Genomic DNA, 57671 nt, shown 5'->3' with positions numbered 1-57671 from the left:
TGCCCAGAGAATTGGCAATGAATGCCATTGAGGCAATACCTAGAATAGCTGCGATGATCCCCGCCCACACACCTTTTTCAAGTGCTTTTGAATTCTGTACATCACTCCATTGCGTGTAGTCGTCGACGCTTTTTGTAAGGTGACTACTGGGAACGGATACCATGACTACCCATGGCGCATCACTCGTATCAATGGCTGTTATTGCGTACTCATCGCCGCCGAAATTAACAAGGCCTGCACCTTCTCGTTTAGCGATAGATTGAATTGTCGACCATTCGGATTCCAATTCAGAAGAGACTCTTTTACCCACCATGTTTCCAGCTCGGCTGTTGGCGAGAGTTATGCCTTTCCATGATGTAATAAGGATTTTTCCTTCGCCATCAAACAAGTTACGTGCAAGCAATTCACTTTGGCTTTGAAGCTCGAACAAAGACAAATCAAAGCCAATTGAGCCAATGATTTTTCCGTCTTGTTTGATTGGTTGGCTGATGGTAGTGATGAGCTCTTGCTTACCGCGAACTGGATAGAAATAGGGTTCCATCACAAATGTCTTACCGGTTTGGTATGGCATTAAGTGCCAGTCGTCTTTGCGCTCACCGTTGCTGTTGAGTTCGGTATTGCTGAAGCTCTCCATTGCGACGGCATCAAAGCTGTTCTGATCATTTGGAGAGAAGAAAGGCGCAAGGTAGCCCTGACTGTTAAAACCTAATTCGGTGTCCAAGCTGATCTCGTTATTCAGATCGGTTTGTTGTGGCCAATTCTTGTTCTCCCACACCATGTAGCCAGCAAATACAGCTTTGTTTTGTGCTTCCAAGGCGGCAGTAAACTGTTTAACGATAAGGTCTGCGCTTGCGTGGGTTTGTGAACTTAGCTCGATAATGGAGCGTGCTTGCTTAAGGTTTGCTAGTACAGGGTTAAGTTGGTTGGCAATGTTCAAACCTTGTTGAATGGCTGTGTTTTGCAAATCTGTCGTTGTGGCGTCTGTCAGCTGCGTCTTTACTTTTTCAGTGACTTGTTTGTTCACATCGGTAAATGCGCTGGTGGTCATGCCCATTGCGATCAACAGAGTGAAAGCCATTGCTCCACCTGCACTCACCGCAATTCGCGTACGTATACTGTTAAACATATGATCCCTATAGCCAAATATTGGTAATTTCCCAGAGATTTTAAACAAGATAAGTGAATGGGAAATTCAGAATAATGAACACAAAAAGAATAGGGAGATCAAAATTATAAATAGGATTGCATAACGTGTAGTTTTGGCTTTGGTCGCAACGTTTAGAGGAAGATAAAAATCATCATTTAGCAATCGCTAACCTTATGTATTTATTAGTGTTCATGATAATTAGGACAGCTTGATGTTTTCCTAAGGCTGCGATTCAGCTTTTCTAGTTTGTGACCGTGTATCGATTACTCATTATATGACAACGGTCACAATTAATTTTATTTAACCTAATGAATTACTAATCTTTTTATAAGTGATTTAAAGAGGGGACGCGTTGTATTAGCGCGCCCGTGTCGATTTGCTTTGCTTCTTCGACGGCCTGACATGGCGAGCCAAAATACGGCTTCGTTCTTGTTTTACCTCAGCCAGTTTTCGCCACGACCATAAACGTACGCGTGCTTCTTTTGCGCTCGCCTCTATATCTACCACTGGATCTAAGTAGGGTGAGTTAGATTCGAAATCATGCATCATCACCTCCATGGGTGTCATCTTCCATGGTTCAAACAGAAGTGGGGTAGGAATGTCTGAAAGCTCTGGCACCCATTTTCGGATGAAGTCTCCATCAGAGTCGTGTTCTTGCGCTTGCTTGGTCGGATTGTAAATTCGGATAGTGTTTATCCCTGTTACCCCTGCTTGCATTTGAAACTGTGGGTAATGAATACCGGGTTCAAAATCGAGAAACAGCTGCGCTAAGTGAGTGACACCATCACGCCAGTCCATATTCATATGATGCGTTAGAAAGCTCACCAGCATAGAGCGCATACGAAAATTGATATAGCCCGTATGATGTAGGCAGCGCATACAAGCGTCGACCAATGGCACGCCAGTCATCCCCGCCTTCCATGCCTGTAAACGTGCTGGATCTTTTATCGTTTCTTTTTGTAATAGTGCTTCGTAGGCGTTATTGATACAGCGAAATTCCATCTCGCATTCCGATTCAAACTTCTGCATGAAATGACAGTGCCAGTGAAGCCTTGAAGAAAGGGCAATTAGGCTGCGACGAAACCCTGTAACTTGCCAGTGTTCCAATAGGTGTTGATAAACTTCACGTAGCGATATGTTGCCCCAAGCCAAATACGGGGACAGGCGAGTGCAAGCGTGTCGTGAGGCTTCTGGGCTTGAGATACTGCGGTAATAATCACGACCACGGCGTTCAAAGAAATCATGCAAAGTGGCCCATGCTAGTGCGCTGCCGCCAGTTTGTATGCCGTTACCTTTGGTTAACCATGCTTGTGGAGGCTCGATTTCCAATTCAAGCTCTACAGCATTAAGGGTGTGCAGTGATTCTGCGCTCAACTGACTTTTGGCCATTGGGGCACGCATTACACTGTTCCAGTGCTTGTCCCAACCGATTCGGTCTTTTGACCCTCTCACGACAGCACCCTGAGCGGACTCTTGCCAATGGATGTTGTGTTCTTGAAACCAGTCAGAGATTTGCTTGTCACGATCGAAAGTACAATTTAAGCCTACCTCTTGATGGGAGAATACATTTTGGATGTGGTAACGAGATTGAACCGCTTCGAAGCAGTCGATAGCGTTACCATGGAGTACTGAAACCTGATGCCCGTACTCTTTCAATGACAGGTTCATACATTGCAGTGACTGCCAAACAAATCGCCAATGTCGCTCAGAATAGTGGGCATTGTTTAACAGCATGGGTTCGAAAATGTAGAGCAATATCGTTGGGTGTTTATCAGATAAAGCATGTAGTAAAGGTGCGTGGTCGGTGAGTCTTAAATCTCGCTTTAGCCACACTATGTTGATTGTTTGCATCTGAGCCCTCGTTCGTTTTGAAGTATTACGAGTCAGAGGGCAAAATGTCTCACTGGAAGTGAATTTTATTTATTGATAACGAAAGGTCGGGCTAGGATCGTCCATGGTGATTATTGGAGAATCCCCAAACTCTTTAATTTTCGATAAATGGTATTGCGGCTGATGCCGAGTATTCGCGATGTCTTGCTTATATTACCTTGGTTAGCTTGATAGGTTTGTAGCAAGGTTTCTTCAACGGTACTTCTTAAATCGGACTTTGGCCTACCTTCGATAGCATTGGTTGTGATGAACTTATGATGATCATCTTGCGCTAATGACGTGAGGTGTTGAGCAAGATGGCTAGGTACATGTTCTAGCGTGAGTATTGCTTCGTCACTGGCGAGTAGGGCGGCGACCTTAAGTAAATTGTCTAATTCACGTATGTTGCCCGGCCAAGAATAGGCGCACAGTAAGCTCATTAAGTGCGGGCAGATTGTCTGTTCGTCTTCGGCATATTTACGATGAATGTGCTCGATTAAGGCGTGTTTGTCTTGTCGGTGTTGCAGGCTTGGTAAGGTGAAGGCTAAGCCGTTTAGTCTGTAATACAGATCTTGCCGAAACTCTCCTGTCGTAACTAACTGTTCTAGGTTTTTATGGGTGGCTGCGATGATCTGACAATCGACTTGGTAGCTTTGATTTGAACCCACAGGCACTACGGATTTATCTTGCAGAACATGCAGCAATCGGCATTGAGCCTCCAATGGCATGTCGGCAATTTCATCGAGAAACAGAATACCCTTGTCTGCTTGGCGGATCTTACCTTGGAAACCTTTGTGGCTTGCGCCTGTAAAAGCCCCCGGCGCGTAACCAAACAATTCAGATTCGATAAGATCTTTCGGTAGTGCCCCACAATTCACCGCAACTAAGGGCGACGATTTACGCTGGCTTTGCTTGTGTAATGCTTTAACAAACTCACCTTTTCCAACGCCAGTTTCTCCTAAGATCAACAAGCTGATCCCTTTGTCGATAACCTTATTGGCTTGTTGCCAAGCGTGTTCAATTTGTTGTTCGCCATGGTGCAGATCACACGATGCTGAAATGGAGCGCGTGCGTTTGGTGGTTGGTTGTTTGAGATGCTGTTTTTCAAATACAAAGGGCGTGTCTAATGAGGTTCGATTGAAGAGGGTGTCAATGCATTCGCCGACGATCGAGGTTTGATCCAGCAGTTGAGAGGCGACCTGATTGTGCGCGACTACCTCGCCAGCCTCATTGGCTATTACTATCCCTTGCCAACCACTGTGCAGTAGTGATTTCTCGCACGCGAGGTCAATACGAGTGGTGCCTTGTGGGATGTGACTCAGTAGCTGGTTCTCAACAAGCTGAACCATATTTTGAACCAGTAATTGCACCGAACTGTCGTGCTGTTGCTGCTCGCTGGTGATGTCCAATACGCCAACCATTTGACCTTGATGATTAAACACCGGGCTTGCTGAACAACTGATAAATCGATGCTGGTGGATGAAGTGTTGTTCGCCAATGATGGATACGGGTTTCGCTTCCACAATGGCGGTGCCAATCGCGTTGGTGCCTTTGAGTTGTTCCTGCCAACACGCTCCTGAGCTGAGTGCAATTGACGTCAGTTTCTCCTTAAACCGCTCCTGTCCCCAACTTGCCAGAATGACGCCCTCAATATCGGTCAAAATCAAACGACTGTCAGTGCGTGCAAACATCTGATTAAACAGAGGTAGAGCATTACGTTCGACTATTTGAATTAAGCTCGAAGATTGGTGACGTCTCTGTTTAAGAATCGATTGTGGCAGGCGAATGTCTTCGGGAAGTCGTCTCTGTTTTAGACCCGCTTCTGTGCTGCGGTGCCAAGAAGACGAAAGCCAATCTGAGGTGTTTGCTTGTTGAAGGTGCATGACTGTTCCATGTCGTAACAGTGAGGGTGTGCCAATTTGGAACAGTTGAACACTGGATTGGTTTCCATACGTCCGTTCAATGCCAACTCACTTTGGGTTGTAAACGTTTGGTAATCATAGTTTTACAATTTATTAACAACAAGTTTTGAAGTTCTGGCGTGTGATTTGCGTTGTTACTGTTGTGAAGAAAACACGAAGTATCAGTGTTTTAAACAGAAAGAATAAACATGGTGACACTCTTTTTTAGAGCTCTTTTCATGAGATCTGTTCTCAAGGGAAGCCGCCATGCTAGCTCGACAACATAAGCTCAATAACGAATGAACAACGACTAAAAATCAAAGAAGGATCTAACTATGATTTACGCACAGCCGGGTAGTGATAACGCAGTGGTGAACTTTAAAGCGCAATACGATAATTTTATCGGTGGCGAGTGGGTGAAGCCTGTTAACGGCGAGTATTTTGATAACACTTCCCCAGTGAATGGTCAGGTGTATTGCCAAGTAGCGCGCTCAACCGAGGCGGATATCAGCTTGGCATTGGATGCGGCGCACGCAGCTCGTGCGAGTTGGGCATCGACCAGTGTAACTGAGCGCTCCAACATCCTGCTTAAAATTGCCGACCGCATTGAAGCGAACCTTGAAGAAATCGCGGTCGCTGAGACGTGGGAAAACGGCAAGCCTGTACGAGAAACTCTGGCGGCAGATATCCCTTTGGTTGTTGATCACTTCCGTTATTTCGCGGGTTGTATCCGAGCACAAGAAGGCAGCGCAGCTGAGCTAGATTCAAACACAGCAAGTTACCACTTCCCAGAACCGATTGGTGTGGTGGGACAGATCATTCCTTGGAATTTCCCGATTTTAATGGCAGCTTGGAAATTGGCACCCGCACTGGCTGCGGGCTGTTGCGTGGTGATGAAACCCGCCGAGCAAACACCGACATCGATCTTGGTGATGATGGAAAAGATTGCCGATCTTCTGCCTGCAGGCGTGGTCAACATCGTGAATGGTTTTGGTAGCGAAGCGGGTCAAGCATTAGCAACCAGTGATCGTTTGGCTAAGTTGGCCTTTACTGGCTCAACTGAAGTTGGACATCATATTCTGAAATGTGCGGCTGAAAGCTTGATTCCATCAACGGTTGAGCTTGGCGGTAAGTCTCCAAACATCTACTTCCCAGACATCTTTAACCATGAAGATGAATACCTAGATAAGTGTGTCGAAGGCATGCTGCTTGCGTTCTTCAACCAAGGTGAAGTGTGTACTTGTCCATCACGTGTGTTGATTCATGAATCGGTATACGACAAGTTCATCGCCAAGGTAGTCGAGCGTGCTCAAACTATTAAACAAGGTAACCCGCTAGATACCGATACTCAGGTTGGCGCACAAGCTTCAAAAGAGCAGTTTGATAAGATCTTGAGCTACCTAGAAATCGGTCGTCAAGAAGGTGCGAAAGTGCTAACAGGTGGTGAAATCGCGCAACAACCAGATGATCTCGGCAACGGTTACTACATTCAGCCAACCATGCTGGAAGGACACAACAAGATGCGTGTATTCCAAGAAGAGATCTTCGGCCCTGTTATCGCGGTAACTACCTTTAAAGATGAAGCAGAAGCGTTAGAGATCGCCAATGATACCGAGTATGGCTTGGGTGCAGGCGTGTGGACGCGTGATGCAAACCTAGCGTATCGCATGGGGCGCAACATTGAAGCGGGGCGTATTTGGGTGAACTGTTACCATGCTTATCCAGCACATGCCGCGTTTGGTGGTTATAAGAAATCAGGCATCGGCCGTGAGACACACAAGATGATGCTCGACCACTACCAAAATACTAAGAACCTATTGATCAGCTACGATACTAATCCGTTGGGCTTCTTCTAATACAGGTTCGTTCTAAAAGAATGAGAATGAATCATGGGTACAAAGAATAACTAACAACGCAGTCGGCTTTAATAAAAACAAAAAGTAAAACCAAAACGCCCAATTCATGTGAGTTGGGCGTTTTTATGTCTGAATCGTTCTAGCTTTGTGAAAAGAAGATCTCTGGCTTGTGGACAGGGCCATAGTTGCCTTCTAGCTGAGTGAGTTCCAAGCCTTGCTTTCCTATCAGAGAACCGACTAATTGGCGGTTAAATGGGTAGCTGTCGGGGTTGTTAATATACTCTTCAACATCAATCCATTTAGCTTCTGCAATTTCATCAGTGTCTTGAATCGCGATATCTTGAGTTTGAGCGATAAGGTGACAAATAAAGTAGAGGTTTGATTTACCGAATTGATACGGGTGTCTTGTCGCCATGCCAACCACAGAAACGAACGTTGCCTCGATACCGGTTTCTTCCAAGGTTTCTCGAACAACCGATTCCTCAATACCTTCACCCAACTCAATATGGCCGCCAGGTAACTTGTAGCCAGTCATACCGTGCTCTTTAATCATCAGCACTTGGTTGTGTTCGTTAGTGATCAACGCGCCAGCGCCCAAGGTGTGGGTAGGGATGAAAGGCACAAACTCTACAATTTCGGATTTATGGATCAGTGTAATTTCGTCTTCCAAACAGTTGTGGAACACAAAGCTAAGCTCAGTCGCCACCGGAATAAGGTGCGAGAGTGAAATAGGTAAACTAATCCAAATGATGCCTTTGTTATTCTGCTTTGAAAATTCGGTGATCTCGCTGAGTTCGGCATTGAAAGAGTCAGCATCGTGAGGGGCTGTTGCTGGGTCAATGATGATGCCGTTAAATTTGTCGAGCGTAAATTCCACTAGTGATCCTTTATTATTTTTGATTTATTGGGAGTCGAGCCTAGGTGGAGCTTATCTTATCTCAAGAGCTTATAAAACCTGCTCTGCTTGTAGCATTTTTAAGAGCACGGCAGTGGTGGGTAAAAAGTGAGGGAGAGTATAAAGCGGGCGGCTTGAAACAAAAATTGCGCTAGAAACAAAAAACTGCGCTTGGAAGCCAAAGCGCAGTCTTGAAATAGGGTCTATGGCAGCTCGATCTTAGCGAACATAGTTAGCGTCAACACTTACGTACCAGTGTTGCAGTTTGCCGTCGGCCTTTTTGATCCACAAATCGTTGGTGTAGCTCTCGATCTTACCGTTAACTGTTAAGTTGAATGTGTTCTCGTCGAATTCACCAAGCTTCACGAACTGGTCTGTGGTAACTAGGAACGGGTCCATGTCGTCCACGCCAACCACATCTGAAATCACATAGTAGTGGTAAGTCAGTGGCTTGCTCGCATCATTCGGGTTGCTGCGGTACGCCACAAGCTTGAATGGTTCCGTTAATGGAACGTCGAGCGTTTGCTTGTCCATGGTCGCTGGAATCGGGATAAACAGCCAAGCGGTAAACAGACCGCTCAATAAAACCATCAGGAAGAAAAGAGTCTTAATTGCTTTCATAGCAACCTTCAAAATAGGTGATGTTGAAGGCGCTATGGTAACAGGTTTGATTTGTTGATTGTAAGAGTATGAATAAGTGAAGGTGACACCTGTCTGTTAGGAAATTTGAACGAATTGACACACTGTTCATAAGTCATTATCTACACTAGTGCGAGTGACCTTGCGACAGGTTTATCATCACAACACCAGCCGCAACGAATAACATGCCGATCCACACCATGGTATCGAGGTGCTGGCGGTAAACGAACGTAGAAATCAGACTCACTGTCACGATAGCTAAACCTGCCCACAAAGAGTGAACCACACCAACTGGCATCCCTTTCATAGCTTGGCTCAAAAATAGAAATGCCGCCAAGTGTCCTGAAATCACCAATAAAGCAGGGATAGGTTTAGATAAGCTGAAACCGTCGGTTGCTTTAAGTGCTACGTGAGAAAGTGCTTCTGCCATCACGCCCATCATTAAGAAAAACCAGCTCATAGTCGTACCTTTAGTTTGTATTGTTTTGTTGGTATAGCGGGATGTTTGAAAGAGTGAATCGTTGTTGCTGCTATTGAGTTACAGCGGACTCGCCCAAATAGCAGGCACAAAAAAGCCCGCACCTCACGCTTTTGCAAGGTGCGGGCTAAATTCATCTGGCTACTTGTTTAAGTAAGCTGCGTGGAACTCAATGTGTTCATCAATAAAGCTAGAGATGAAGTAGTAGCTGTGGTCGTAACCTGGCTGCATACGTAGCTCTAAATCGGCATTAGTTACCTTAGCCGCTTCGACTAATTGCTCAGGTTTAAGCTGCTCAATTAGGAAGTTGTCCGCTTCGCCTTGGTCAACCAACATTGGCAGCTTAGTGCCATTGGCTTTGAGAAGCTCAGAGGCATCGTAGTGTTTCCACTCTTCAATATCTAAGCCTAGATATTGGTTGAATGCTTTCTGTCCCCAAGGGCATTGCATTGGGTTGGTGATTGGGCTGAATGCCGAGATAGAACGGTAGCTATCTTCGTTCTTGATGCCAATCGTTAGGGCACCGTGTCCGCCCATGCTGTGACCAGAAATCGATTTCACAGATGTTACTGGGAAGAAAGATTCAATCAGCGCTGGGAGCTCTGTTACCACGTAATCGTACATGTGGTAATGGCTGTCCCATGGTGCTTGAGTGGCATTCACATAGAAGCCTGCACCTTGGCCGAGATCGTAGCTTTCATTGTCGGCAACGCCTTCGCCACGTGGGCTTGTATCGGGTGCAACAATAGCGATGCCTTGCTCAGCCGCAGCTTTGAACGCGCCGGCTTTTTGCATGAAGTTTTCATCGGTACAGGTCAAGCCTGATAACCAATACAAAACAGGAACTGGGTTTTCTTTGCTTGCGTTAGGCGGCAAGAAAATCGCAAAACGCATGTTGCAGTCAAGCGTTGCAGAAAAGTGGGTGTATTGTTTGTGCCAACCACCAGCAACCTTTGCTTGGCTAATGTTTTCGATTGTCATCTATTGTGCTCCGTTAGGTTGATGGTTTTGGGGAATAACATGTCTATATCATTTAAAGTTTCACCACCCACCGGGCAGGAGGTGGTGAAGACAGTTTCGCTCTGATGTTTAAGTCAGAACTGTGGTCTCGACACCTAAGTGCCGAGACCAAGGAGAATTACTTATCCATATGTAGAACAGTACGGATAGATTCACCTTTGTGCATTAGGTCGAATGCTTCGTTTACGTCTTGCAGACCCATTGTGTGAGTGATGAACTCTTGCAGACCAAACTCACCTGCCATGTAACGGTTAACGATTTCTGGAAGCTCAGAGCGGCCTTTAACACCACCGAAAGCAGAACCACGCCATACACGACCAGTCACTAGTTGGAATGGACGAGTTGAGATCTCTTGACCTGCACCTGCAACACCAATGATTACTGATTCGCCCCAACCTTTGTGACAGCACTCAAGTGCTTGACGCATTACGTTTACGTTACCGATACACTCGAAAGAGTACTCAACACCGCCGTCTGTCATCTCAACGATAACGTCTTGGATTGGCTTGTCGAATTTAGTTGGGTTGATGCAGTCAGTTGCGCCAAGCTGTTTTGCTAGCTCGAATTTGCTCTCGTTGATATCTACACCGATGATGCGGTCAGCACCAGCCATGCGAGCACCAATGATTGCAGAAAGACCGATACCACCTAGGCCGAATACAGCAACGTTGTCGCCTTTTTCAACTTTAGCTGTGTTCAGTACCGCGCCCATACCCGTTGTTACACCACAACCTAGAAGACAAACTTCTTCAAGTGGTGCTTCTTTGCTTACTTTCGCTAGTGAGATTTCTGGAAGTACTGTGTACTCAGAGAAAGTCGAGCAGCCCATGTAATGGAAAATCGTTTCGCCATTAATAGAAAAGCGGCTTGTACCGTCTGGCATTAGGCCTTTACCTTGCGTTTCACGAACGGCTTGGCACAGGTTAGTTTTACCAGATTTACAGAATTTACATTCGCCACATTCAGCGGTGTAAAGTGGGATAACGTGGTCGCCAATCTCAACACTTGTAACGCCTTCGCCGATCATCTCAACGATACCGCCACCTTCGTGACCAAGAATTGAAGGGAAGATACCTTCTGGATCGTCTCCTGATAATGTGAATGCGTCAGTGTGACAAACACCAGTAGCAACGATGCGAACTAGAACCTCACCAGCTTTAGGAAGTTGTACATCAACTTCTTCCATTTTTAGTGGCTCGCCAGCTGCCCATGCAACCATTGCTTTTGATTTGATATGCGTTTGACCAGGTTTAATTTCGATTGTCATTGGATGTTTCCTATATATGTCAGTACAGCGGATAACTGTGCAATTAAATTCAACCCGTTAAGCGTAGTTGAGCTTAATTGTTTCCGCTCTCTCGTTTTGTTGGAGCTAGTATAGGTGTGAGTGCATGTTTTGATAATCCCCTTAAATAGAAAATGATTATTACGTATTTGTAATAATGGATGTATTCAGAAGGGTTCTGAAAGGAGGGTTGATTACTCAGAAAATCTAAGGACACAGTAAACAGGAACTATGTAGGCAAGACATTTATTAGAAACAAATGGGACGTAAGCTTTCCGCCTATTTTCTCGTTGTAGACTCAAACATGCTTTTATCTCTTCCGCCCTCAGTGATGCTGTCACTCGCTATTATGCTTGAAGTTGTCGCCACTTCTCTATTACCTAAAACACAACAGTTTACTTCTCTACCCGCCACTGCCGCAGTGCTAGTCGGTTATGGCTGTGCCTTTTATCTGTTGTCTCTCACGGTGCAAACCATGTCTTTGGGTGTGGCGTATGCGATTTGGTGTGGGGCAGGGATAGTGCTAGTCGCAGCTTTGTCTTGGTTAGTCTACGGGCAAAAACTGGATATCTTCGCGATCATCGGTATCGCTTTGATTTTGGTGGGCGTGGTGATTATCAACCTGTATTCGACGTCGGTGAGTCATTAGGAGCTCTAACTCGCTTCTGCCCCAAAACTTGTTAGATCAAATGCTCTACACATTTTAGGGGGCGTGCGTTTTCCCTACAAAACCTAATATCAAGTTCATGGCTGATTTACTGACCATCTTTGCTTTCTTTTCTTTATATCTACAGTTTATTAAGTTTGAATGTTGTTTGAATATGGAAAGTGGCATGTTTTATTGAGTGTTTGGTCTCGCTTTGTCGAGGGTTGGTTTTGTAAAATTATTGTTTCTTTAATAGGTTTATGATTTTCATGTCTTGGATAACATGCATTGTTAAGAAGTGATAACACGCTTGCGCCTTTTTATGTGAGGATAGAGTACACATTTCGATGTATTTTCTTTAATTTTAGTGGCTTATGATAAATTAATCGAAAGGCGGGCAGGTAGAAAAGCGAGACTGCCTATTATTAAAAATGTCATAAGTTTAAAAGGAATCAAATGAAACATCATGTAATGTTAGATATTGATGGAACACTACTCCAGTCATATGAAATGGATGAACAGTGTTTTGTTGATGCTGTGCGAGAAACTACAGGGCTTGAAATATCGACAGATTGGGGTAGTTATCCCTTTGTCACAGATAGAGGAATATTAAAAACTTTTATTGAGCAACAAGACCTCAAATATTCTCTAGCTGAATTAGAGAGTATCGTTAAGCCTATTTTTATCCGTAATGTTCAGCAATCTGTTAAAACGTCACCTGCTCAAGAAGTATCCGGAGCCAAAAAATTCGTGTCATATCTGTTAGACAGTGACGAATATATTGTTTCTATTGCTACAGGCGGGTGGGGAGAAACAGCCAAGATAAAGTTGGATTCAGCGGGTTTTGAAACTGAGAAACTAGCTATTATGTCATCAAATGATCACTACTCTCGTATCAAAATTATGGAGCTAGCAAAATCAATAATCAACCAAATTGATAACTATCCTGTTACCTATTTTGGTGACGCAGAGTGGGACTTAGAAGCGTGCAAAGAGTTAGCTATTAATGTAGTGATTGTCGGTGATAGAGTAAATCACTACCAGCGTATTCAAGACTTTAACTGTTTAGATACTGCTCTGAGTTTCGTGAAATAGGTCTGCACTACTCTTCACCACGCTTATAACAAGCGTTTAAGGCTTCAAGATATTTTTTCTAATCCTAGTAAAACACGTTAGATTTCTTACTCTAACGTGCTTTTGTCCAATTATGAGTTAGCCTTTGTAGCTCTTTCATGACAATCTGTCTGACAGTTCTTGCCCCACAGTTGTTTAAATGACGTGACTATTTAAATTTTATTCAAGCCACTTTTCATTACCAAGTTTAGCAATGAATGTGTGAAAAAATTGACCTAATGGGGTTAATTCGCTTCAAAGCGCAGCATGACAAATTCGATAAATAGGCGTACCCGCATCGGCAGATGATCCCGATCGCGATAGAGCATAAACAGTGTGCGTTCTTTGCTACGCCAGTTGGGCAATACATGGCTCATTTCACCCTGAGCGATCATTGGCAACGCAAAATAATCCGGTACATACCCAATCCCCAAACCCGTCTTTATAGCGTGAGTTAGCATCACAATTTCATCCAATTCCAGTCTGACGTTTTTTTGCGAGTGATAGTTAAATTCTTCGCCACTCTCTTTGTGTATCAGTTGCCATGGTGTCATCGGATGGCAAATGATGGTTGGATGATCGCATAATTTGTCAGGTGTGGTTATTGTCGAAATATCGTAATCAGGATGAGAGCACAAGATGAAGTGAATGTGTTTTAACTGCCGAGCAATCCAGTTATCGACTACTACGTTTCCGACACGAAAAACCACATCCATTCCTTCGGCTTCGATATCAATCAATGAATTTGATAGGTTCAGATCCAGCTTAATATCCGGATACTGAAGTAGGAAATCATAAAAAATCGTGCGTAGAAATTGCGAACCTGCGTTGATTGGCGCGGATATACGAATTTTTCCCTGTGGTTGATGTTTATCTCGATGCAGGTCTTCGTCGATATTATCAAGTTCATCAAATAATAAGGCTGAACGTTGAAAGTATTGCTCGCCAGTACTGGTCAGGACAATACGGTGTGCGTCGCGGTTGAGCAGGCGAAGTTGCAAATCGGCCTCTAACTGACGGATGCGGCGGCTTAAGGTTGAGAGCGGAATACCCAAAGATAGGGCTGCGTTTTTAAAACTGCCTGAACGTGCTACAGCACAAAAACAACGCAGATCGTCTAACGAACAATTAGGTTTCATAAATGGCATTTACCGTCTTATTTTTGCTTGTTTATCTAACTATTGAAATTAATACACTAGGGAACACATTTTGACAAGTCATTCGGAGTGACGATGAAATCTGATTCAACTTTTAAAGCCGCTGTTCTTCTCATCATCTGTACTTTCTTTTGGGGCAGTTGTTTTCCTATTGGTAAGCTCGCATTAAACGAAGTGCACGCGCTGACACTAGTGTTCTGGCGTTTTATAATTGCGGCTTCGTGTCTGGCGATATACCTCAAAGCGGCGCGGATGCCCAAGCTTTACTTGAGTTCGCGGCAATGGTGCTGGGTCATCGCCGTTAGCGTTGTGGGCGTGGGTGGGCTCAATCTTTGCTTATTTACCGGATTAGCTTACACCAGTGCGACAAATGGCTCATTAATCATGGCGCTCAGCCCACTGATGACTTCGCTGATTACGTGTATTGCTCTTCGAACGCTGCCGTCTTTCGCCCAGTGTTTTAGTCTGCTAGTTAGCTTGACCGGCGTACTGATCGTAATCACCAATGGGCATCCGAAAGAACTGCTCTCAATGCAGATCAACCACGGTGATAAACTCATCTTTTGCGGCATGTTGGCTTGGAGTTTGTACACTTACTTCAGTCAGGGTATCAGTCGCTGGATACCTGTTATTTCTTATACTTTTGTCGGTATGCTAAGCGGAGCGGCGGTGATTGGTGCGATGTGTCTGGCATCGCCAGAAGTACTTCCGTTCACTGAGCTTTGGAATAGTAGCGCGTTGGGAGTGTCAGAAGTGGTGTATATCGGAGTGTTTGGTACGGTTGCCGGTTATTTACTGTGGTTAAATGGTGTGCGTCACCTCGGCTCGGCGAATGCTGCACTGTTCTTTAACTTTGTACCGATTTTCTCTGTGCTGACTTCATTTATGCTCGGACAGGCAGTCACGCCGTTACAATTGATCGGCATTGCGATTGTTATTGCAGGCCTACTGCTACCAGGTATTCAAAATTTTAAACGCACGTCGCGAACCTGCGCTTAATTTTAAATCAGGGACTTAATCTATCAATATACAAAGGCAGGAGTTCTCTTTTCCTTACCAAAATCTATACGAAATTCTCGAATTATCTGCATCTTGATTGTGTAAGTGGTGCTATCTGAGCGTGAAGTTCTGCTCTAAGCTGTTTAGCTTGAGTTCTAATAATTATAATTTAAATGAAAGCATAAGAATGGTGTTATTTGAGGGCTTTAGATATTGAGGCTTAATTGCTCTCTTGTATTAGAATCAGGTGAGCTATTTTTCGATGGCTTGAAAGTATCGGATAGGGTGTGAACAACACTGGATACTGTCGAGTCGACCACTAAGCGGGTGAGACAGGTTTCATCGAGACAGTAACAATAGAGAACCTGGTACTCTGTACTCATCCGTCTACTTGTTCTTATTGTTGTCCAAAAATGAGTTAGTAATCTTTAAACAACTCCCTCACACCCCAACACCGCCACAAACGCATCCAAATATTTCTCGATAGTCAGATCCGCAGAAACGGGCGGCAGTTCTACGGTAATACACGGTAGGTTTCTTTCTTGGCACCATGTGCCGAATGAGCCTGGGGTTTCGTAATCCACATCTTCAACGAGTGGTAGGTTGAACTGTTTGCCTAGCCAAATAGCGAGTTCTGATTGAGTTGGGTCGTCGACCATGGCGAGTGGTTCGTGGAACGAGATGACGAACTTGGGTTGGCGCTGCTCAATGAGGTTGATAAGTGACTGCACTTCAGGTTCAAGTTGATCGACTTGGCCGGTTTTAACTTTTACATCTCTGACTGGTGTGTGTGAACTCCAACGATAGACGGTGCCGTTTTCTGTCCAGTTTTTAGTCGGAAAGGCGCGGTTCAAATCGACTTGGTTAGCGTTAGCGCGAGTGCCTAGTTGATTACCGTCTGGGTTCATCGATAAGATCACATCGTGTCGCAAGTTGGCGGCAGGTAAGCTTCTTAGCGCGCAAGATAAACCCGCGATAGAAGCAGTTTCATCACCGTGTGTGCCTGCTAAAATCAGTCCGCGAGATTCGCTTTCGATTTGCGCGGGGAAATAGATCAAAGGTGCACCCAACACCGATTTTCCATATGACAGCGGCTTTATCGAAAACGCAGCTCTTTCCGTTCTTGGAATTAAACTCACCTTAATCTCCTGATTGATCAAGTACTATCAAATAGTCACTACTATTTAGATGACCTCTATTAAATAAACCATAGCGTCAAAACTCGTCAACCGTCGCATTGTTAATTTTATTACTTTGCTTCAAAGATAGGCTAGGAGAGCAAAAAAACATGGATTTTAAAAAACATTCAACGGCTTTACTCATTTCATCTTTATTGACCCCTTTTATATCAGTGACTGCCGTTGCTGAAACCTTACCTGCTGGTGTTTCGCTGGCAAAAGACCAGCATTTAGTTCGTGCTAACGATGCAGAAGCGGCGACGCTTGATCCTGCGAAAGCAGAAGGCCTGCCGGAAATGCACATCCTACGTGACCTATTTGAGGGTTTAGTGATTCAAGATCGCGATGGCAATATCACTCCAGGTGTCGCGGAATCTTGGGAAACCGAAGACAACCAGACGTTTGTATTCCACCTGCGTAAAGACGCGAAATGGTCGAATGGCGATCCGGTGACGGCCGATGATTTCGTGTATGCGTTAAGACGCGCGGTCGACCCGAAACTGGCTTCGCCGAATGTTTGGTATCTTAAACTTACTCAAATCAGCAATATTGCTGACGTGGCGGAAGCTAAGAAGCCCGTTGAAGAGTTAGGTATCTCTGCCGTTGACAAGCACACGGTGAAGTTCGAGCTTGATAGTAAAGTGCCTTACTTTGTGGCGATGACAGGCCACACCTCAATGATGCCAGTTCACAAGACAACGCTAGAAAACAGCGACAAGCCGTGGAGCGATCCTAAGCAGTTTGTGGGGAATGGCGCTTTTGGTTTAGACGAGTGGGTGGTTAACGAACGGATTGAACTGAAGAAGAATCCTAACTATTGGGACAGTTCAGATACGAACCTAACTCAAGTGACATACATTCCGTTTGAGAACCAAAATTCTTCGATTAACCGTTATGCGGTGGGTGAGGTTGATATCACGTCTGATGTACCAACACATATGGCGCAACAGCTGAAAACAAAGTATCAAGACGCTTATACCGCCGTCCCTCTACTGTGTACTTATTACTACGCATTCAATACCACACGACCTCCGTTTGATGACGCGAGAGTGCGTAAAGCGGTGTCTTACTCAATGATGCGTGATGTGATTACCAATGGCGTCACTCAGGTGGGTAACTTGCCGGCTTATACCTTTGCCCATGAGTACACGGCAGGCTTTGATGCGACTCAGCCTGAATATAGTGAATGGACTCAAAAGGAACGAGACCAAAAGGCGAAAGAGCTGTTGAAAGAAGCGGGCTACGATGCGTCTAACCCATTAGATTTCAAATTGCTCTATAACACCAGTGAATCGAACAAGTCGATTGCGGTGGCGATTGCATCCATGCTGAAAGGCAATCTAGACGCGCAAGTTGAGCTGGAAAACCAAGAGTGGAAGTCTTACCTAGTATCACGTCGCCAAGGTGATTTTGATGTAATGCGAGCGTCTTGGTGCGGTGACTACAATGAAGCGTCGACCTTCTTGAGCCTATTGCGCTCAGAGTCATCGGGTAATTTTGCTCGTTACAACAACGACAAGTACGACTCAGCGATGGACAGCGCATTAGCCGCAACCAATGAGCAAGATCGCCAAGGTTTCTATGATCAAGCGGAGCAGTTACTGGCTGAAGATATGCCTATCGCGCCAATCTATTACTACATGCAGGCTCGCCTAGTGCGACCAAGTGTCGGTGGTTTTGCTAAGAACAACGTTGAAGGGCGCATCTATTCTAAGGATCTTTATATCAAAGAATAGATAGATTAACTGTGAGATCTGATATGGCGGTTTGAAGACATGACGGATCTAAGAAATAGCGCATAAAGATCAAAAAAAGAAGAAGAGGGACGTTGAACATAAATATATGATTAACGTCCCTTTATTATATCTCTTTTTTAGACAAGGCTATTTATAGGCAACTTTAGCTGCCTATAAATGAACGTTGAGGCTCGAATTCGATACTAACCATTAGTATTTGTGAATTCGTTACGGAGAGCCACTCTAAAGCTATTGATATTTATAATATTTGAGGTTTTTTTCAAAAATTACCCTCTATTTATTGAGTTCTAAATATCTATTTTTCTATTTAGTCTATTTGTATTTAAGTTGATATCGATCAATTGAAAAAGCCTAATTCATTCCTACGCTTAATTATATAAATAGAGCAATGGGATTTAGGAGGGTAATAATGAAGTACTCAATGATGACGCTATCAGCCGTGGCTGTACTTATGATCATTCCAGCCAGTGCTGTTCAAGCAAAAGATAAGATACTAGAGAGCAGTAAGCTTGCCTCAAATATAGTTATCGATGGCAGCGTTGATGCCGTTTGGGATCAAGCTAAACCGCTGACTCAGAAGGTGAATAAATTACCGTATAAGCCAAATAATGGCTATGAGGGTATTAAAAAAACCAGCGTGGAAATGAAATCAATGTATGACGATGAATACATTTATTTCTTGTTTAGTTATGCCGATCCGACCAAAAGTATTGACCGCTTTCCTTGGATTAAGCAAGAGGATGGTTCATGGAAACAGTTAAAAAATAAAGATGACACCGGACATGACAATACCTATTACGAAGACAAATTTGCGGTCTATTGGAATATCAATGCTGAAGGCTTTTCTGATAAGGGGTGTAATGCTGCGTGTCACAGAGCTAAAAAGGGAAAAAACGCAGGGCGTGATGACAAGAACCCTGCACGGAAATACACCAATCGTGAAGGGGAGTTTATTGATATGTGGCACTGGAAAGGTGTGAGAAACTGCGGTTCATAACCAGCTCGATGACCAATACGTCGATAGCAATACTGATCCAGAACAAAACAAAGGTTGGGGACGTAAAGGTGACAGCAAAACAGGTGGTGGGTACGTTAATAACGTAAAAGACGGCCAGCCAGCCTATGTATCAGATAACTTGACTAATGAAACGTTACTGATTTTAGACTCAGGGAAGAAACCATTTACACCTGACTACAATCAGTTGGAACGAATTCCAGGTTTAACGGGTAAGCCATTTACCGGTTCTCGTGGTGATATCGAAGTCGGTGCCGTTTGGAAAGAGGGTGTTTGGACTCTTGAAATGAAGCGTAAGCTTGTCACTACTGGTGAAAATTCAGAAACGCAAGATGTGCAATTTAATGATTTGAGCCAATTATATCCATTTGGTGTTGCGGTTTTTGATAACTCTCAAATTAATCACATATACCATCGTGGTGTGTTAAATCTTGAGTTTAAATAAGTATAACACTCGTCACTAACTGAAATGATTTGTGTCGAAATAATCGGCTCAAATCATTTCTTCACAGAAGAGTACTATTATGGTCAAAACAGTTACTCAATATGTTTCTTATTTATTTGTGTTGACCACGTTGAGTATATTATTTATTCCGTTATCGATCTCTTCTGAGTCAACAGTTCAGGATTCCACTGTCCATAATGCAAAACCGTTTTCTAGCCAAATTACCAATGAAGCGGGAATGCATACTTTAATAAAGGAAAATAAGCGTTGTATACGGTGCCATCAAAAAAAGCGTCTGCTTAAAAATATTGATGCCATCGCTTCTGTAGGCGCACATGCCAGTACCGAGTTTTACAACAACTGTACGGCTTGTCATGGCAGAAAAGGTTCTCACCCCAAAGATTCTGATCTAGTGAGTGTGATTCCATTCGATGATCATGTCGACTTACCAATTTTCGAACAAAACCAAAAGTGTATCGCCTGTCATTCTCCAGAAAGTTTGAGGGCCCGTGAGTGGACCCACGATGTACACGCCACCAAATTAACATGTTCCAACTGCCACAATTTACATCGAGATTCAGACCCGATTATCGGTATCAGTAAGAAGTTCCGTATTGGGCTATGTGCAACCTGCCATGAAGCTATTCTGCGTGAGAAAGCGCTTAAGTCGCATCGGTAAGAAGGAGCCAGTTTTATGAGTACGACTAAATATTTAATTGGTGTGTTACTTGCTGGAGTATGCGTTCTGGTGGTCGCTGAAGATTTACCTAATCCAGATGAGCATAATCTAGCGAATATTCACTTAAAGGATGAAACATGTGCGGGGCAGTGCCATCTAGACGAAGAGCCTTCTGACGATCTTGAGTTTGAATATAACAGCTGCGTGGAGTGTCATGATGATTTTGGTCACCTCGAAGGGCGCCAGCATAATCTAAAGCACAAAGAGAGCGAGGAGATGGAGTGCGTCGAGTGTCACCTTCCTCATGAAGAATTTGATCCTAAGGATAGCTGTATAGATTGCCACGATGAAGAAGACGAGGAATTATCAGACTTTTATTCAGTTAGGCTAGAGCGCTATTTAAATACGTCTAGCCTTAATTTCTAGAAACTCATCATATTAAAATAGTAGAGCGAGTACTCTTACTTTAGATGTGATGGGTTTACTCTCTTCAACGTCTTTAAGCGGTGCGTGCTTCGCAAATATCTGCATTTTCTAGAGCTGCGTTATTCCAAAGATCGCTACATCAAAGAATAGATAAGTCTGATGCGAGCTTGGATCTATCGCTCAATGAAGCCATGTTACCCCCTCTACGCGCCCTTGTTGCGTTCGAAGCTGTTGCTCGTCTCGGTTCCATTGGCGCTGCCGCGAGAGAGCTTTGCGTTACACAAGCTGCGGTGAGTCAGCAGCTAAAAAGTTTAGAAGCCTTCCTCGCCTGCCACCCTTCTATAAAAAATACTCTTTTATCAGGCTCGATATTCAGCTGGTGGACTGGCCATCAACCACCCCTTGTCAGAATGTTGATATCGAACTGACTAACGGCAAGGTCGAAAGCGAAGACACCCATTGCGAGCGACTGTTTCAAGAACATTGGCAGTTGGTGTGCAGCCCTTTCAGAGAAATTACGCTCAGCAATTCAGAAGATCAAACTTGAGCAACAACCAACTTTAACAATTACGTCTAGTTTTGGTATTAGCTTGCTATCAGAAAATGAAAAATGGAAAGACTGTGTCGATCGCGCTGATAGGGCGCTTTATCAAGCAAAGCTTAAAGGACGAAATACAATTGTAATTGAAGAGTCATATGACAGTTACTCGACATCAACAAAAGCGATTGGCAGCTCTTAGTTTGGCTAAGAGCTAATATCCACTCAAATTGTTCTTGGCATGTTTTAGCCTTAAAAGGTTTTCGTCGCGCAGAGTGATGACGAAAATCGGTAAACAAAAGTTAAAAATAAAAACGCGAGCGGTAGATTGCGATTTATGTTGGTGCTACGTTATGAGCAATTTATAACATATAAGTCATGACACATTAGACTGAGAGATAGCAGCTAACGATGAACAAGACAAAAAGATATCCGGCCAACATAGTATTCAGTTACTTAATACTGTCATCTTTATGGGTTTTATTTTCTGATCTCGCGGTCGAATCACTATCAAATGACTTGCAAGAACACGCCTTAGCACAGACAGTCAAAGGCCTGGTATTTATCATTCTAACGTCTGCTTTGTTATGGGTAATGGTTCGGAAAAATAATCGAGATTTAGAGAGCGCTAACGATCTTGATAGTGTTACTGGGCTTCATAGCCCATCAGTTTTTTATCGATATTTAAACAAAAGGCTAAAAAAATCCCAGGCCAGTGACCATTATGTCCTCTTCTTACTCGATATTGATAACTTCAAATCTGTAGCTGATCAGATTGGGTTCGAAAATACGAATTTATTTTTAAAAGACATCGCCCGATCGATTGAACTTCCTATTGAGCATCAACCACTTTCTTCACGGGTACATTCCGATGGTTTCGCATGTTTAGTCAAACTCGATGATAAGGAAGATATTGAATCCTACATTGCTCTCGTACATCGTAGATTTAACCAATGTGCTTATCGTTATGATATCAACGCCACTTGTTGTATTGGCGCTGCTCTATTCCCCTCTGATGGAAATAATGCCAAGCAACTTATGGCATCAGCAATCCACGCCTTAACTGAAGCAAAAAAAAGCAAGAATACGATAGAGTTCCATGACCCAAAACTCACTGAGCTTGAACGTCAACGTCAAGAAATGGTGCAAGAATTACGTAAAGCGATTGATGACAAAGCGATTGATATTGTGTTTCAGCCTAAATACAACATTGAAAGTAAATTTGTCGCTGGCGTGGAAGTGTTGTCTCGTTGGACGCATGAGCGCTATGGTGTCGTTTCACCGGATATCTTTGTCGCGCTAGCAGAAGAGAATCATTTTTGTCGTGATTTGACTACGTTAGTTCTAGAGAAGACTGCGTCACAACTTAGGGCTAATGGCTTGCTAGGAAATGAGCTTAATAGTGTCTCGGTCAATATTTCAGCGGTAGAGCTAAATAGCGTTGATGACATGAACCATCTGGATGAATATCTACGAAAGGATCCCGAGTTTGCTCGCTTACTTTGTCTTGAAATCACTGAAACCGCTATTTTGAAAGATATAGATCAGTGTGCAATCGCTGTTCAGACGTTAAAAAAACAAGGGGTGTCCTTTTCGATAGATGACTTTGGTGTTGGTTACACTTCTTTTGGTATATTTAGCAAATTAGATGTAGATGAAATCAAAGTCGATCGCAGTTACATCAATGGGTTAGAAGATGATTATCGTTCTAGAGCCATCACGTCTGGTATCATTGATATAGCGCGAGGGTTTGGCATTAATGTCGTGGCTGAAGGGGTTGAAAATGCTCAACAACTGTCAATTTTAAAAACGTTAAATTGCGAACAAGCCCAAGGTTATTATCTGGGCTACCCGATGTCCTCCAAACAGTTAAAAGTAAGTCTTACCCCTGAAAAAGAACCATGTTCAACAACATAACGTAATATTTTTTCATCTAAGCGGCAGGGATACAGATGACTTGTATCGAGAAGGATACTGTTAGCCTAACTATAAAAAATCCCCATTCGTTGATAAACGAATGGGGATTTTAGTTACTAGGGGGTAGTTACTTTATCAATAGTGAGCATTCACTAATTTATTGATTCTTTTAGATAGCTTTTGGCTTTAGATAACCTTTGGCTTTAAATAGCGACCATAGTCGCGGCTTTCTTCATCGCTTCCTTAGTCGAGCATTCAATCACGTTCGCGTTAGCAAAGCGGTGTGCGTCTTTCACTTGAATATCGTGAGCCAAGATAACCAGCCTTGCGTTAGCCACATCTAGGTCGCTGATGCGGTTCTGAATACCGTTTTGACCTTGTGTTTCTACCTTAATCTTAAGACCTGCTGCTAAACCTGCTTTCTCTAGTGCTTTTGCTGCCATGAAGGTGTGTGCAACACCAGAAGGACAACATGTTACTGCTACGATGTCGTACTCGCCTTCGCCTGCTACTGGAGCCGCTTGAGCTTGTACTGGCGCTTCAGCCATGTCTTCATCGGTTTCAACAGCCACTGGTTTCCAGAAGCCAACGATAACGGCTGTGGTTAGTGAGCCAAGTGCAATACCGACGACGTACATTGGAATGTTGCTTGATACTGGTGCCGTAATTAGGCCGCCCCACGGTGCGTGCAATAGAACGTCTGTCATGAAGCCAAACACACAACCAACAATACCGCCGGCAACGATTGAAGGAAGTACGCGCATTGGGTCATTTGCTGCGAATGGGATAGCACCCTCAGATATACCGATAGAACCCATGATTGCTGCTGCTTTACCTGCTTCTTGCTCTTGTTTAGAGAACTTGTTTTGGAATAGGAAAGTCGCCAATGCCATACCTAGAGGTGGCGTACAAATCGCGATGCCTACGCCGCCCATTAGCCACGGTTGTGTGTCTACTTGAGTTTGAGCAAATAGGGTCGCTACTTTGTTGATAGGGCCGCCCATATCAAACGCAGTCATACCGCCAAGGATTGTGCCTAGAACCATCTTAGATGCGCCAGCCATTGAAGCTAAGAACTCGTTCATAGAAGACATGAACAGTTTGATTGGCTCACCGATGCCCCACAATACGATACCTGCAGAGATTAAAGTGCCTAGAAGCGGGTAGATGAAGTAAGCACCTAGCGCTGTCATGTTCGCAGAAAGCGGGATCTTCTTAAGTTGGAACACCACGCCACCGGCGATAAAGCCTGCCACGATACAGCCAAGGAAGCCGCCGCCCATGTCAGCCATGATGCCTGATGAGATCATGGCTGGCGCTAGTGCTGGTTTATCTGCAATTGAGTAACCAATAAAGCCGCCAAGAATGATTGGGAAAAGAACAAGGCCTTTGATACCGATATTAGAGATGTCTGCCAGCAGGCCGTCGGCCGGAACCGCACCTTTGCCTGATGCCATTACCGCTAAGGCCAATAGAACACCGCCAGCTACGATGAAAGGCAGCATGTGTGAGGTTCCGAAAAGCAGGTGGCCTTTCATGGTACTAAGGATTTTTTTAAAGTCGCTACTACTATTCTTATTATTAGAATTGCTACTGGTATTCGTAGCTTGAGTTGTTAGGGTGCTCATAATTTTCTACGCCTTATGAATTAATTAAAATATTAAGGATTTGTTGTTCGTCTTTTGCGTTATGGATATCTTGAATAAATTCATCACTGAATTTTCCAAACAGTTCTTGTAGTACATAAATATGATGGTCAGCACCGTTGTCGGGTGAGGCAATCATAAAAAACACGGTTGGGTTGATGCCGTCTTCATCGCCATACTCAATGCCTTCACGCTTTACACCGACAGCGATTGCCGGCTCAGTGACAGCCTTGCTTTTTGAGTGTGGGTAAGCGATGCCGTCCATCGAGGTAATGCTCTGAGATTCACGAATTTCGATGTCTGCCAAGAAGGCTTCTTTATTACTGATTCGGTTGCTTTCAAATAACATTCCTGCCAATTCTTCAAACAGTTCTTTTTTATTATTCGCTTGAAGGTTGTTATTAATTAAGTTGACGTTAGTTAGCTGTGTGATCATTTATTAACTCATTCACTATTGAAGTTCTTGAATTAAAATTAATGGATTAACCTGATTCGCGAAATAGCAAATAAAAGCCCTTCACTGTACATTTGTATCCAGCAAAATTAAGTGTGATTTGCATCATTAATGCAGTGTGATACGGGTCATACTTAATGGCGTTTTGATTATGTTTTGATACGCCAATAGGCTTCGTAAAAACAAAAATGCCCCGCAAAAGCAGGGCATGATCAGTGTGAGTTTATTTAGATTTTCTCAGTGCTGACTAACTGTAAGCGCGTGCAACACGCCCAACACAATCCAGTTTGTAACTCTCAGCATAAGCGGGAATGAAAACCGATTGGCCTTTCTCTATCACACAGGTTTCACCGCATTGATGGGTGAGCACCATGGATTCATCGAGCGGCAGCAAGATCTCTGCGCCCTCAGTAGTGATCTCTCTCTTATGAGAATTCTGGACGATAGAGAACTTAAAATCCTCGACGGGAATTTGGTATTCCATTACATCACCTTGCTCAACTGGGTTTAGCAGTAACCTATCCGCAGGCTTTTCATTGAATTGAGTACAAGAGACTAGTTCATTGATATCCATGTACTTAGGTGTCAACCCGGCACGAAGCACATTATCGGAATTCGCCATGATCTCTAATCCAGTCCCTTTGATGTAAGCGTGGGGCGTTTCGGCATCCAAATACATGGCTTGCCCTGGCTTTAGGGTGATCACATTCAATAGCAGCGGGGCAAACAAACCGACATCACCCGGATACTGTTGTTCCAACTCTGAAATCAACTGGAACACAGGTGTATCTGAAAGCTTCGCCTTCATCAACAACATAGTGAGTGCCATTTCTTTTTGTTCGTCTTCCAAAGATAACAGGCTTGCGAAAAAGCACGCTAATCCATTCGGTGTTTGATCGCCCGCTAAATCGTTGATCATCGAATGCAGCTCTGGAATATCGAGGTAGTGGAAATGTTCAAGGATCTCGTCGATCGACCTAAAACCATTCATCGCCGTGTAGTCGGTTAGGGCATACACCAGTTCTGGCTTGTGATTGGCATCTTTGTAGTTACGGTTGCCCGCCGTCATTGGAATGCCTTGCTGCTCTTCGAGTGCATACCCAGATTCCGCTTGTTGCTTATTCGGGTGTACTTGAACTGAGAGCGCTTTCTCTGCTGCTAATACCTTAAACAGATACGGCAGCTCACCAAAACGACTCGCCACTTTCTCACTTAGAAACAGGTTTAGGTTCTGAGAGATCAAGCTCGATAGGGTGGTTTGCTGCCCGTTATTGTTCACCATAGAACAACCATTGGGGTGAGCGCCCATCCAGATCTCCGCTTGCGGCTCACCAGATTGGTTATCAATACCAAACAGTTGGCTAAACGAAGAAGAGCTACCCCATGCGTAGTTCTGAATCACGTTGGTCATAGGGTAGAAAAAGCGTTGTACGAACGAGTCGTTCGCTAAAGAAAAATCAGACATCGAAATCACCATGAAGGGAAACATGGCTTGAGCTCTATTCGACCTATTTGCAACTAAAGTGTTAGCTACTAAAAAAAGAGAGTCGAAGGGCTCAAGCCATTGGAGTTGAAATGGCTTAAGCCGCTGCTGTCGTTAGCTTGGCTTTGCGTAGATTTTTAAGCGTGATACAAGTCACCGCAGTCACACCCGCACCTGATGCCATGCACAGAAGTGCCAGCAGTGGGTAGTTCATAGCACCTAACAGAGCCACAACGGGACCACCGTGGGCAACGCTGTTGGTGATACCAAACGAGAACGCCATAACCGCTGCCGTCATTGAGCCAAGTACATTGGCAGGGATAACCGACATCGGGTCTTGAGCTGCGAAAGGAATCGCACCTTCAGAGATGCCCACCAAGCCCATCGCACCTGCTGCCTTACCCGCTTCAATTTCAGAAGATTCGAATAGGTCGAACTTACGGCCAAGTCTGGTTGCGATAGCCATACCCAGTGGAGCAACAGGAATTGCACACGCCATTGCACCCATGAATTGAGTTTGACCGCTCGCAATCATGCCGACCGAGAATAGGAACGCCACCTTGTTGAATGGACCGCCCATATCGAAACCAGCCATACCACCAAGGACAATACCTAGCAGAACCACGTTGCCTGTACTCATGCTCGTTAGCAGCGCAGTCAGTGCATCCATCAGCCCAGCGATAGGTGCACCAATCACAAAGATGAACAGACCCGCGATGAACAGAGAGCCAGTGATCGGAGCGATCATGATAGGCACAAGCGGCTGAACGAATTTGTGGTAGTTAAATGAGGTAATCCATTTAACGAAGTAACCGACTAATAAGCCTGCGATGATTGCGCCAATGAAGCCTGTACCTGCGTCAGCGCCGTAGAAAGAACCGTTGTTCGCAATCCAACCGCCAATCAAGCCAGGGGTTAGGGCAGGGCGGTCAGCAATCGCGTAAGCAATGTAGCCAGCCAAGATTGGGATCATCAGGGTGAAGGCAACTACGCCCACTTCTAGAATTTGGTTCCACATGCTGCCCGCAGGAATCGCCATGCCGGATTCACTTGGCTCGCCGCCAATGGCCAGTGCAAGTGCGATCAATAGGCCGCCAGTTACTACGAATGGGATCATGTGTGATACGCCATTCATCAAGTAACGGTAAAGGTCTGAACGCGCTTGTGAGGCTTTTTCTACAACAGATTGGTTGGTCGGCGCTTGGTCTGCTTGATAACTTGGTGCGTTGAGCGCTTGCTTAATTAAACCTTGTGCGTCTTTGATTGGTGCTTTTACGTTGGTGCTGATGACGCGTTTTCCCGCAAAGCGCGCCATGTCGACCTGCTTGTCACAAGCCACGACAATCGCGTCAGCACGTTCGATCTCTTCTTGAGTTGGGCTGTTTTTAACACCAATAGAACCGTTGGTTTCGACCTTGATGTCGTAACCAAGTGCCGCCGCGCCTTTCTCTAGTGCTTCTGCTGCCAAATAAGTGTGTGCAACGCCTGCAGGGCAACCTGTAACACCAATGATGAAGCCTTGCTTCTCAACGTTGGTTTCGGTTGTTGATGGTTCAGGTTTAGTAAGCAGTAGTTCCAACGCCGCTTGTTCTGAGTCGGCATTCATGAAGCTTTTGATAAAGCCTTCTTCAATCAGTTTTGAAGAAAGCTCTGCTAGAACTTCGATGTGATGGTTATCGCCGCCATCTGGAGAGGCAATCATAAAAAAGAGTTTGGATGGCTGACCGTCATCTGCGCCGTAGTCGATGCCCTGCTTGTGGACGCCGATCACAACCGCGGGTTTGATTACCGCGCTACTTTTCGCGTGTGGAAGGGCGATACCTTCTTCAAAGCCAGTATTACCTTGTGCTTCACGCGCCTTAATATCGGCAAGAAATTGTGTTTTATCTGAAATTCGACCCTGTGCATAAAGCACATCTATTAGCTCTTTAAATACGTCTTCTTTTGAATTAGCGCTAAGCGAAAGCTTAATCAAATCTTGATTGATCAATGTCGTGATCATAATGAACCCCTAATACGTTTTTATTTTGTAATGGGTATTCTGGAATTGATCACTCACCTTCTGTAGTGCAGAAAAAATGCATTTACTGGATGATTGTTGCGTTCTAAAAAGAGTGTGATTTTGATCGGTATAACAGTCGACTTTAGGGCTATCTTGACAGCGTTGATAATGCAACGAGGCTTTTATTTATAAAGGTTGTGGCGTAGTGGTCTATTTTGAAAATGACGTTCTATATCAGTTTTTAGACTGGATATTTATTTCTATGACTGGATTTTTGTAACCTAGATCTCAAATTGTGATTTTGCTCAATAGCGCTATGTTTCACTAAGGGGTATATCTATTCTCGTAGCCTTATTGCTGCCCATCAGAGTACGAATAATGATATTTCATGACTTAATCTCCTCGGTGCTAAATGAGAGAGAACCGTTTCATAACATCTGGTTTGCTGGAGATTTTCATACTCCTTCAGCTTTTAGTTATCAGGTGAACTTTCCGCGTTTAGAGTTGGTTCTAGACGGAGAGTATATTAATGAAATGGAAAGTCATGATCGCAAAATCACTAACGTTATTGCCAAAGCCGGAGATGCGATTTTCATTCCGCCTAACTGCTGGAATAAGCCTAATTGGGATACCGATTGTTCTGTGTTGAGCATGTTGTTTGGGCGTCGTCAGCTTGGTTTAAGTTTGGTGAGTAAGCGCAAAGGGGAAGAGAGTTTCTATGATATTCAAAAGCACAGTATTCAGACTCGATCTGGGTTTGCGATTGATAACATTCTAGAGGCGCTTAGCTCACTAGCAAGAGAGAGCAACAAGCAGCCTATGGATGAGTTATTGCTACAGGCTCTTCTTCAATACAGTAAGTCGATGTTGGATGCGCCGGTCGAGAAGTCTCACAGCCGAGTGCAGGATGTGTATCAGGGGATTTGTATCTACATTCAAGAGAACTTCCATCGCCAAATAACCCGAGACAGCATTGCCTCACGCTTTAGTATTTCATCCAATCACTTGTCACGAATGTTCCGCCAGCAGGGCCATATGACGCTGGCAGAATACATCACACGCGTGCGAGTCGACCGTGCCAAGTTCATGCTCAAAAAGTACAACTTCAAGCTCAATGAAGTGGCGGTGCGTTGTGGCTTCAAGGACGTGAATTACTTTTGTCGAGTGTTCAAAAACCGAACAGGAAGAACACCGACACAATATCGTGGGTCAATCTGATATATCCTAAAATTCCCTTTTCTGACCTGAGCTTATACGACCGAAATTTGTATGACTAGATCATCATTGCTGACTCCGATCTGTGGTGATCCATTTGCTTTGTGTTCTCCTCTAGTGTTTATTCCTACGCTTCATCTCTAAGCTCGTTTTTCTATTTATCCCACTTCACTAAATAACCCTAATTAATAACATTAAGGGTTAGCTTTGCGAGTTGCTTATTATTTCCGCTCCCTATTGATTGAATTAAACGTGTGAGAGTTGATGTATTAACGCGATGCATTTAATGAATGTTAAGTAAATTAAAAACCACTTATCGAGACGACAAAATATTGTTATTGTTGTCCGAGTTACTGATTGATGTGATTTTAAGTTATTGATTTTAAATGTTTACCTTGTATCGGCTTATTCTTTATTTACTAGCGCGTAATTAATGCCTTGAAATTAAATATTCAGGTTTATATGCCCCATCACAACCTTGACTTATAATACTACAAATTAAGATTTCTACGGATAATATGCTCTTCAGATATTAATAATAAAGAAGACTTATACATGGAACTCAATACTCTGATCGTAGGAATTTATTTCCTTTTCCTTATCGCAATAGGTTGGATGTTTAGAACGTTCACCAGTACAACCAGTGACTATTTCCGCGGGGGCGGTAACATGCTTTGGTGGATGGTTGGCGCAACTGCGTTTATGACTCAGTTCAGTGCTTGGACTTTCACCGGTGCAGCAGGTAAAGCGTATGCTGATGGTATGGCTGTCGCGGTTATCTTCCTAGCAAACGCATTTGGTTACTTGATGAACTACCTGTACTTTGCTCCGAAATTCCGTCAACTGCGTGTAGTAACGCCAATTGACGCGATACGCATGCGCTTTGGTAGCTTCAACGAGCAAGTGTTTACTTGGTCTGGCATGCCGAACAGTATTGTATCTGCAGGTATCTGGCTAAATGGCTTGGCGATCATCGCATCGGGCATCTTTGGCTTCGATATGACGACAACCATCGTTCTAACCGGTCTTGTTGTACTGGTGATGTCGGTTACTGGCGGTTCATGGGCGGTTATTGCGTCTGACTTCATGCAGATGGTTATCATCATGGCGGTAACAGTAACGTGTGCTGCGGTAGCTATTGTGCAAGGTGGCGGTGTCACTGAGATCATCAACGACTTCCCTGTAGCAGAAGGCGCATCATTCGTTTCTGGTAATAATCTGAACTACGTAAGCATCTTCGGAATCTGGGCATTCTTCATCTTCTTCAAGCAGTTCAGTATCACCAACAATATGTTGAACTCTTACCGTTATCTAGCGGCAAAAGACTCTAAGAACGCGAAGAAAGCGGCGCTGTTGGCGTGTATTCTGATGACAATTGGTCCAATCATTTGGTTCATGCCACCTTGGTTTGTAGCAGGACAAGGCGTTGACCTTGCAGCACATTACCCAGATGCAGGTTCTAAAGCAGGCGACTTCGCTTACCTTTACTTCGTAGAGCAATACATGCCAGCGGGTATGGTGGGTCTTCTTATCGCAGCGATGTTCGCAGCAACCATGTCTTCTATGGACTCAGGCTTAAACCGTAACTCAGGTATCTTTGTTATCAACTTCTACCAACCGATTCTTCGTCCAAACGCGACAGAGAAAGAGTTGATGGTTGTGTCTAAGTTGATGTCTTCGGTCTTCGGCGTCGCCATCATCCTTATCGCACTGTTTATCAACTCGCTGAAAGGATTGAGTTTGTTCGATACTATGATGTACGTAGGTGCCTTGATTGGTTTCCCTATGACCATTCCAGCATTTTGTGGCTTCTTCATTAAGAAGACTCCAGACTGGGCAGGTTGGGGTACGCTAGTCGTTGGCGCGATTGTGTCTTACATCGTTGGTTTCGTTATTACCGCTGAAATGCTACAAAACTGGTTCAACCTTGAGCCGCTAACAGGCCGTGAATGGTCTGATTTGAAAGTAGCGGTAGGTCTGATTGCTCACTTAACGTTTACTGGCGGCTTCTTCATTCTGTCGACTTTGTTCTACAAACCACTAGAAGCGTCTCGTCAGAAAGATGTTGATACCTTCTTCACTAACCTTGCGACACCTTTGGTTTCTGAATCAACAGCACAGAAGAAACTGGATAACAAACAACGTCACATGCTGGGTTCATTGATCGCAGTGTCTGGTGTAGCTGTGATGGCGATGTTTGCTCTACCAAACCCATTCTGGGGAAGAATGATGTTCGTACTGTGTGGTGGTATCGTGTTTATCGTTGGTCTACTGTTAGTGAAAGCTGTAGACGACTCGGTTGAGGATGCGAAACAAGCGAAAAAAACAGCTTAAGTTAGCTAACCAGTTAAACAAGTAATCAAACATAAAACGGCTGAGCTCTAATGCTCAGCCGTTTTTTGTTGTGTGAGCAAATGAGCATAGAAGGGTTGGATAGGTGTCATAACAGGAGATAAATGGATTCGCTGAACTTGACCAGAACAGTTGAATTAGATGGGGATGAATTAGATGGGGTGAATTAGAATAAAAATTAGATAAGACGAGATGAGATATACATCAACAGGGCTTGCAGGTCGACACTGCTTCGAGTCTTTTGCAGACGTTCATTGACCTGATCGTGAAGCAGGTTTCGAGTTAGGTTGGTCGCCGCCACAATGTGCTCACGCTGTGGTTTGGTTGGCAGAACAAGAGCAATGGCAACGTGTACTTGGCCAATTTGAGACGCCCAATCAATCGGGTCGTCACTGACGATGACCGCAATCGAGAGATCTTGAGTCGATTCAAACATTACATGTGGAAGTGCGATTCCCGGGGATACACACGTAGACGAGCGTTCCTCTCGCTTAATAAAGGCCAGAATAAGCTCATCAGGATCGTTTGGGTGAACTAAGTGAGCGAGTCCTTTTAAGCATTCGAATTTGGTTAATTGGGTTTGTGCTTTGGCATGATGCCATTTGATCTCGCAAGGTGGGCATATCTGCGGCATACGCTGAATCAAATCGTTAGAGAACTCATGGTTTACTTGCGATCCAACCATGGCGTAATGCTCGGCGATTATGTCTTTAAGAACAAAGCACGCCAGTTCCGCATCGATACCAACAGCGGTTATCTGACATAAATCACCACGAAGTAGACCGGCTTGTAACATCGCGACAGATTTGGATAGATCGGCCGTTCGATTTTGAGTGATGTTGATAATACGGATGTTACTTTTGAACTTCTTCGCTAAACGGGTGAGAGGCTGCGCAACGTGAGAATTAGCCGCTGGGTCGTCTACGAAGAAGGTGATCTGATATTCGTTCATACCGAGGATTAGCTGCGACAAGGCTTCGTATCACGACAAGGTTTTAGGTCACGACAATGCTTGATAAAGACCTTTTCGACGCTTAACAGTACTTCCTCCATTGAGATCAACACGGTTTTCGCAGGATCAAATCGGTTTGGTTGTTCAATGTCGATATCGGAGACGATCAGGATTTTATCAGCTTGCACGATGTCGTGATCTGTTAGTAAGTTTTCAATACCCATAGCACCTTGCGTTTCAACCTTGATTGAAACGTTGAACTTAGGGGCAGTTTTAATTAATGCATCCGCTGCCATGTAGGTATGGGCAATGCCTGTAGGGCACGCAGTTACCGCTACAATTCTCATTATTATTCTCGGCTTGTGTGGATCAGATACTATTATCCGAATCTGTGGATTTTATGGATTGCCGTTTTTAATTCAAAGGTGGACGTCACACTCTGAGTTCTTGGTTACAATTATCCAGTTAATGCACTTTTCGTCCTATATATTGAGAAGCCTTGCGTCGTTAATCTTTTCATCTCATTAACTTCTTTAGCTCATTTACTTAAATCGGCACTCGTACGAGGCAGCATATGGATATCACTAACATTATCGAGCCAGAGATTATCTGCTTGGAATTACAGGCAGACTCGAAACAGGCGGTATTTGAAGAGCTTGTTGAACTGCTCGACCGTGCCGGTAAGCTCTCGAGTAAAAGTGATTTCCTTGATGATATCTGGAAGCGTGAAGCTATAGGTAATACTGGATTTGATGATGGTATTGCGATTCCACACGCGAAAAGTAAAGCCGTAGCTAAACCTGCTGTCGCCGTTGGTATCAGTCGTTCTGGAATCGATTATGGGGCCGACGGTGGTGAATTGTCTGATGTGTTCTTCATGCTCGCTTCACCCGATAACAATGATGGTCATCATATCGAGGTATTGGCTCAAATATCGACCAAACTGATTGAAGATGACTTTGTTACAAAATTAAAGGCGATGGAGTCGGTAGAGGAAGCTTTAGAGTTGTTTCTCGAAGCCAATTCTGACTCTTTCGACAGCTACGCCTCCAACTATCATGAAGTGTACATCGAGCCGCTCAGCCCTTGGGCTCAATCTCTCAATCGCCTTAAAGAACACTTGTTGTACGGCACTTCACACATGATTCCATTCGTGGTCGCGGGCGGTGTTCTATTGTCTTTATCTGTAATGATGTCTGGTCACGGTGCCGTTCCAGAGAGCGGCGTTCTGGCTGACATTGCACAAATGGGTATTGCGGGCTTAACGCTTTTTACCGCCGTGCTCGGCGGTTACATCGCGTATTCAATGGCAGACAAACCGGGTTTAGCACCAGGCATGATTGGTTCTTGGGTGGCGGTTAATCAATACAACACTGGTTTCCTTGGTGCGATTGTGGTCGGCTTTTTCGCAGGCTTTGTGGTTAATCTACTTAAGAAGATCAAGCTGCCAGACAGCATGATCTCGCTGAGCTCTATCTTCATTTATCCGCTTGTCGGCACTTTTGTTACCTGTGGGGCTGTGATGTGGGTGATTGGTGCCCCCATTGCGCAGGTGATGCTTGAGATGAATCAAATGCTGACTGGCATGGCTGGCTCAGGAAAAGTGGTGCTGGGTAGCATTCTAGGTGCAATGACCGCGTTTGATATGGGCGGCCCAATCAACAAAGTAGCCACGCTGTTTGCACAAACTCAGGTGAATACTCAGCCATGGTTAATGGGGGGCGTTGGCATTGCCATTTGTACACCCCCATTAGGTATGGCGCTGGCGACTTTCTTATCGCCGAAGAAGTTTAAACGAGACGAACGCGAAGCAGGTAAAGCGGCAGGTATTATGGGAATGATTGGCATCAGTGAAGGTGCAATCCCATTTGCAGCGGCCGATCCTGCGCGTGTTCTGCCTGCGGTTGTGGCTGGTGGCATTGTCGGTAACGTGGTTGGCTTTATGTTCCATGTAGTAAACCATGCTCCTTGGGGGGGCTGGATTGTTTTGCCTGTGGTTGATGGCAAGATTGGCTACATTGTTGGGACGTTAGCGGGTGCACTGACGACGGCTGCGATCGTGATACTGCTTAAAAAGAATGTGGTTGAAGATGAGTCTCGCTCTAATCAATTTGCGGGTGGTTCGGTCACGGAAGAAGGGCAAGCTGATGTACTTGCTATTACTTCTTGCCCGTCAGGTGTCGCGCACACTTTTCTGGCGGCTAAGTCTTTGGAAAAGGCAGCACATCATCTTGGGGTTCGGATAAAAGTCGAAACACAAGGTGCAAACGGGATAGGCAATCGCATTACACAAAAAGATATTGAAAAAGCTAGGCTAGTGATTTTTGCTCACGATGTGGCAATCAAAGAAGTCGAGCGCTTTGCGAACGTGAAAACCTTAGATGTTAGTACTAAGGAAGCGATGCTTAATGCGCAAGCGTTAATCATGACGAAAGTATCAAAGTAACCGGCTCTTGAGATTGGCTGAAAAGCGATAAATAAAAAGACGCCCAAGTATTGATAATAATACTTGGGCGTCTTTTTATATGGTCTGAGCTTATATAAGTTCAGTCTCTAAAAAGGGTGGTACTTAAATACGTCCTCAACCATCGAGTTGAGTAATTCGATGTCGTCGCATGTTTTCGCATAGGTACGCAGGCCAGCGATTTGAACTTGAACATGACGAGCAAGCTGAGCGGGTTCTCGCTCTTTGCTTATCTCGCCTAGATCTTGTGATTCAGCTATCAACTTGGCGAATTCACCTTCCATGATCTTTAATGATTTCTTCGCTTCTGCTAATAATTCTGCGTGCTCGTCAGTCAGTTCAGCAACCGTTTTAGCTAACATGCACATGCCGTTAGGAGAGCTCTGTTTAGATTCGACGACTGCGCGCTTTACAAAATTTTCGAGTGCTTTAATCGGCGAGTCCGTTTCACTGCGGAAGCGGTTCAGATTGAGAATGCCAAGCTCGGTATAACGAGCAAGAGTTTCCTTAAATAGGCCTTCTTTGCTGCCAAAAGTCGCGTAGATGCTGCCCGGACGCATATCAATCACGTCTTGTAGATTGCGCATAGAAGTGGCGTGAAAGCCCTTTTCCCAATACAGGTTCGTTGCTTTATCTACTACATCTTGTCTATCGAACTTCGCTGTCTTGGCCATAATATCTACTTCATTAATCTGAACATATGTTCAATATTTTATGCTGAACGCCCGTTCTAGTAAAGAAGAGCCAGCAAGAAAGTAAGCCGCTTAGTTTAGTTATTTGCTAAGTATTTGAAATAAAGTGGCCAGTGTGTAGCCACAAGGCTGTATTACGCGTCGACTACTTCTACAGTTTTATGTTGCGCGCCGTAATAGGTGCCTTCATCAATGGTATACATTAGAGTTTCATCGCATTCTGGGCAGTTGAATTCTTCGTTGGGTTCAATTGCTGCCTCTTCTACCCACTCCCATCCAATGTTTTCTTCGCAAGCAGGACAATTCATAAAACCTCTAATTATGCATCTACGTTATTTTTAAGAGATCGGCATTATACATATTTGATGTTGAATTTATAGATGATCGCGAGTGCATTGTTTGGTAAAGATTATACTGCGAGTGCCGATCTACCTCTTTATGGTTATGCAAAAGCTGTCAATTTTTAGTCACTCCGCCAATAAAATGTTGTTGCACGCATTTGTCTGGCTACTAAGGTTGCATAGCTTGCAGTTTTATAAATAAATCAATGAGTTTTGTAAGGTTAAGTGTTAGATTTATCGATTGCCGTCGATATAGAACGGTAATTGTTAAAACTGAATAATTATATGATCTCAACAAGGGTATGCCGGTTTAGAAGTGTGTCTAATTACATGACAGATAGAGATTTGTTAGCTGCTAGGGAATAAAAATGAAATTATCCGATATGTCTTTTAAGCAAAAAATTATTGCTTTGCTTATTTTGCCGATCTTAGGGTTTCTATGGCTCAGTGTTTCTGCGATTTCAAAAGGCGTAGAAACGACGAGTGAAATGTCATCATTGAATCAACTGACACGCTTGTCGGTTGTTTACAGTGAATTGGTACATGAGTTGCAAAAAGAGCGAGGCATGACGGCTGGCTTTATCGGCTCTCAAGGCACTCAATTTGTGAGTGAATTACGTTCACAACGTACTAGTGCGGATAGTCGACGTGATCAGAGAAACGAATACTGGCAGTCGGCTGATATCGATCTGCCACAGATCAATCGCTTGAACAGTGAAATAAGCCAAAGCCTTAATCAAATAACCACGATTCGAAACCGAGTGGATTCTCAATCAATTCCACTCTCTGAGGCGTTAGGTTACTACACAAAACTGAATGCAAAACTGCTTAGTGTATCGGCTTTGATTGCGGAACTGAGCTCAGACTCGACGATTACTACTGAAACCATCGCTTACTACAATTTCTTGCAAGGTAAAGAGCGTGCGGGTATCGAGCGTGCTGTCCTCAACAACACCTTTTCTAAAAATGAATTTGGCCCAGGTATGTTGGTTAAATTCATCTCTTTGGTGACTGAGCAAAATACCTATTTCTCGAACTTTGAAGTTCTGGGTAACCCAGACAATGTTCGCTTTTTTGAACAACAATTGAATGACCGCTCGGTCGCGGAAGTCGAGAAGCTTCGTGATGTGGCTGAATCGAAAATGAGCGGATTTGATGTCGACCCTGTCTATTGGTTCGCGCAATCAACGGCGCGCATTGTTCAGCTGAAGAAGACCGAGAACCAACTGGCAGACTCTCTTATTGCATTGACTGATCAGAAAACTCAGCAAGCTCAATCAGCAATGATGGGCAGTATCACGATGTTTGTTGTGATTACTTTGTTTGCAACCTTTGTCAGTTTCAAAGCCATTACAGACCTAACCACTCGAGTCAAAGACCTGAATTTAGTGCTTTCAAAGGTTCGTGATGACAATGACCTAACGGTTCGCGCAACTTACTTGGGTGAGAGCGAGCTTGGTCAGATATCTTCATCGCTTAACGAAACGTTAGAGAAGTTCTCTCAGGTGATCGATAACTTGTCTCAATCAAGCTTAACACTCGCTTCGGCAGCAGAAGAGACGGCGCAAACTTGCCAATACAACTCCAATACATTAGTTGAGCAACAAGACCAAATTGGGCTGATTGCAACGGCAACTGAAGAGCTTTCGGCAACCGTGAATGAAGTCGCGGCTAAAACGCAGCAAACGGCAACTTCGGCGAAAATGGTGGACCAACAGTCACAAGCCGGCTTGAGCACAGTTCAACACTCTTATGAATCGATTGAAATCTTGGCATCTGAGATTAACGGCTTAGCTGAGAAAATTACCCACCTACACGAAAGCAGCAATAACATTAACAGCGTTATCGATGTGATTAAGTCGGTTGCTGATCAAACAAACTTGTTAGCACTAAACGCAGCGATCGAAGCGGCACGTGCAGGTGAACAAGGTCGTGGTTTCGCGGTGGTAGCTGATGAAGTTCGTACATTGGCTCAACGCACTCAAGAGTCGACGTTGGAAATTGAAGGCTTCATTAGTTCGCTACAGTCTGATGTTCAAACGGCGTTCAATGTGATTGAGAACAGTAAGAAAATGTCATCAAGAGCGGTTGAAGATTCGCGAGAAGTAGAACAAACGCTACAAGATATTTCTAGTGCTGTGAGCGAGATATTCAGCATGACAGAGCAGATTGCAACGGCAACAGAAGAGCAAGCGGTCGTGACACAAGACATTGCTCAGAACGTAGTGGCAGTTGAGCAGAAGTCGACCGAGTCGACGACGGGCGCAACGCAAATTGCAGCAACAGCCAAAGAACAAGCAGAATTGGCAACATCGCTGAAAGAGCTCTCGAATACGTTTAAGAGTTAGCAGCTCAGAGCTAGAAGCTTTCTATCTTATATAAAAATGTCCCGCCTAGTGCGGGACATTTTTTTAGGAGTAAAAACGACCAGTAGAGTCGCTTAGAGCTCGAATAGTACGTCTGTGCGAATAATGTATTTTGTCCCAGAAAGTATCGGTGCTGAGCCGTGTATACAATGAGCAGGGTGAGTACCGTGAGGAAAACACAGGACACTACCACTGGGTGTTCTAACCGATTCTATATCTGCACTCTCATGATGATGCCCTTGACGACGAGCAGGCTTACTCGGGTCATCATGGCTAACCATGAATTGGGTTTCGCCACCGACGAAATCATCACTCAAGAGAAGTAAAAAGGTATACATGCTCCAACGGTCGCCAAAAGAGTCATCGATCAGTTCTCCATCGACAACTTGACTACCGGGCCAAGAGCCATCCGTGTGCATTTTAAAGAAATCCCCTTCATCGTAGCGATAAAATCGAAAACGACCGTTAATGCCTAGAGGTTTCACACCAGCAAAATGGTCGTACTTATCAACGAAATGATCTTTGCAACGCTTCCAAATAATGTCGAGGGTTTCAGTATCCGCGATCAAGTTGAGATTCTGATTGTGACGAACTTCTCTCGGTAAAGAAACTGCGGCATCTTCTGTAAAACCAAGTTGGTTCGCTTCATTAAGTATCCGCTTAACCTCTTCAGGAAGCAGCACATCTCGCAACTGGAAAGCACCGGGAACGTTGTCTACTTCAACGCGTGATACCGCGTTAACGTTCTTATCAAGTGCAAATGGATTAGCCGATTTTGGTGCCCATACTGGTAGGTCACTGCGCTGAGTGCCTGATTCTCGTCTAACAACGTAGAAGTTCTGTTCGTTATTCATCATGAACCCTTATTTTGAAACCACTTTTACTTGTGCAAACTGACGGTGCCCGTCAACCGAGCCGTGGTAACCAAGGCCACTCTGTTTCGCACCAACCCATGGAGCATCACCACTGCCGCCTTGTCCTTGATTAATGCCAACCATGCCAGCATCAAGTTCGTCAGCAACGTCATTGACGCCTTGGTTTCCGAACACCACGGCACCCAACCCGTACTCGCTGTCATTAGCGCGCTCAATGGCATCATCAATATTTGAGTAACGACTGATAGCAACAATTGGACCAAAGGTTTCTTCTGTCTCCAGTTTCATTTCTGCTGTCATTCCGGTGATAACCGTAGGGCGGATATAACGCTCGGGTTGTTCAATACCGCCTAGAAGGAAAGTAGCCCCTTTTTGTTGTGCGTCTTTTAATTGTTCAACGATTTTTCCATGTTGCGTGGCATTGATGATTGGCCCGATATTTACGTTCGGCATATCCCACGGGCCAATCTGGTACATGTTGGCGATCTCGGTGACACGTTGTTCAAATTTTTCAGCGATACGATCATCAACATAGATACGTTCAATCGAAGTACACATTTGCCCTGAGTTCTCAAAGCTGCCTGCGACGGCAAAGCGAGCTGCTTGTTCTAAGTTAGCATCGCGCATCACTATCATGGGGTCTTTGCCGCCCAGCTCCATTACAAGGCGTTTCACTTTGCTTGCTGCACGAACCATGATGTCTTGGCCTGCCGCTTTAGAGCCGGTGAACGCAATCATTTGAATGTCACCTTCAACTAAAGCCTTACCCGTTTCGCGATCGCCATGCAAAATTGTTAATACGCCTTCGGGTAGGTGTTTCTGTAGCTCACCAAAGAATGCTTGAGCGATAAGAGGGGTCTCTTCAGAAGGTTTTAGAATCACGGTATTACCCGCGACTAACGCAGGCACGATGAGGTTATTTGCCATCATCACCGGGTAGTTCCAAGGAGAGATTACACCGACAACCCCAAGTGGGCGATATTGAAGCTCTGTTGACCCCGACAATTTGCGAGTGTTGAGCGCGCGTTGTGCTTCTCCTGCATAATGCTGACCCATATAAATCGCGCCTGTTGCTTCGCCAATCGCACGACCAATATCTTTACCCATTTCTCGGGCAAGTAATTCTGAGAAGGAGTCTGCATGCTGATCAAGGTGTTGGTAAGCTCTAATAATGGTTCGCACGCGCTCATTTATCGGGAGTTTTCTCCATGCTTTTTGTGCTGCCTTTGATTGGCGAACCGTTTGAACTACTTCATCTCTAGAGGCGTTATTGACCTCTCCAAGTAGTTCTCCATTACTAGGATTAAAAGATTGAATAGACTTGCTCATGTTTACCAACTCCGTTTAATTTTTCATATATTTTTTCTATTTAATGCCATATCTTAATAGCTAGATATCGAGAAATCTCGATATCTAATCTTCTGAAAATAGACAAGATTAAAATGGACGGCGTTATCCACCCAGTCTGTTTTGATTCTGCTTGTTAGAGTGAGTTAGATAACTCTTTTAAAAACGTCTCGATGTATTCGTCATTACGCTTGTAGTACGTCCACGAGCCAATGCGTTTTGAAGTAACCAACTTTGCACGCTGCAGGTTCGAGAGGTAAGAAGAAACGGTCGATTGGGATAAGCCACTCTTCTCTTGAATAATGCTAACGCATACCCCCTCAACATCGGTATCAACGAGTTGTTTCTCTAGGTTAAAGTGCTCTTGAGGCGACTTAAGCCAATGAAGAATATCTCTGCGTACAGGGTTGTTGATTGACTTTAAAACTTCATTCATATCTGACATGGCGTTTGGCTGCTGTTTTCGATTAACGTGAAATATACTCTTTAAAACAAGGTATCGCAATATCTCGATATTCTAATTTCGCTACATTGAGGTAAGAATGTCATTCACGTTTATCGTCGGCGTGTTGATTTTCATAGTTAAGCTCTAGGTTCTCGTTCTATGCTTTAAGAACCAAGAACCAAGAACCAAGAACCAAGAACTAAAGCGCTTGTCCGTTAACCGACAATCTCACATTAATGTTGCCACGAACTGCATTTGAATATGGGCAGACTTGGTGCGCCGTTTTCACAAGCGTCACAGCTTGTTCCTGATCTAAATCGAGTTCAACGGCTAGTGAAACGGTTAAAGCAAAGCCACCATTCTCATTTGGACCAATGCCTACCGTTGCGGTTGTTGGCGCTGATGCGATCTTAATCTTCATCTCTTTCGCTACATGAAGCAACGCGTTTGAGAAGCACGCAGAATAGCCCGCAGCAAATAGCTGTTCTGGGTTGGTCGCTTCACCTGAACCGCCCATCTCTTTAGGGTAGCTCAATGCCACTGAGAGTAGATTGTCATCAGTTGATACTTGGCCATTACGACCTGCCGTTGCTGTTGCAGAAGTTGTGTAGAGTGTTGTCATTGTTTTAGTCCTTATTTGAATTGTGTAAAATTAAATTGCACACAACTTAATTTTAAAGCTAGCTTAATTGATAAAATTTGAGCGCGCAAGTATATTGTGCACAATTTAATTTATTGGTGAGGTGATCATGAGCGACCAAGATGACTATCTAAAGCTGGATAATCAGGTGTGTTTTGCGTTGTATAGTGCGTCGAATGCAATGAGTAGGGCGTATCAACCTTTACTGAAAGCGCTTGATCTTACTTACTTGCAGTACATTGTGATGATGGTGCTTTGGGAAGAAAAAGAGATAAATGTCAAAGCGCTAGGCGCAAAAACGCATTTAGATTCAGGGACGTTGACGCCATTACTCAAGCGTTTGGAAGCGAAAGGTTATGTGCTTAGAACTCGCAGTGCTGAAGATGAACGAGTTCGGGTTATTACGCTGACACCTGCCGGGGTAGAGCTCAAAGAGCAAGCGCAAACCGTGCCAGTTGAAATGCTGTGTCTTTCTCAGATGAATGAAGATGAGCTTAAATCGCTAAAAGCACAGTGTGAGCAATTGCTTGGTAATTTGACCAAATGAGAGAGGGCTTTTAGTTCTCGGCAATGATAATCAGAAAATGAAAAGCCCATAAGCCTTTACTACTAATTAGCGGTCATTGCTAATCCAGAGTAATGCTCACGGGCTTTTTTGGTATCGACTACCGTTGAAATGGTCACTAGATATTGTATTAGTTTGAGAATTAACCCATAAACCAAGAGATAAAAATCAACGCACCAAAACCAAATGTTGCGATAAGTGCCGTGTCACCACCGGCTGCGGTATAGCTGCCTTGAGTCTGTAGGTGAGGAAAGTCTGGCCTACGAACTTTAACCACCATTGCAAGTGGTCCCCAGATAGCTAAGAACACCAACACCATCCCCGCGTAATCCAACATGCTCACGAATTGGCTAGCGAATAACTCAGCTAATACCAAAGGTAGAACGAAGGTTAGGGCATAAGCCAATGCTTTGTTGCTGGTGACTGCATCTTTGTTTTGGTCGTACATCGCCATAGACACACCAAGGAAAGAGGTTACCAATGCCAATACTGAGAACAGCGCAATCACTACTTTCAGCCAAGAAGACTGCCCGCTAAACGCCGAGATCAGTTCTGAAATGTTATGGAATTGGCTGATAGCGTCTGTACCAAGGTTGCCAATAATCGCGAATAACCAAGTGAGGTAGCAGATTAGTGGAATCACAGAGCCTAGCAGAATCATATTGCGGATCTGCTTTTGAGTCGCTTCTCGGTTGTATATAACCAGTGACGGAATCACCACCATAGAGGCAAAGCTGGTAAAGATAACCGCGCTGTACTGCACCACGTCATTAGCTGTGTATTTGCTAGCTTGAGTCAGGTAATCAAGGCGAATGTTGCTAAACAAAGAGGCGATAACGATAAGCAGCATCACCACCATCGTGATGAATAAACCGCGATTTAGTTTGTCGATATACGACTTACCCGCCACCACAATCACACCCATTAATAGGCTGAAAACGGTATAAGCAGCGGATGCAGAGATGTCTACGCCGACATCGAGCAGTAGCTTATGAATGATGTCGCCGACACCCAAGATATAAGCGATGAGCATGCACACCAACAGCAAGTAAAAGAGTGCATTGATAAAGTGTTTACCTTTGCTGCCCAAAGTCAGGTAAGCAACACTGCTCATTCCACTGTTGTCTTTGGTTTTGGTGCACGCTTCTGCGAGGAGGAGTGCTGAGTAGGTGGTGCCAATAAAGATAAGCAGCATAAGCACTGAGCTGATCATGAAGCCAAATTGGGCCAACACCATGGGAATGGCAAGCATACCAGCCCCTAATGCAGTTCCTGAAAGAATCAAAGAACTGCCGAATAATTTCATATTCAAAAAAACAACCTCTAGCGATCCAAATAATTTTTCTTTGGATTGTAAATAATTGTTTCCAAGACTAACAAAATACTCATTAGAGTTAGGGATTAAATTCTAATAATTTTTGAAATTTTCTAAAAAAATTGCAAATGCATCTCTTTGAATGATTGGTTGTCGTTGCTTGTATTTTTCTTGTGATTGTATTTATCGATCGATTAACGTTTATAAATTGCTTGGCAATTCAAGTTCGAGCGGATTCGACCATAAAATGGAGCTTGAATATTTGTAGAATTGGCCTCGATTTGTACTTATCTGATTAATCTTAGCTCTCTCACTTTATCTTGAATGAGGTTTTGGACGAGTTGCGTCAGAAACTGAATTCGAGGGTGGTTCGCGTTGCGTTTTAAAGTCACCATATCGATATCAAAGTCAGGGATATCAATCGGCGGGTCGCATAACACCAAGTCATCGTCAATTAACTCAGAACGACCGACCATCTCGGCCATTACAGCCAACAGATTTCTTCCTGAAAGCATCCTACGAATCGTTAGAAAACGGGTCGTCCCAAGTACCACATTTCGTTTTACTCCCATTTTTTCCAATGTGCTGTCGACTTGGCTGGTTAACTCTTGATTCGCCGTAATGATCATTTGCGGTGTGTCTAAGTAGGTGTCTAGCGGAATTGGAAGTTTGGTATTCAATATCTTGTTATCAAAGGTACACAGGTGTTTTTCTCGGTAAAGAAAGGTGGTGTTGAGGTGGTTTGGTAGCTCCTGAAATACGCCAATGCATAAGTCAGTATCTTGATCTTCGAGTAACGTTACGCAATTTGCACTGTCGACAGGCTTGAGCAGAACCTTACTTTGAGGAGCAAGTTTCTGAAGCGTGTCGAAAATGTCTGGGCCAAAGATCTGCTCTGCATAATCACTGACGCCAATGATGAACTGACCTGTGTAGTTTTGTGGCTCAAATTGCTCAGCAGGTAAAATATCTTGTGTGAAAATCGACAAAATTTGCTGAACTTTTGGGGCGACTTCATGTGCTCTCACGGTCGGCTGCATTTTATTGCCTTGCCTTTCAAACAGAGGGTCACCCAATAACTCACGGAGCCGCTTGAGGTTATAACTGGTGGCTGGCTGTCCCAAGTGCAGTTCTTTTGAGGCTGCAGAAACACTCTTTAAACGAAAAAGTGCATCAAAAGTCAGCAGTAGGTTGAGGTCGATTCCACGCCAATTAAGATCTTTCACAGCAATACTCGCATCTGGTAGAGGTAACACAAAAGAATTCAAGTTATCAATCTGACTAATAACTTGGATTGATTTGTTCAATTTTATCGATGTTGGTCAGCAAAATATACTCAACTTAATCAAGAAATCCTAGCTAACTTAAGGGACAAGTGGATGTTGAGTGACAAATTGAAAGGCTTTTTAAAACAACTGAGCGCACTGTCGATTAGGCGCTTCTCAACAAACAGTGAGCATATTGAGTCTCAGGGTGTGTTTGTTTGCCGCGAAGGGGCTGCTCATGACAGTCATCGCTATATTGAAAGTGCGATTGCGAATGGGGCGGTTGCCATTATTGCAACAAAACCTGTTTCAGCATCGGTGCCTGTGTTGGTGACTGGAAGTCATTACCAAAGCTTGTTGCTTATTAAGGCTTTTTATCGATACCCACATAAGAAGATTAATCACATTGGTATTACCGGAACAAATGGAAAAACGACCGTTGCTCATGGTTTGAATCAGATCCTCAAGCACAAGCAACGGAGCGCCTACATTGGAACGCTCGGTGTGGAGTTCGCGGGCAAGAAACAAGAGCTGAGTAATACCACACCAGACGGTGTCACTCTGTTGAACTTATTTAAGGATATGGCTGAAGCGCAGGTCACGGATAACGTTATGGAGTTAAGCAGTCATGCATTGGTGCAAGACAGAGCCGGATTTGTACCGTTGTCTGTTGGGGTGATCACCAATATTGGCCGTGACCACCTTGATTATCACAGAACGGTTGATGGCTATGTTCAGGCGAAGCTTCAGATTTTAGATCGAATTCAACCCAATGGTTTTGCGGTGATCAACCTAGATGATGCGCATGCCAATGTTGCGATAGAACGAGCAAGCAGCCGAGTGAATGTTGTGACATTCTCAATGCACAATCCAGAGGCGGATATTTATGTTGAACAACTGAAGGTTGAGCAATTTGGCGCTACTTTTATTCTCAATAATCAAGGTAGAAAGGAGCCTGTTTTTAGCCAACTTCCCTTTCAGTTTAATGTCGAGAATGCCTTAGCGATGGCAGCAACCCTGTTGACATTGAAGTGGTCGTTATCGGACATCGCAAACGCGCTGAATGGTGTTGTTGCACCTGACGGGCGTTCAAAGTATCTATCGCTAGACAATGGCGCTTTGGCTTTAGTGGATTATGCACATAACTTTGATGGCCTTTCGGCTCTCTACCAAGGCATTCACTCTCAGTTGGCTAAGCGAGTGATAACGGTCGTCGGTGTTACGGGCGACCGAATACGGGATGCAGCTGACATTGGGAAGTTATGCGCTACCCATTCTGATGTTGTTATTTTCACCTCAGACAACCCACTTGGCGAAATGCAGGAGGATATTTTCCGTGCATTAACTTCGCAAGTGAGTAGTACGCTTTGCTATGAAATCAGTGATCGCCATGAGGCGATTCAGGTCGCTAAGCAATTGAGTCGAAGGGGCGATCTTATCTTGGTTTGCGGTAAAGGCTCGGAAACTCATCAATACATCACGACTAATCAAGTGGGTCGACAATGTTATATCGGCGATGTTGCGGCACTGACTTTGGAGGAGACGCTATGAGTCAGGTCTTTGTAGTGAAGTTCAGAGTCATCTCATATTTTGTTGTGGTAGCAAAGACGAAAATGAAGTTTAAAGCGAAGCTTCGATGGCGGTTAGCGTTGGCTTGGTTAACGTTAGCAGGGATCAGTGCACCAAGCTTGGCGGTGGTAACGCCCAATCCGCCAGAGTTGCCCGCCAACGGTTATGTTTTAATGGACTTTCAATCAGGCACCATCATTGCAAAGCAAAACTCACGCGCGATCTTAGCGCCCGCCAGTTTGACGAAGTTGATGACGGCTTATGTGATTGGACAAGAGATTAAGTCCGGTAGATTGACATGGCAGGATAAAGTCTCGGTCAGTGAAAATGCGTGGTCGGCAAAATTTTCAGAGTCATCCAAGATGTTTATTCAGCCTGGAGACGAGATTTCGGTCTCGAACCTCATGAAAGGGGTGATCATTCAGTCGGGTAATGATGCTTCTGTCGCTTTGGCCGAACACATCGCGGGAAGTGAGCAAGCTTTTGTTAGCCTAATGAATGGTTGGGCGAAATCGCTTGGGCTGCAAGATACTAACTTTGTGAATGCGCATGGCTTAGATGGCGAAGGCATCCAAACTTCTCCGCTTGATATGGCGATTTTGATGCGGTCGATCATCAAGGATGTACCAGACGTTTATGCGTTATACCAAGAGCGTCTATTCAAATGGAATGAGATCACTCAATACAATCGAAACAAACTGCTTTGGGACAAGTCCATTAACGTCGATGGTGGTAAAACGGGTTACACCGAGAATGCTGGCTACAGCTTAGTCAGCTCTGCGACGGAAGGTAAGATGCGGTTGATATCGGTCGTGATGGGTACCAATAGCCCGCAAGCACGAACCACGGCTTCAAAGAACCTACTGAGTTATGGATTTCGTTTCTACGATACCAAACAAGTGATGCAGCAGAATCAAGTCGAATCTCAGGTGCGAGTGTGGAAGGGGGATATCGAACAAGTTAGTGCCAAGATAGCCGAAGATGCGTACCTGACTATGCCTAGAGGGTTAGTCGATTCGCTGAAAAAATCTGTGGTAATGATTGATCCGCTTATTGCGCCTGTTGAGCAGGGATCTGAGGTGGGCAAAGTCGTCTGGAAGAGCAACGGTACTAAGGTGGCAAGTTACGCTTTAGTCGCAGATCAAACTGTAGAACAAGGCTCTTGGATGGTGCGACTTTGGGACAGCGTCAAACTTTGGTTCGGTGGGCTATTCTCTGACTTGATGGGTCGGATTGAGGTGAACGAATGATCACTGAAATGAGCACGACTCCAATGTGGCGCAACCGAGATTATATACGCCTGCTGTCTGCGCAGATTATCTCTTTGGTCGGCACGGGCATGAGCTCTATCTGTTTAGCGTTGCTCGCTTATGAACTGTCGGGTGATGACGCAGGTATGGTGCTGAGTATTGCTTTCGCGTTGAAGATGTTTGCGTACATTGGATTAGCCCCGGTATTTGGTGCTATCGCACATAAGTTACCGAAAAGACGGACTTTGGTCGCGCTCGATTTGATTAGGGCGTTGCTATTTGTATGCTTGCCGTTTGTCACTGAAGTGTGGGAAGTCTATGTGTTGATGTTTCTTATCAATGCATGTTCGGCGGGGTTTACGCCGTTGTTTCAATCCACGTTGCCGTTGGTGTTGGTGGATAAAACACAGTATGCGAAAGCACTGTCGTTCAGCCGAATGGCTTACGATCTTGAACAGATCTTTAGTCCAATGCTGACGGCCTTATTGCTGAGCTTAATTGGTTTTAGGCAGCTGTTCATGCTTGATGCTGCTACTTTTTTGCTGTCTGGGGTTTTGATCTTGCTGTGCACACTTCCGAATATGAAACGAGTAACTGAGTCAGCTTATAAAACTCAGGAACTTAGTGTGATACAAGGGCTGCGCAATTATTTGAACAAACCTAAATTGAGAGCTTTATGGTTTGCGTATCTGGCAGCGGCCAGTGCTTCTGCGATGGTGCTGGTGAATACGGTTATCTATGTGCATGAAGTGCTGCATGGTGACGAAACGCAAACCGCATTAGCGATGATGGTTGTTGGCTTGGGTTCTATGTTGATGGCGCTTCGGTTACCTAAGTGGCTAGAAAATCATTCTCCTCAACATTTCCACTGGATAGGTTTACTGACAATTTGTGCCTCTTTTGTGGTGGGTAGCTTCACGCCTGGTTGGGTCGGCTTTGGCGTAATGTGTTTAGCCATGGGAGTAGGGATGTCTTGTATTCAAACTTCCGCAGGCCTATTGATCACCCAAGCGTGCGAGGGAGAAGACACCGCCCCGTATTTTGCAGTGCACTTCTCTTTAACGCATTTCTGGTGGTTGTTCACTTATTTGATCGCGGGGGTGAGCGTGAAATTCTTTGGTGTGAGCGCGGGTTATCTCATCATGGGTGGGGTATGTGTTGTGAGTTGTTTGATGTATGCCTCTATCAAAGATGCAGCACTTAGAAATGGTTTGTCGTAAATGGAAAGATCCGTTGTCGTAGATACCACTCGGTAGTTTGGCGTTTCGCTCTTATTATCCTCACACCAATTATGTGGGGGTGTTATGTACCGTTTTCTATTTTGTAGTTTTACGCTTGTTCTCTTGTATCCAACGGCTATTGATTTGTATTTAGTTGGGTTGCCTCAAATTGCCGCGGACCTAAATGCGTCTGAGGCTCAGCTTCATGCCGCGTTCTCTATTTATCTCGCAGGAATGGCAACCACCATGTTGTTTGCTGGTAAATTTGCCGACAGTGTAGGAAGAAAACCGGTCGCTATTTTCGGTGCGATTGTCTTTGCTACCTCTTCGATGTTCGGCGGTGTTGTGACCAGTGCAGAACCATTTCTTCTCGTGCGTTTCTTTCAAGGTGTGGGTGCTGGCTCTTGTTATGTGGTGGCGTTCGCTATCTTGCGAGATGTATTGGATGACCAAAAACGCGCTAAGGTGCTGTCGATGATGAATGGCATTACCTGCATCGTACCAGTGCTTGCGCCTGTGATTGGCCACTTAATCATGACGGTTTACCCGTGGCCGAGCTTGTTCACGACCATGGCGAGCATGGGTGTGGTGGTGTGTTTGTTGTCGGTGCTCGTGCTAAAAGAGACTAAACCTAAAGTTATAGGGTCGGTGTTAGCGAAAGCTTCTTTATCTGAGACATTTCAACCAACTTCAACTGAAACGTTCAAAGACCCGTTGTTTATCAGCCGAGTGATCATGACCAGCCTAGGAGTGACCGCAATTCTCACTTATGTGAATGTCTCTCCACTGTTGATCATGACAGAGCTTGGCTTCGACCGAGGTCAGTATTCTTACACTATGGCGTTAACCGCATTGGTGAGTATGTTGGTGTCATTCTCTGCACCATTTGCTTTGAATGTGTTTAAGCAAAAGAACTTAATGCTGACTTCACAAGTTTGCTTTGTCGTTGCGGCTATCTCGTTGCTCGCATCGATTGATGGTGGGTTAGGGCATTACGTGACGTTGTTGGGCTTTGCTTTTGTGTGCGGCGGCTTCTCATTGGGTTTTGGTGTCGCGATGAGCCAAGCATTGAGCTGTTATTCACAGCGCGCAGGTGTGGCAAGTTCAATACTCGGAGTTTCCCAAGTATGTACTTCAGCACTGTTTATCTGGTTTATGGGCGTTATCGGGCTAAGTGCATTGAATATGTTGGCATTTATATTGGCTGCTGGTGGAGTTATCAGTATTGCTCTAATACTATGGGTAGGTCCTTCCCAAGTTAAAAGTGATTATGAAGAAGCCACTAGCCCGTCTTGATCTGAATTTGTTATTCACTCTGCAATTGCTGTTGCAAGAGCAGAGTGTTTCAAAAGCTGCCAAAAAGCTCAACGTCACGCCTTCTACGGTGAGTAAATCACTTACCAAGCTTAGAGATTGGTTTGATGATCCTTTGTTTGTGAAAACGCCAAGGGGATTAACGCCAACGCCACTTGCACTGAGCATGGTAAAAGATCTTCAAGACTGGCTGCAGATTGGAAGCCAAATACTCACTACTCGTGGTGACGAAGCGCCAAAAGATGTGCGTTTAAATTTAGAAGCCGAATCTCCGTTATCGTTGATCATGCTGAACGAATTGACGCAAAGCGTGTATCAACGTTATCCCAATGCTAAGATCAAAATGCGCAATTGGGACTACGATTCGATAGATTCCATCGTACGTGGCGAATCTGATATTGGATTTTCAGGGCGAGAAAGCCACCCACGTTCGAAAGAGTCTCTAGATGCACTGCCATACTTCATTGATTTCGAGGTGCTGTTCCACGATTTGCCCGTGGTGTATTTGAGAAAAGACCACCCAGCCTTGCAAGAAGAGTGGAACCTTGAGGCTTTCCTCAAATACCCTCACATCAATATTGTGTGGGAGAAAAGTGAAACATGGGCGTTGGATGAAATTCTCACAGATTTGCAACTCGACCGACATATCGCACTTACGCTAGCGGGTTTTGAGCAGTCTTTGTTTATGGCGGCTCAGTCAAACCACACCATGACTACCGTGGCACCGAATTACTGCCGACGTTACGTTGAACAACTTCATCCTAATCTTACTTGTCTACCTATTCCTCTAGATGAAGAGAACGCCAAAAAGCTGCTGATCCCGTTCACCATGATTTGGCATAAACGCAATGCTTACAACCCAATCGTTCTATGGCTAAAAGACACGCTTAGAGAGCTTTACCAGTTTGAAGGGAAAAGTGTCTAACCTTGTGATGAGATTAAATGTGATTAGATGACCTGAAGGCTTGTACCGTTAATATTGATCGTTGATTGAAATAAGAATTCAGAGTTAGAAGCGAGCCCATCAGATGTTATCTGATGGGCTTTTTATTTTAAATCATACGGATAGGGTCAGAGCTTCTCAAATGAATACGGTTATTTCTTAATTGTTGATTCGATAAATAGTGTCAATATGAACGATTGTTCAAATTAACGCTTGAACGATCGTTCTAGTTTGATCTATATTGTTTTCACGCCAACGGAGAACAGTCATATATCACTCCGATTGTGAATCAAATTAGTATAAAGAATCGAAAGGAATAGAACATGAGCAACTTTAAAATTCACTCAGTAGAATCAGCACCAGAGCAAAGCAAACCCATTCTTGAAGGGGCTGTAAAACAGATGGGTCGAGTTCCTGGTCTTTTTGGGGTGATGGCTGAATCACCTAATACTCTCAAAGCTTACACGCAGCTTCATCAAGCATTTAGTGATTCGTCTTTTGATGCTGATGAGTTAACCGTGGTATGGCAAACCATAAATGTTGAGCACGAGTGCCACTACTGTGTTCCTGCTCATACTGGCATTGCACATTCAATGAAGGTTGATCCTGCAATCACCGAAGCACTTCGTAACCGTACTGCACTGCCAACTGAAAAACTGCAAGCATTGCACGACTTCACGTTAAGCATGGTACGTAATCGTGGTAATGTGCCAGCGGACGAAATGGGAGCCTTCTTTGCGGCGGGTTACGGTCAACAACAAGTGCTAGAAGTCATTCTAGGTTTGTCTCAGAAAGTGATCAGTAACTACGTAAACCGTGTTGCTGAAACGCCAGTAGACAAGGTGTTCGAACAGTTTGCTTGGCAAGGTTAATTCCCATTGAACTAAGTAAAGAGTAAGAATAATCAAAGCCCCACTCGGTTGAGTGGGGCTTTGTTGTTTTGGTCTTGATGGTAATTAGAAAGGTAACCTAACGTACGTGCTTAGCGATAATCTTGGCTAGTGTCACAACCCCTTCTTTCCACTCTTTGCTCTCTTCAATATTGGCGACAGTGAAGCGCAAGCAGTGTTTATATTGGTCATTCGTCCCAAACACAGTACCGGGTAAAATCCCTAACTTGTGCTTTAAACAATCTTGGTAGACGGCATAACTATCGACCGACTCAGGCAATGTTATCCAGTTTAAAAAAGAGCCTTCTGGCTTCGATAAATGATAACGCCCTTCCATATGAGGATAGCTGTCCAATGCTTGTATTAACAAGCTTTGAAACTGCTTTTGATTGGTTTGATAGAGTCGTTTCATTTTGGACAGGTGACTGCGGTATTTGCCTGTGGTGAGAAACTGTCCGACCGCCGATTGCATGAGATTGGAACTGCCCATGTTGTCGCAAAGTAGATATTTTTCGACTTGAGCTTGGTAACGCCCCGAGAGTAACCAACCAATTCGTAGGCGAGAGTCTAAGGTTTTGGATAGAGAGTTCACGTAGATAACTCTATCTTGGTCATCAAGCTCTTTGAGGCTAGCGATTGGTGTATCGAACGCCAAGCTACCGAACACATCGTCTTCGATAATTGGTAAAGATCCGGTGATCTCCAGTAATGCTTTTCGATTCGCCAATGGCATTCTTGAGCCGGTTGGGTTAGTAAAGTTTGGTGTTAGCAGCAGCGTCTTCACTTCCCATTTGTCCAACGCACTCTGTAGTGATGGGATATCAATGCCATGGCTAACACTGCTTGGTATTTCAAGGGCTTGCAAGCCAAGTGATTCAAGTAAAAGTAGATTACCGAAGTAACAGGGCGACTCGACCGCCACGATGTCACCGGGCTTGGTGAGCGCACGTAATGCCAAACTGATCGCCTGTTGAGCACCATGAGTAATCGCAATCTCTTTCGATCCCGCGGGCACGCCTAGATCATGGGTGATCTTTAACAATTGCTTTACTAATTGCTCGTCGCCAGGAGGTAGTTGGTAGTAACCGGGTAACTGAGTTTGCAATCGACTGTGGCGACCGATCTCGGCGTATAAACTACGAATAGCGGGGTTGTTGATGTTGGGATGTGCAGAACCTGCTAAAAGCTTCAAGCGACCCTTTGGACGAGAGAGTACCGATTTGGTGACAGATAAGAGGTCCACTTTTTGAGGTTGGCTTGGTGTATCCCAACTTGTTGTATTGGGCGCTTTGACACGATAACCCGACTTGGGGACCGAATAAACCCAGCCTGTAGCCTCCAGTTCTTGATAAGCACGAATCACGGTGTTTTTGCTCACGCCAAGCTGTTCACTGAGCTGGCGAATTGAGGGAAGGCGATCATCTGGGTGGAATAATCCTTTATCAATCTGAGCCTTTATATGTTGTTCGGTAGCAAGGTATTTATTGCCGCTGAGTTCTACTTCCACGTTATTCTCCCTCGTTGCTCACTCTCAATCTGTAACCATTTAAAGTGTTATATCTGTATCTTTATTAGTTATCTGTACCCAACTAAGGTAACAGCATTGATGAAGAGTTGACCAGAGGTTTGTAATGCTGATTAAAATGATTCCGTTTGTGTTTGTAATATTGTGGTCGTCAGGTTTTGTCGGCGCACGTCTTGGTGTGGAATACGCGGAACCCGCAACATTACTCTCACTGAGGATGGTGGCTAACGTAGCGCTGTTCTTGGTTTTGATTGCAATCCTTAAGCGTCGTATCCCTCGTGGTCGCGCATTCTTCCATGCTTGTGTTGTCGGCATCTTGATTCATGGTTTCTACCTTGGTGGCACTTATCTGGCGATTGATATGGGTATGCCTGCAGGGTTGAGTTCTCTACTTGTTGGCTTACAACCGATTTTGACTGCCTTGATTATGATCAGCTGTACTTCACAGCGGTTTAACTTCGCACAATGGCTGGGTTTAGCCCTCGGCTTTGCGGGCATTAGCCTAGTGTTGATGGGAAATATTGAATGGCAATCAGATGATCAAAAGGGCATGGCGACGCTGTTGTGTTTGGTTTCGCTGGTGGGTATCACGGTAGGTACTTTGTACCAAAAGCGTTTCTGCAAAGGGACGGATATGGTCGGCGGCGCGATGGTGCAATACTTGGCTTCTGCAGCGTTGTTTCTACCGTTCGCAATGCGTTACGAAACTATGCAAGTGAACTGGACGGTAGAATTTACGTTAACGCTGATCTGGCTGGTGGTTGTGTTGTCCTGTATCGCAATACTGTTGCTACTGTACATGGTAGAGCATGGTGCATCTTCAAGTGTGGCATCGGTGTTTTACTTGGTTCCACCGACGACAGCAATTCAAGCGTGGCTTATCTTTGGTGAGTCGTTCGATATCTACGGCGCGACGGGCTTCGCTTTGTCTGCCGCTGCTGTTTATCTGGTGGTGAAGAAGCCAGAATGGATCAAGGCTCGCAGGCGAACAGCGTTAGAGCGGTAAGCGTATTTCATCAAAACTAACTGGGTTTAAAGCCGAGTGATAGAAACAAAAAAGAGCCTGAATATTCAGGCTCTTTCTGTATCAAATATTGGCTAGCGACTATTGATTAGCGCTGCATCAAGCAAGCGTAAGCCGTTGTAAACGGTGCTTCTTGGTATTGCTTAAGGCCAGTTTCTTTGAACTTCATCATAAGAGGGTTGCGCTTAAGGCTCTCCTTGATGTCAGCAGGTGACACAACGGTTACGTCTAGGCCGTCGATCAGTTGAATTGCTGCTTCTAGTTTGAAACCAAAGCCACCGCCAGCAAATTTGCCTTTAGTTTGGCGTTGACGAATCACAACTTTGTCTACTTGGTAATCTTCCATTAACTTTGCAAAAGAGAATTGAAAGTCTTTCATATTCTGCGTGTCGTTTGCGTCGCTAATCGCAACCTTTGAAACTCGGCAATCAGGGATATTAAATACACCATCTGACAGAGAAAGAAGACAGATGACAGCATCGTTACCTTTGATTTCAACACCACAAATTTTCATGTTCATACCTATTTACTTTTGAGCCGTACATTATGGTGCTATTTCCATTACTTCTCCAGTATTTGAGCATGTCTGTGGTAAATAAGTGTAAAAACGTCTTTGGCTCTACTTTTTAAAGTTGACCTTTGGTTAAATAATAGACAGTCGATTCAAAGGTAACGTTTGCTATGCGACTAGGTTCACAAACTTTTAGCTAGCTTTTATATTGATACTGTATATTATGCGCGCGTCCCTATTTACTGTGTGGTTATTAACCCCCTTATGAGTATCAACAACCTATCTATTAAGAGTAAAATTGCGATTCCACTAATGGTGATCGTGATTGTTTTCTCGACTGTTACTGTGCTTAATGTCATTAGATCTAACGCTCAGGCTGCGATCAACTATGAGCTGAATAATGTGGTTCAGCCCGTGCTAGACAATTTGGAAGATGGATATCGTGACATCTACCAAGTTATTGCTTCTGCTCAAGGTCTGCTACTCGCGAAAGACCAAGCGGCGATTGAGTACCAAAAATTTGAATTTAAAGACAACGCTTACAAAGCGGTTCCTCGTTTTGAAAGTGTGGAAACTTTATATACAGCGGGTGTGCTGGATCCTTCTTCTCGCGGTGAGTTGTCAAAGCTTGTGAACGCGATGAGCAAGTGGGTGGCGCTGCATGAACCAATGTTTGCAGATCCTGCCAACGCATACCAATACAACATCAATTACTCACCAGCATTAGACGCTGAGTTTGCAATCATTCGTGTTCAGCTTCGTGATATCAGAACCCTGATTGAACAGAAGCAGAGAGAGCTTCGCCAGCAAGCTGCTGACTCTATCGAATCAAGTAAGTTGATCATTGAAGTGGGTATGGCGGTCGCTGTTTTCGCTGCGCTTTTTGCGATGTGGTTATCTAACCGTTTTATCGTCCAACCAATCCAGAACGTAGAGAAAGCGATGAATGAGATCGCATCGGGCGACGGTAACTTGTCTCAACGCATGAAGGTTGAAGGTAACGACGAAATTGCTCGCTTAAGCTCCGCATTTAACCAGTTTGTTGGCAAGATTCATGTAACCGTGGAACAAGTTATTCTCACATCGAACGCAGTACGTGGCGAGATGGAAAACATCAAATCGCTCACGCAAAGTGTTGCTGAATTTTCATCGAACCAACAGAGAGAAAGTGAAGTCGTAGCGGCAGCGGTTCATGAAATGCAAGCAACTAGCGAAGTGGTCAGTGGTAATGCACTGGATGCCGCAACTGCAAGTAACGTTGCCAATCATGAAGTGGAATCGGCAGATACGACGTTGGGTTTAACCGTGACTTCTATTGAACGCCTTGCGCAAGATATCGAGAACGCGGGTGGCGTAGTTCAAGAGCTGGATACCGATGTGAAGAACATAGCTTCAATTCTTGGCGTGATCAAAGGCATTGCAGAGCAAACCAACCTGCTTGCATTAAATGCGGCGATTGAAGCAGCTCGTGCCGGTGAGCAAGGCCGTGGTTTTGCCGTAGTCGCAGATGAAGTAAGAGCGCTGGCGAGTAAAACTCAAGACAGCACTGGCGAAATCCAATCAATGATTGAACGCTTAGAAGTGGGTGCTAAACACGCGGTTGGCGTGATGACCGAAAGCAAAGTGAGTGGCGAGAAAACCATTGTTCAGGCAGGAACTGCGGCGTCTTCACTGAGTGAGATTCGTAACTCAATCGGCAAGATGAATGACATGAACACACAAATCGCAACCGCAGCTTCTCAGCAGTCTCAAGTGTCTGAAGAAGTGAACAAGAATGTTCAACGCATCGCAGAAAGCACTATGCAAATGGTTGAAATGGCGAGCAGCGCTGAGAATGCTTGCATGGCATTGGCCGAACAGTGTGAAGCGCTTGATAGCCTTGTATCTCAGTTTGAGGTTTAATCTTCAAAAATAAGCAGATAAACATGAGCTGACAATGGTTGCTCGCTCTGGCTCCCATTGATCATAGCTGAACGACAAAAAAGCCCGCATTCTATGAGTGCGGGCTTTTTTTTGACTAGGTGATCAGTTTTTAGACCTAATCAA

The 57671-nt window shown here is 44.5% G+C and carries 48 protein-coding genes and 3 pseudogenes (1 of these 51 only partly in view); 25 read left to right on the top strand and 26 right to left on the bottom strand.

The genetic code is table 11. The annotated features are described in order from the left end of the window. The 3 genes from DUN60_RS24005 to DUN60_RS23995 all read right to left on the bottom strand — a co-directional run. A protein-coding gene (locus DUN60_RS24005; RefSeq protein ID WP_114635692.1) for a methyl-accepting chemotaxis protein crosses the window boundary here: on the bottom strand, window positions 1-1126 show its 5' portion. 989 nt of this gene lie to the left of the window's left edge; only the first 1126 of its 2115 coding nucleotides appear in the window; its start codon is at window positions 1124-1126; the stop codon falls past the left edge of the window. A gap of 378 nt (window positions 1127-1504) precedes the next feature. After that, the gene (locus tag DUN60_RS24000; RefSeq protein WP_114635691.1) at window positions 1505-2998 is read right to left on the bottom strand and encodes a cryptochrome/deoxyribodipyrimidine photo-lyase family protein; all 1494 of its coding nucleotides are present in this window, start codon (window positions 2996-2998) and stop codon (window positions 1505-1507) included. Window positions 2999-3108: 110 nt separating this feature from the next. Continuing rightward, a complete protein-coding gene (locus DUN60_RS23995; RefSeq protein ID WP_114635690.1) occupies window positions 3109-4899 on the bottom strand; it encodes a sigma-54-dependent Fis family transcriptional regulator in 1791 nt (596 codons plus the stop codon). A 353-nt stretch (window positions 4900-5252) separates the two neighbouring features. Between DUN60_RS23995 and exaC the strand changes: the two genes are divergently transcribed. Continuing rightward, a complete protein-coding gene (exaC, locus tag DUN60_RS23990) occupies window positions 5253-6773 on the top strand; it encodes an acetaldehyde dehydrogenase ExaC (RefSeq protein ID WP_114635689.1) in 1521 nt (506 codons plus the stop codon). Window positions 6774-6912: 139 nt separating this feature from the next. Here exaC and DUN60_RS23985 read toward each other — a convergent pair whose 3' ends face one another. The 5 genes from DUN60_RS23985 to DUN60_RS23965 all read right to left on the bottom strand — a co-directional run bounded on the left by DUN60_RS23985 (window position 6913) and on the right by DUN60_RS23965 (window position 11072). Continuing rightward, window positions 6913-7650 (bottom strand): NUDIX hydrolase, encoded by a 738-nt coding sequence (locus DUN60_RS23985; protein ID WP_114635688.1) that lies wholly within the window; start codon window positions 7648-7650, stop codon window positions 6913-6915. 237 nt (window positions 7651-7887) lie between these two features. Beyond that, a complete protein-coding gene (locus DUN60_RS23980; RefSeq protein WP_017083094.1) occupies window positions 7888-8289 on the bottom strand; it encodes a hypothetical protein in 402 nt (133 codons plus the stop codon). A 145-nt stretch (window positions 8290-8434) separates the two neighbouring features. After that, complete coding sequence (locus DUN60_RS23975; RefSeq protein ID WP_009846216.1) at window positions 8435-8767, bottom strand: DMT family transporter; 333 nt, start codon at window positions 8765-8767, stop codon at window positions 8435-8437. 159 nt (window positions 8768-8926) lie between these two features. Continuing rightward, the gene (fghA, locus tag DUN60_RS23970; protein WP_114635687.1) at window positions 8927-9766 is read right to left on the bottom strand and encodes an S-formylglutathione hydrolase; all 840 of its coding nucleotides are present in this window, start codon (window positions 9764-9766) and stop codon (window positions 8927-8929) included. Window positions 9767-9923: 157 nt separating this feature from the next. Further along, the gene (locus DUN60_RS23965) at window positions 9924-11072 is read right to left on the bottom strand and encodes an S-(hydroxymethyl)glutathione dehydrogenase/class III alcohol dehydrogenase (protein WP_012601124.1); all 1149 of its coding nucleotides are present in this window, start codon (window positions 11070-11072) and stop codon (window positions 9924-9926) included. Window positions 11073-11394: 322 nt separating this feature from the next. Between DUN60_RS23965 and DUN60_RS23960 the strand changes: the two genes are divergently transcribed. Both DUN60_RS23960 and DUN60_RS23955 read left to right on the top strand, forming a co-directional pair. Beyond that, window positions 11395-11739, top strand: coding sequence for a DMT family transporter (locus DUN60_RS23960; RefSeq protein ID WP_114635783.1), 345 nt, complete (start codon window positions 11395-11397; stop codon window positions 11737-11739). A 453-nt stretch (window positions 11740-12192) separates the two neighbouring features. Continuing rightward, complete coding sequence (locus tag DUN60_RS23955; protein WP_016786469.1) at window positions 12193-12831, top strand: HAD family hydrolase; 639 nt, start codon at window positions 12193-12195, stop codon at window positions 12829-12831. A 263-nt stretch (window positions 12832-13094) separates the two neighbouring features. On the opposite strand, the gene DUN60_RS23950 is transcribed toward DUN60_RS23955, so the two are convergent. Further along, window positions 13095-13997: a LysR family transcriptional regulator gene (locus DUN60_RS23950; RefSeq protein WP_208638368.1), complete on the bottom strand. Its 903-nt coding sequence runs from the start codon at window positions 13995-13997 to the stop codon at window positions 13095-13097. 84 nt (window positions 13998-14081) lie between these two features. Here DUN60_RS23950 and DUN60_RS23945 point away from each other — a divergent pair, with 84 nt between their 5' ends. Next, window positions 14082-15005: a DMT family transporter gene (locus tag DUN60_RS23945; protein ID WP_114635686.1), complete on the top strand. Its 924-nt coding sequence runs from the start codon at window positions 14082-14084 to the stop codon at window positions 15003-15005. 428 nt (window positions 15006-15433) lie between these two features. Here DUN60_RS23945 and mpaA read toward each other — a convergent pair whose 3' ends face one another. Further along, entirely contained in the window at window positions 15434-16144 is a 711-nt protein-coding gene (mpaA, locus tag DUN60_RS23940; protein ID WP_114635685.1) for a murein tripeptide amidase MpaA, read from the bottom strand. 149 nt (window positions 16145-16293) lie between these two features. Here mpaA and DUN60_RS23935 point away from each other — a divergent pair, with 149 nt between their 5' ends. The 8 genes and pseudogenes from DUN60_RS23935 (at window position 16294) to DUN60_RS23905 (ending at window position 22960) form a co-directional block, all read left to right on the top strand. After that, window positions 16294-17919, top strand: coding sequence for an ABC transporter substrate-binding protein (locus DUN60_RS23935; RefSeq protein ID WP_114635684.1), 1626 nt, complete (start codon window positions 16294-16296; stop codon window positions 17917-17919). 430 nt (window positions 17920-18349) lie between these two features. Continuing rightward, the gene (locus DUN60_RS24940) at window positions 18350-18937 is read left to right on the top strand and encodes an ethylbenzene dehydrogenase-related protein (protein ID WP_279627920.1); all 588 of its coding nucleotides are present in this window, start codon (window positions 18350-18352) and stop codon (window positions 18935-18937) included. Between the two features lie 55 nt (window positions 18938-18992). Beyond that, window positions 18993-19400 (top strand): annotated as a pseudogene (locus DUN60_RS24935) (ethylbenzene dehydrogenase-related protein); the annotation flags it as partial. 79 nt (window positions 19401-19479) lie between these two features. After that, a complete protein-coding gene (locus tag DUN60_RS23925) occupies window positions 19480-20079 on the top strand; it encodes a cytochrome C (protein ID WP_114635683.1) in 600 nt (199 codons plus the stop codon). A gap of 15 nt (window positions 20080-20094) precedes the next feature. Continuing rightward, on the top strand, window positions 20095-20505 hold the full coding sequence (locus DUN60_RS23920; RefSeq protein WP_114635682.1) for a cytochrome c3 family protein: 411 nt from the start codon (window positions 20095-20097) through the stop codon (window positions 20503-20505). Window positions 20506-20696: 191 nt separating this feature from the next. Further along, window positions 20697-21010, top strand: a pseudogene (locus DUN60_RS24640) (LysR family transcriptional regulator); the annotation flags it as partial. Then, window positions 21003-21245, top strand: a pseudogene (locus DUN60_RS23910) (diguanylate cyclase domain-containing protein); the annotation flags it as partial. The pseudogenes DUN60_RS24640 and DUN60_RS23910, both read left to right, overlap by 8 nt. A gap of 209 nt (window positions 21246-21454) precedes the next feature. Further along, window positions 21455-22960, top strand: a complete 1506-nt coding sequence (locus DUN60_RS23905; RefSeq protein ID WP_114635681.1) for a putative bifunctional diguanylate cyclase/phosphodiesterase — start codon at window positions 21455-21457, stop codon at window positions 22958-22960. Window positions 22961-23163: 203 nt separating this feature from the next. On the opposite strand, the gene DUN60_RS23900 is transcribed toward DUN60_RS23905, so the two are convergent. From DUN60_RS23900 to DUN60_RS23885, 4 genes are all read right to left on the bottom strand, one after another. Beyond that, window positions 23164-24588 (bottom strand): PTS fructose transporter subunit IIBC, encoded by a 1425-nt coding sequence (locus DUN60_RS23900; protein ID WP_114635680.1) that lies wholly within the window; start codon window positions 24586-24588, stop codon window positions 23164-23166. Between the two features lie 13 nt (window positions 24589-24601). Then, entirely contained in the window at window positions 24602-25042 is a 441-nt protein-coding gene (locus DUN60_RS23895) for a PTS sugar transporter subunit IIA (RefSeq protein ID WP_102420624.1), read from the bottom strand. A 265-nt stretch (window positions 25043-25307) separates the two neighbouring features. Beyond that, complete coding sequence (gene manA / locus DUN60_RS23890; protein ID WP_114635679.1) at window positions 25308-26525, bottom strand: mannose-6-phosphate isomerase, class I; 1218 nt, start codon at window positions 26523-26525, stop codon at window positions 25308-25310. Between the two features lie 115 nt (window positions 26526-26640). Further along, complete coding sequence (locus DUN60_RS23885; RefSeq protein WP_114635678.1) at window positions 26641-28545, bottom strand: PTS fructose transporter subunit IIABC; 1905 nt, start codon at window positions 28543-28545, stop codon at window positions 26641-26643. Between the two features lie 378 nt (window positions 28546-28923). Here DUN60_RS23885 and DUN60_RS23880 point away from each other — a divergent pair, with 378 nt between their 5' ends. Together DUN60_RS23880 and DUN60_RS23875 are read left to right on the top strand one after the other, a co-directional pair. Further along, window positions 28924-29763, top strand: coding sequence for a helix-turn-helix transcriptional regulator (locus DUN60_RS23880; RefSeq protein WP_114635677.1), 840 nt, complete (start codon window positions 28924-28926; stop codon window positions 29761-29763). Window positions 29764-30315: 552 nt separating this feature from the next. Beyond that, a complete protein-coding gene (locus DUN60_RS23875) occupies window positions 30316-32094 on the top strand; it encodes a sodium:solute symporter family transporter (protein ID WP_017090435.1) in 1779 nt (592 codons plus the stop codon). Window positions 32095-32290: 196 nt separating this feature from the next. Here the strand turns inward: DUN60_RS23875 and DUN60_RS23870 are convergent, their stop codons facing one another. Together DUN60_RS23870 and DUN60_RS23865 are read right to left on the bottom strand one after the other, a co-directional pair. After that, window positions 32291-33064, bottom strand: coding sequence for a PTS sugar transporter subunit IIA (locus DUN60_RS23870; RefSeq protein WP_114635676.1), 774 nt, complete (start codon window positions 33062-33064; stop codon window positions 32291-32293). 8 nt (window positions 33065-33072) lie between these two features. Next, entirely contained in the window at window positions 33073-33411 is a 339-nt protein-coding gene (locus tag DUN60_RS23865; protein WP_054546249.1) for a PTS fructose transporter subunit IIB, read from the bottom strand. 227 nt (window positions 33412-33638) lie between these two features. On the opposite strand from DUN60_RS23865, the gene DUN60_RS23860 reads away from it, so the two are divergent. Next, the gene (locus tag DUN60_RS23860; RefSeq protein ID WP_114635675.1) at window positions 33639-35510 is read left to right on the top strand and encodes a fructose-specific PTS transporter subunit EIIC; all 1872 of its coding nucleotides are present in this window, start codon (window positions 33639-33641) and stop codon (window positions 35508-35510) included. A gap of 107 nt (window positions 35511-35617) precedes the next feature. Here DUN60_RS23860 and DUN60_RS23855 read toward each other — a convergent pair whose 3' ends face one another. Then, complete coding sequence (locus tag DUN60_RS23855) at window positions 35618-36202, bottom strand: TetR/AcrR family transcriptional regulator (protein ID WP_065206324.1); 585 nt, start codon at window positions 36200-36202, stop codon at window positions 35618-35620. Window positions 36203-36354: 152 nt separating this feature from the next. Then, window positions 36355-36528 (bottom strand): hypothetical protein, encoded by a 174-nt coding sequence (locus DUN60_RS24635; protein ID WP_162838716.1) that lies wholly within the window; start codon window positions 36526-36528, stop codon window positions 36355-36357. A gap of 401 nt (window positions 36529-36929) precedes the next feature. On the opposite strand from DUN60_RS24635, the gene DUN60_RS23850 reads away from it, so the two are divergent. Next, window positions 36930-38909, top strand: coding sequence for a methyl-accepting chemotaxis protein (locus DUN60_RS23850; RefSeq protein ID WP_114635674.1), 1980 nt, complete (start codon window positions 36930-36932; stop codon window positions 38907-38909). Window positions 38910-39001: 92 nt separating this feature from the next. Here the strand turns inward: DUN60_RS23850 and DUN60_RS23845 are convergent, their stop codons facing one another. The 4 genes from DUN60_RS23845 to ohr form a co-directional block, all read right to left on the bottom strand. After that, a complete protein-coding gene (locus tag DUN60_RS23845) occupies window positions 39002-39781 on the bottom strand; it encodes a 2OG-Fe(II) oxygenase family protein (protein WP_114635673.1) in 780 nt (259 codons plus the stop codon). Window positions 39782-39790: 9 nt separating this feature from the next. Then, the gene (locus DUN60_RS23840) at window positions 39791-41131 is read right to left on the bottom strand and encodes an aldehyde dehydrogenase family protein (protein ID WP_114635672.1); all 1341 of its coding nucleotides are present in this window, start codon (window positions 41129-41131) and stop codon (window positions 39791-39793) included. Window positions 41132-41285: 154 nt separating this feature from the next. Further along, complete coding sequence (locus DUN60_RS23835; RefSeq protein ID WP_054546255.1) at window positions 41286-41594, bottom strand: ArsR/SmtB family transcription factor; 309 nt, start codon at window positions 41592-41594, stop codon at window positions 41286-41288. A 199-nt stretch (window positions 41595-41793) separates the two neighbouring features. Beyond that, window positions 41794-42216: an organic hydroperoxide reductase Ohr gene (gene ohr / locus DUN60_RS23830; protein ID WP_114635671.1), complete on the bottom strand. Its 423-nt coding sequence runs from the start codon at window positions 42214-42216 to the stop codon at window positions 41794-41796. 127 nt (window positions 42217-42343) lie between these two features. Here ohr and ohrR point away from each other — a divergent pair, with 127 nt between their 5' ends. After that, window positions 42344-42781 (top strand): transcriptional regulator OhrR, encoded by a 438-nt coding sequence (gene ohrR / locus DUN60_RS23825; protein ID WP_208638367.1) that lies wholly within the window; start codon window positions 42344-42346, stop codon window positions 42779-42781. Window positions 42782-42941: 160 nt separating this feature from the next. On the opposite strand, the gene DUN60_RS23820 is transcribed toward ohrR, so the two are convergent. After that, entirely contained in the window at window positions 42942-44105 is a 1164-nt protein-coding gene (locus tag DUN60_RS23820) for an amino acid permease (RefSeq protein WP_114635669.1), read from the bottom strand. 296 nt (window positions 44106-44401) lie between these two features. Beyond that, window positions 44402-45340 carry a LysR substrate-binding domain-containing protein gene (locus tag DUN60_RS23815; protein ID WP_167409386.1) on the bottom strand — a complete coding sequence of 313 codons (939 nt, stop codon included), beginning with the start codon at window positions 45338-45340 and terminating at the stop codon, window positions 44402-44404. Between the two features lie 153 nt (window positions 45341-45493). On the opposite strand from DUN60_RS23815, the gene DUN60_RS23810 reads away from it, so the two are divergent. The 6 genes from DUN60_RS23810 to DUN60_RS23785 all read left to right on the top strand — a co-directional run bounded on the left by DUN60_RS23810 (window position 45494) and on the right by DUN60_RS23785 (window position 52547). Next, window positions 45494-46930 (top strand): Mur ligase family protein, encoded by a 1437-nt coding sequence (locus DUN60_RS23810; protein WP_114635667.1) that lies wholly within the window; start codon window positions 45494-45496, stop codon window positions 46928-46930. Window positions 46931-46992: 62 nt separating this feature from the next. Further along, entirely contained in the window at window positions 46993-48198 is a 1206-nt protein-coding gene (locus DUN60_RS23805; RefSeq protein WP_114635781.1) for a D-alanyl-D-alanine carboxypeptidase family protein, read from the top strand. Further along, entirely contained in the window at window positions 48195-49418 is a 1224-nt protein-coding gene (locus tag DUN60_RS23800; RefSeq protein WP_114635666.1) for an MFS transporter, read from the top strand. Before DUN60_RS23805 ends, DUN60_RS23800 begins: the two co-directional genes overlap by 4 nt. A gap of 84 nt (window positions 49419-49502) precedes the next feature. Next, a complete protein-coding gene (locus DUN60_RS23795; protein ID WP_114635665.1) occupies window positions 49503-50714 on the top strand; it encodes an MFS transporter in 1212 nt (403 codons plus the stop codon). Continuing rightward, the gene (gene yidZ / locus DUN60_RS23790; RefSeq protein WP_065206316.1) at window positions 50689-51657 is read left to right on the top strand and encodes an HTH-type transcriptional regulator YidZ; all 969 of its coding nucleotides are present in this window, start codon (window positions 50689-50691) and stop codon (window positions 51655-51657) included. Before DUN60_RS23795 ends, yidZ begins: the two co-directional genes overlap by 26 nt. Window positions 51658-51998: 341 nt before the next feature. Then, window positions 51999-52547 (top strand): carboxymuconolactone decarboxylase family protein, encoded by a 549-nt coding sequence (locus DUN60_RS23785; protein WP_114635664.1) that lies wholly within the window; start codon window positions 51999-52001, stop codon window positions 52545-52547. A 97-nt stretch (window positions 52548-52644) separates the two neighbouring features. Here DUN60_RS23785 and DUN60_RS23780 read toward each other — a convergent pair whose 3' ends face one another. Beyond that, window positions 52645-54072, bottom strand: coding sequence for an aminotransferase-like domain-containing protein (locus DUN60_RS23780; RefSeq protein WP_114635663.1), 1428 nt, complete (start codon window positions 54070-54072; stop codon window positions 52645-52647). Between the two features lie 124 nt (window positions 54073-54196). Between DUN60_RS23780 and DUN60_RS23775 the strand changes: the two genes are divergently transcribed. Beyond that, complete coding sequence (locus DUN60_RS23775; protein ID WP_114635662.1) at window positions 54197-55096, top strand: DMT family transporter; 900 nt, start codon at window positions 54197-54199, stop codon at window positions 55094-55096. A gap of 106 nt (window positions 55097-55202) precedes the next feature. Here DUN60_RS23775 and DUN60_RS23770 read toward each other — a convergent pair whose 3' ends face one another. Then, the gene (locus tag DUN60_RS23770; protein WP_010432976.1) at window positions 55203-55628 is read right to left on the bottom strand and encodes a DUF3010 family protein; all 426 of its coding nucleotides are present in this window, start codon (window positions 55626-55628) and stop codon (window positions 55203-55205) included. Between the two features lie 261 nt (window positions 55629-55889). Between DUN60_RS23770 and DUN60_RS23765 the strand changes: the two genes are divergently transcribed. Then, window positions 55890-57527, top strand: coding sequence for a methyl-accepting chemotaxis protein (locus DUN60_RS23765; protein ID WP_114635661.1), 1638 nt, complete (start codon window positions 55890-55892; stop codon window positions 57525-57527). The last annotated feature ends 144 nt before the right edge of the window (window positions 57528-57671 follow it).

It is taken from the genome of Vibrio splendidus (genome assembly GCF_003345295.1).
GTDB classification, from domain to species: Bacteria; Pseudomonadota; Gammaproteobacteria; order Enterobacterales; family Vibrionaceae; genus Vibrio; species Vibrio splendidus_K.
The sequence above is the reverse complement of the archived record's forward strand: the minus strand, read 5'-3'. Positions and strand labels throughout refer to the sequence as shown.

Bases quoted from the DNA above. Each gene is read 5' to 3' on its own strand.
- fghA (WP_114635687.1), bottom strand. From the start codon at position 9,766: ATGACAATCGAAAACATTAGCCAAGCAAAGGTTGCTGGTGGTTGGCAC.
- DUN60_RS23800 (WP_114635666.1), top strand. From the start codon at position 48,195: ATGATCACTGAAATGAGCACGACTCCAATGTGGCGCAACCGAGATTAT.
- ohr (WP_114635671.1), bottom strand. From the start codon at position 42,216: ATGACAACACTCTACACAACTTCTGCAACAGCAACGGCAGGTCGTAAT.
- DUN60_RS23805 (WP_114635781.1), top strand. From the start codon at position 46,993: ATGAAGTTTAAAGCGAAGCTTCGATGGCGGTTAGCGTTGGCTTGGTTA.
- DUN60_RS23945 (WP_114635686.1), top strand. From the start codon at position 14,082: ATGAAATCTGATTCAACTTTTAAAGCCGCTGTTCTTCTCATCATCTGT.
- exaC (WP_114635689.1), top strand. From the start codon at position 5,253: ATGATTTACGCACAGCCGGGTAGTGATAACGCAGTGGTGAACTTTAAA.
- DUN60_RS23840 (WP_114635672.1), bottom strand. From the start codon at position 41,131: ATGAGCAAGTCTATTCAATCTTTTAATCCTAGTAATGGAGAACTACTT.
- DUN60_RS24635 (WP_162838716.1), bottom strand. From the start codon at position 36,528: ATGAATTGTCCTGCTTGCGAAGAAAACATTGGATGGGAGTGGGTAGAA.
- DUN60_RS23885 (WP_114635678.1), bottom strand. From the start codon at position 28,545: ATGATCACGACATTGATCAATCAAGATTTGATTAAGCTTTCGCTTAGC.
- DUN60_RS23965 (WP_012601124.1), bottom strand. From the start codon at position 11,072: ATGACAATCGAAATTAAACCTGGTCAAACGCATATCAAATCAAAAGCA.
- DUN60_RS23995 (WP_114635690.1), bottom strand. From the start codon at position 4,899: ATGCACCTTCAACAAGCAAACACCTCAGATTGGCTTTCGTCTTCTTGG.
- DUN60_RS23855 (WP_065206324.1), bottom strand. From the start codon at position 36,202: ATGGCCAAGACAGCGAAGTTCGATAGACAAGATGTAGTAGATAAAGCA.
- DUN60_RS23870 (WP_114635676.1), bottom strand. From the start codon at position 33,064: ATGAACGAATATCAGATCACCTTCTTCGTAGACGACCCAGCGGCTAAT.
- DUN60_RS23795 (WP_114635665.1), top strand. From the start codon at position 49,503: ATGTACCGTTTTCTATTTTGTAGTTTTACGCTTGTTCTCTTGTATCCA.
- ohrR (WP_208638367.1), top strand. From the start codon at position 42,344: ATGAGCGACCAAGATGACTATCTAAAGCTGGATAATCAGGTGTGTTTT.
- DUN60_RS24000 (WP_114635691.1), bottom strand. From the start codon at position 2,998: ATGCAAACAATCAACATAGTGTGGCTAAAGCGAGATTTAAGACTCACC.
- yidZ (WP_065206316.1), top strand. From the start codon at position 50,689: ATGAAGAAGCCACTAGCCCGTCTTGATCTGAATTTGTTATTCACTCTG.
- DUN60_RS23920 (WP_114635682.1), top strand. From the start codon at position 20,095: ATGAGTACGACTAAATATTTAATTGGTGTGTTACTTGCTGGAGTATGC.
- DUN60_RS23875 (WP_017090435.1), top strand. From the start codon at position 30,316: ATGGAACTCAATACTCTGATCGTAGGAATTTATTTCCTTTTCCTTATC.
- DUN60_RS23905 (WP_114635681.1), top strand. From the start codon at position 21,455: ATGAACAAGACAAAAAGATATCCGGCCAACATAGTATTCAGTTACTTA.
- DUN60_RS23975 (WP_009846216.1), bottom strand. From the start codon at position 8,767: ATGAGCTGGTTTTTCTTAATGATGGGCGTGATGGCAGAAGCACTTTCT.
- DUN60_RS23770 (WP_010432976.1), bottom strand. From the start codon at position 55,628: ATGAAAATTTGTGGTGTTGAAATCAAAGGTAACGATGCTGTCATCTGT.
- DUN60_RS23835 (WP_054546255.1), bottom strand. From the start codon at position 41,594: ATGTCAGATATGAATGAAGTTTTAAAGTCAATCAACAACCCTGTACGC.
- DUN60_RS24940 (WP_279627920.1), top strand. From the start codon at position 18,350: ATGAAGTACTCAATGATGACGCTATCAGCCGTGGCTGTACTTATGATC.
- DUN60_RS23960 (WP_114635783.1), top strand. From the start codon at position 11,395: ATGCTTTTATCTCTTCCGCCCTCAGTGATGCTGTCACTCGCTATTATG.
- DUN60_RS23865 (WP_054546249.1), bottom strand. From the start codon at position 33,411: ATGAGAATTGTAGCGGTAACTGCGTGCCCTACAGGCATTGCCCATACC.
- DUN60_RS23900 (WP_114635680.1), bottom strand. From the start codon at position 24,588: ATGAGCACCCTAACAACTCAAGCTACGAATACCAGTAGCAATTCTAAT.
- DUN60_RS23775 (WP_114635662.1), top strand. From the start codon at position 54,197: ATGCTGATTAAAATGATTCCGTTTGTGTTTGTAATATTGTGGTCGTCA.
- manA (WP_114635679.1), bottom strand. From the start codon at position 26,525: ATGTCTGATTTTTCTTTAGCGAACGACTCGTTCGTACAACGCTTTTTC.
- DUN60_RS23785 (WP_114635664.1), top strand. From the start codon at position 51,999: ATGAGCAACTTTAAAATTCACTCAGTAGAATCAGCACCAGAGCAAAGC.
- DUN60_RS23950 (WP_208638368.1), bottom strand. From the start codon at position 13,997: ATGCCATTTATGAAACCTAATTGTTCGTTAGACGATCTGCGTTGTTTT.
- DUN60_RS23860 (WP_114635675.1), top strand. From the start codon at position 33,639: ATGGATATCACTAACATTATCGAGCCAGAGATTATCTGCTTGGAATTA.
- DUN60_RS23935 (WP_114635684.1), top strand. From the start codon at position 16,294: ATGGATTTTAAAAAACATTCAACGGCTTTACTCATTTCATCTTTATTG.
- DUN60_RS23880 (WP_114635677.1), top strand. From the start codon at position 28,924: ATGATATTTCATGACTTAATCTCCTCGGTGCTAAATGAGAGAGAACCG.
- DUN60_RS23925 (WP_114635683.1), top strand. From the start codon at position 19,480: ATGGTCAAAACAGTTACTCAATATGTTTCTTATTTATTTGTGTTGACC.
- DUN60_RS23820 (WP_114635669.1), bottom strand. From the start codon at position 44,105: ATGAAATTATTCGGCAGTTCTTTGATTCTTTCAGGAACTGCATTAGGG.
- DUN60_RS23980 (WP_017083094.1), bottom strand. From the start codon at position 8,289: ATGAAAGCAATTAAGACTCTTTTCTTCCTGATGGTTTTATTGAGCGGT.
- DUN60_RS23845 (WP_114635673.1), bottom strand. From the start codon at position 39,781: ATGAATAACGAACAGAACTTCTACGTTGTTAGACGAGAATCAGGCACT.
- DUN60_RS23765 (WP_114635661.1), top strand. From the start codon at position 55,890: ATGAGTATCAACAACCTATCTATTAAGAGTAAAATTGCGATTCCACTA.
- DUN60_RS23895 (WP_102420624.1), bottom strand. From the start codon at position 25,042: ATGATCACACAGCTAACTAACGTCAACTTAATTAATAACAACCTTCAA.
- DUN60_RS23955 (WP_016786469.1), top strand. From the start codon at position 12,193: ATGAAACATCATGTAATGTTAGATATTGATGGAACACTACTCCAGTCA.
- DUN60_RS23850 (WP_114635674.1), top strand. From the start codon at position 36,930: ATGAAATTATCCGATATGTCTTTTAAGCAAAAAATTATTGCTTTGCTT.
- DUN60_RS23810 (WP_114635667.1), top strand. From the start codon at position 45,494: ATGTTGAGTGACAAATTGAAAGGCTTTTTAAAACAACTGAGCGCACTG.